Source organism: Streptomyces sp. NPDC102406 (assembly GCF_044765725.1).
Lineage (GTDB): Bacteria > Actinomycetota > Actinomycetes > Streptomycetales > Streptomycetaceae > Streptomyces.
The window spans coordinates 1-57,671 of record NZ_JBIWKP010000008.1 but is presented as its reverse complement, the minus strand read 5'-3'; the positions used below and the strand labels follow the sequence as shown (position 1 = coordinate 57,671).

General features: G+C 71.4%; 47 protein-coding genes and 1 pseudogene (1 of these 48 running past the window's edge). 19 read left to right on the top strand and 29 right to left on the bottom strand.

Going from position 1 to position 57,671, the window contains the following annotated elements; genetic code table 11:
• The 3 genes from ACIRF8_RS27720 to ACIRF8_RS27710 form a co-directional block, all read left to right on the top strand.
• On the top strand, nt 1-597 hold the final stretch of the coding sequence (locus tag ACIRF8_RS27720) for a tetratricopeptide repeat protein (RefSeq protein ID WP_404218911.1). It extends 1,677 nt beyond the left edge of the window; the window shows 597 of its 2,274 coding nt (coding positions 1,678-2,274); its start codon lies beyond the left edge, outside the window; its stop codon occupies nt 595-597.
• Nucleotides 594-1,748 carry a hypothetical protein gene (locus ACIRF8_RS27715; RefSeq protein ID WP_404218908.1) on the top strand — a complete coding sequence of 385 codons (1,155 nt, stop codon included), beginning with the start codon at nt 594-596 and terminating at the stop codon, nt 1,746-1,748. Before ACIRF8_RS27720 ends, ACIRF8_RS27715 begins: the two co-directional genes overlap by 4 nt.
• 68 nt (nt 1,749-1,816) lie before the next feature.
• Nucleotides 1,817-3,100 carry an extracellular solute-binding protein gene (locus tag ACIRF8_RS27710; RefSeq protein WP_404218905.1) on the top strand — a complete coding sequence of 428 codons (1,284 nt, stop codon included), beginning with the start codon at nt 1,817-1,819 and terminating at the stop codon, nt 3,098-3,100.
• Here the strand turns inward: ACIRF8_RS27710 and ACIRF8_RS27705 are convergent.
• Nucleotides 3,097-4,917 (bottom strand): MFS transporter, encoded by a 1,821-nt coding sequence (locus ACIRF8_RS27705; protein ID WP_404218903.1) that lies wholly within the window; start codon nt 4,915-4,917, stop codon nt 3,097-3,099. The genes ACIRF8_RS27710 and ACIRF8_RS27705 overlap by 4 nt on opposite strands.
• A 360-nt stretch (nt 4,918-5,277) precedes the next feature.
• Between ACIRF8_RS27705 and ACIRF8_RS27700 the strand changes: the two genes are divergently transcribed.
• A complete protein-coding gene (locus ACIRF8_RS27700) occupies nt 5,278-6,933 on the top strand; it encodes a hypothetical protein (RefSeq protein ID WP_404219354.1) in 1,656 nt (551 codons plus the stop codon).
• Between the two features lie 70 nt (nt 6,934-7,003).
• Here ACIRF8_RS27700 and ACIRF8_RS27695 read toward each other — a convergent pair whose 3' ends face one another.
• Nucleotides 7,004-9,841 (bottom strand): D-alanyl-D-alanine carboxypeptidase, encoded by a 2,838-nt coding sequence (locus tag ACIRF8_RS27695; protein ID WP_404218901.1) that lies wholly within the window; start codon nt 9,839-9,841, stop codon nt 7,004-7,006.
• A gap of 340 nt (nt 9,842-10,181) precedes the next feature.
• Between ACIRF8_RS27695 and ACIRF8_RS27690 the strand changes: the two genes are divergently transcribed.
• The 3 genes from ACIRF8_RS27690 to ACIRF8_RS27680 all read left to right on the top strand — a co-directional run bounded on the left by ACIRF8_RS27690 (nt 10,182) and on the right by ACIRF8_RS27680 (nt 12,564).
• A complete protein-coding gene (locus ACIRF8_RS27690) occupies nt 10,182-10,919 on the top strand; it encodes a GPP34 family phosphoprotein (protein ID WP_404218899.1) in 738 nt (245 codons plus the stop codon).
• A 315-nt stretch (nt 10,920-11,234) separates the two neighbouring features.
• Complete coding sequence (locus ACIRF8_RS27685) at nt 11,235-12,092, top strand: helix-turn-helix domain-containing protein (protein WP_404218897.1); 858 nt, start codon at nt 11,235-11,237, stop codon at nt 12,090-12,092.
• A gap of 271 nt (nt 12,093-12,363) precedes the next feature.
• Complete coding sequence (locus ACIRF8_RS27680; protein WP_404218895.1) at nt 12,364-12,564, top strand: DUF397 domain-containing protein; 201 nt, start codon at nt 12,364-12,366, stop codon at nt 12,562-12,564.
• A 105-nt stretch (nt 12,565-12,669) separates the two neighbouring features.
• On the opposite strand, the gene ACIRF8_RS27675 is transcribed toward ACIRF8_RS27680, so the two are convergent.
• A complete protein-coding gene (locus ACIRF8_RS27675; RefSeq protein WP_404218893.1) occupies nt 12,670-13,518 on the bottom strand; it encodes a hypothetical protein in 849 nt (282 codons plus the stop codon).
• Nucleotides 13,519-13,618: 100 nt separating this feature from the next.
• On the opposite strand from ACIRF8_RS27675, the gene ACIRF8_RS27670 reads away from it, so the two are divergent.
• Together ACIRF8_RS27670 and ACIRF8_RS27665 are read left to right on the top strand one after the other, a co-directional pair.
• The gene (locus ACIRF8_RS27670; RefSeq protein ID WP_404218891.1) at nt 13,619-14,413 is read left to right on the top strand and encodes an SDR family oxidoreductase; all 795 of its coding nucleotides are present in this window, start codon (nt 13,619-13,621) and stop codon (nt 14,411-14,413) included.
• 350 nt (nt 14,414-14,763) lie between these two features.
• Nucleotides 14,764-16,335, top strand: coding sequence for a sodium:solute symporter family protein (locus tag ACIRF8_RS27665; RefSeq protein ID WP_404218889.1), 1,572 nt, complete (start codon nt 14,764-14,766; stop codon nt 16,333-16,335).
• Between the two features lie 321 nt (nt 16,336-16,656).
• Here the strand turns inward: ACIRF8_RS27665 and ACIRF8_RS27660 are convergent, their stop codons facing one another.
• Together ACIRF8_RS27660 and ACIRF8_RS27655 are read right to left on the bottom strand one after the other, a co-directional pair.
• Nucleotides 16,657-17,775: an ADP-ribosylglycohydrolase family protein gene (locus ACIRF8_RS27660; protein ID WP_404218887.1), complete on the bottom strand. Its 1,119-nt coding sequence runs from the start codon at nt 17,773-17,775 to the stop codon at nt 16,657-16,659.
• A 192-nt stretch (nt 17,776-17,967) separates the two neighbouring features.
• On the bottom strand, nt 17,968-20,571 hold the full coding sequence (locus ACIRF8_RS27655) for a bifunctional FO biosynthesis protein CofGH (protein WP_404218884.1): 2,604 nt from the start codon (nt 20,569-20,571) through the stop codon (nt 17,968-17,970).
• Nucleotides 20,572-20,690: 119 nt separating this feature from the next.
• Between ACIRF8_RS27655 and ACIRF8_RS27650 the strand changes: the two genes are divergently transcribed.
• Together ACIRF8_RS27650 and ACIRF8_RS27645 are read left to right on the top strand one after the other, a co-directional pair.
• Complete coding sequence (locus ACIRF8_RS27650) at nt 20,691-21,032, top strand: hypothetical protein (protein ID WP_404218882.1); 342 nt, start codon at nt 20,691-20,693, stop codon at nt 21,030-21,032.
• A gap of 95 nt (nt 21,033-21,127) precedes the next feature.
• Nucleotides 21,128-22,651, top strand: a complete 1,524-nt coding sequence (locus ACIRF8_RS27645; RefSeq protein WP_404218880.1) for a CehA/McbA family metallohydrolase — start codon at nt 21,128-21,130, stop codon at nt 22,649-22,651.
• A 50-nt stretch (nt 22,652-22,701) separates the two neighbouring features.
• Here the strand turns inward: ACIRF8_RS27645 and ACIRF8_RS27640 are convergent, their stop codons facing one another.
• On the bottom strand, nt 22,702-23,070 hold the full coding sequence (locus tag ACIRF8_RS27640) for an ATP-binding protein (protein ID WP_404218878.1): 369 nt from the start codon (nt 23,068-23,070) through the stop codon (nt 22,702-22,704).
• A gap of 189 nt (nt 23,071-23,259) precedes the next feature.
• On the opposite strand from ACIRF8_RS27640, the gene ACIRF8_RS27635 reads away from it, so the two are divergent.
• From ACIRF8_RS27635 to ACIRF8_RS27625, 3 genes and pseudogenes are all read left to right on the top strand, one after another.
• Complete coding sequence (locus ACIRF8_RS27635; protein WP_404218876.1) at nt 23,260-23,877, top strand: DUF5753 domain-containing protein; 618 nt, start codon at nt 23,260-23,262, stop codon at nt 23,875-23,877.
• A 10-nt stretch (nt 23,878-23,887) separates the two neighbouring features.
• Nucleotides 23,888-24,001, top strand: a pseudogene (locus ACIRF8_RS27630) (DUF397 domain-containing protein); the annotation flags it as partial.
• Nucleotides 23,989-24,237, top strand: coding sequence for a DUF397 domain-containing protein (locus tag ACIRF8_RS27625; protein ID WP_404219352.1), 249 nt, complete (start codon nt 23,989-23,991; stop codon nt 24,235-24,237). The pseudogene ACIRF8_RS27630 and the gene ACIRF8_RS27625, both read left to right, overlap by 13 nt.
• A 16-nt stretch (nt 24,238-24,253) precedes the next feature.
• Here ACIRF8_RS27625 and ACIRF8_RS27620 read toward each other — a convergent pair whose 3' ends face one another.
• The 8 genes from ACIRF8_RS27620 to ACIRF8_RS27585 form a co-directional block, all read right to left on the bottom strand.
• On the bottom strand, nt 24,254-25,828 hold the full coding sequence (locus ACIRF8_RS27620) for an APC family permease (protein WP_404218874.1): 1,575 nt from the start codon (nt 25,826-25,828) through the stop codon (nt 24,254-24,256).
• A 204-nt stretch (nt 25,829-26,032) separates the two neighbouring features.
• Entirely contained in the window at nt 26,033-27,535 is a 1,503-nt protein-coding gene (locus tag ACIRF8_RS27615; protein ID WP_404218872.1) for a serine/threonine-protein kinase, read from the bottom strand.
• A gap of 146 nt (nt 27,536-27,681) precedes the next feature.
• Nucleotides 27,682-29,142, bottom strand: a complete 1,461-nt coding sequence (locus ACIRF8_RS27610; protein ID WP_404218870.1) for an aldehyde dehydrogenase family protein — start codon at nt 29,140-29,142, stop codon at nt 27,682-27,684.
• Complete coding sequence (locus ACIRF8_RS27605; protein ID WP_404218868.1) at nt 29,139-30,878, bottom strand: amidohydrolase family protein; 1,740 nt, start codon at nt 30,876-30,878, stop codon at nt 29,139-29,141. Before ACIRF8_RS27605 ends, ACIRF8_RS27610 begins: the two co-directional genes overlap by 4 nt.
• Before the next feature lie 108 nt (nt 30,879-30,986).
• On the bottom strand, nt 30,987-32,111 hold the full coding sequence (locus ACIRF8_RS27600; RefSeq protein WP_404218865.1) for an LLM class flavin-dependent oxidoreductase: 1,125 nt from the start codon (nt 32,109-32,111) through the stop codon (nt 30,987-30,989).
• A gap of 96 nt (nt 32,112-32,207) precedes the next feature.
• A complete protein-coding gene (locus ACIRF8_RS27595) occupies nt 32,208-33,005 on the bottom strand; it encodes an SDR family NAD(P)-dependent oxidoreductase (protein ID WP_404218863.1) in 798 nt (265 codons plus the stop codon).
• 10 nt (nt 33,006-33,015) lie between these two features.
• A complete protein-coding gene (locus ACIRF8_RS27590) occupies nt 33,016-33,948 on the bottom strand; it encodes an LLM class F420-dependent oxidoreductase (RefSeq protein ID WP_404218861.1) in 933 nt (310 codons plus the stop codon).
• Complete coding sequence (locus ACIRF8_RS27585; protein ID WP_404218859.1) at nt 33,945-35,204, bottom strand: amidohydrolase family protein; 1,260 nt, start codon at nt 35,202-35,204, stop codon at nt 33,945-33,947. The genes ACIRF8_RS27590 and ACIRF8_RS27585 overlap by 4 nt, the downstream gene beginning before the upstream one ends.
• Nucleotides 35,205-35,426: 222 nt before the next feature.
• Here ACIRF8_RS27585 and ACIRF8_RS27580 point away from each other — a divergent pair, with 222 nt between their 5' ends.
• Together ACIRF8_RS27580 and ACIRF8_RS27575 are read left to right on the top strand one after the other, a co-directional pair.
• Nucleotides 35,427-38,414: an AfsR/SARP family transcriptional regulator gene (locus ACIRF8_RS27580; RefSeq protein ID WP_404218857.1), complete on the top strand. Its 2,988-nt coding sequence runs from the start codon at nt 35,427-35,429 to the stop codon at nt 38,412-38,414.
• A 205-nt stretch (nt 38,415-38,619) separates the two neighbouring features.
• Nucleotides 38,620-38,796, top strand: a complete 177-nt coding sequence (locus ACIRF8_RS27575) for a sigma-like protein (protein WP_404218855.1) — start codon at nt 38,620-38,622, stop codon at nt 38,794-38,796.
• Between the two features lie 88 nt (nt 38,797-38,884).
• Here the strand turns inward: ACIRF8_RS27575 and ACIRF8_RS27570 are convergent, their stop codons facing one another.
• The 7 genes from ACIRF8_RS27570 to ACIRF8_RS27540 all read right to left on the bottom strand — a co-directional run bounded on the left by ACIRF8_RS27570 (nt 38,885) and on the right by ACIRF8_RS27540 (nt 46,917).
• Nucleotides 38,885-40,060: a winged helix DNA-binding domain-containing protein gene (locus ACIRF8_RS27570; RefSeq protein WP_404218853.1), complete on the bottom strand. Its 1,176-nt coding sequence runs from the start codon at nt 40,058-40,060 to the stop codon at nt 38,885-38,887.
• A 39-nt stretch (nt 40,061-40,099) separates the two neighbouring features.
• Nucleotides 40,100-41,089, bottom strand: a complete 990-nt coding sequence (gene hemB / locus ACIRF8_RS27565) for a porphobilinogen synthase (protein ID WP_404218851.1) — start codon at nt 41,087-41,089, stop codon at nt 40,100-40,102.
• A 98-nt stretch (nt 41,090-41,187) separates the two neighbouring features.
• On the bottom strand, nt 41,188-42,864 hold the full coding sequence (locus tag ACIRF8_RS27560; protein WP_404218849.1) for a uroporphyrinogen-III synthase: 1,677 nt from the start codon (nt 42,862-42,864) through the stop codon (nt 41,188-41,190).
• Nucleotides 42,861-43,862: a hydroxymethylbilane synthase gene (gene hemC / locus ACIRF8_RS27555; RefSeq protein ID WP_404218847.1), complete on the bottom strand. Its 1,002-nt coding sequence runs from the start codon at nt 43,860-43,862 to the stop codon at nt 42,861-42,863. Before hemC ends, ACIRF8_RS27560 begins: the two co-directional genes overlap by 4 nt.
• Nucleotides 43,859-45,514 carry a glutamyl-tRNA reductase gene (locus ACIRF8_RS27550; RefSeq protein WP_404218845.1) on the bottom strand — a complete coding sequence of 552 codons (1,656 nt, stop codon included), beginning with the start codon at nt 45,512-45,514 and terminating at the stop codon, nt 43,859-43,861. Before ACIRF8_RS27550 ends, hemC begins: the two co-directional genes overlap by 4 nt.
• Nucleotides 45,511-46,305: a redox-sensing transcriptional repressor Rex gene (locus tag ACIRF8_RS27545; protein WP_404218843.1), complete on the bottom strand. Its 795-nt coding sequence runs from the start codon at nt 46,303-46,305 to the stop codon at nt 45,511-45,513. Before ACIRF8_RS27545 ends, ACIRF8_RS27550 begins: the two co-directional genes overlap by 4 nt.
• Nucleotides 46,306-46,638: 333 nt before the next feature.
• Nucleotides 46,639-46,917 carry a glutaredoxin family protein gene (locus tag ACIRF8_RS27540; protein ID WP_404218841.1) on the bottom strand — a complete coding sequence of 93 codons (279 nt, stop codon included), beginning with the start codon at nt 46,915-46,917 and terminating at the stop codon, nt 46,639-46,641.
• Between the two features lie 168 nt (nt 46,918-47,085).
• Between ACIRF8_RS27540 and ACIRF8_RS27535 the strand changes: the two genes are divergently transcribed.
• The 3 genes from ACIRF8_RS27535 (at nt 47,086) to ACIRF8_RS27525 (ending at nt 50,608) form a co-directional block, all read left to right on the top strand.
• A complete protein-coding gene (locus ACIRF8_RS27535) occupies nt 47,086-48,018 on the top strand; it encodes an HAD family hydrolase (RefSeq protein ID WP_404219350.1) in 933 nt (310 codons plus the stop codon).
• Nucleotides 48,019-48,325: 307 nt separating this feature from the next.
• Nucleotides 48,326-49,126, top strand: coding sequence for an ECF subfamily RNA polymerase sigma factor, BldN family (locus ACIRF8_RS27530; RefSeq protein WP_404218839.1), 801 nt, complete (start codon nt 48,326-48,328; stop codon nt 49,124-49,126).
• Between the two features lie 252 nt (nt 49,127-49,378).
• Nucleotides 49,379-50,608, top strand: coding sequence for a DUF5667 domain-containing protein (locus tag ACIRF8_RS27525; protein WP_404218836.1), 1,230 nt, complete (start codon nt 49,379-49,381; stop codon nt 50,606-50,608).
• Between the two features lie 82 nt (nt 50,609-50,690).
• Here the strand turns inward: ACIRF8_RS27525 and ACIRF8_RS27520 are convergent, their stop codons facing one another.
• The 8 genes from ACIRF8_RS27520 to ACIRF8_RS27485 form a co-directional block, all read right to left on the bottom strand.
• Nucleotides 50,691-51,737, bottom strand: coding sequence for a lysophospholipid acyltransferase family protein (locus ACIRF8_RS27520; RefSeq protein WP_404218834.1), 1,047 nt, complete (start codon nt 51,735-51,737; stop codon nt 50,691-50,693).
• 14 nt (nt 51,738-51,751) lie between these two features.
• Entirely contained in the window at nt 51,752-52,825 is a 1,074-nt protein-coding gene (locus tag ACIRF8_RS27515) for an NAD-dependent epimerase/dehydratase family protein (protein ID WP_404218831.1), read from the bottom strand.
• A 166-nt stretch (nt 52,826-52,991) separates the two neighbouring features.
• Nucleotides 52,992-53,090 (bottom strand): 30S ribosomal protein bS22, encoded by a 99-nt coding sequence (locus ACIRF8_RS27510; protein ID WP_003948845.1) that lies wholly within the window; start codon nt 53,088-53,090, stop codon nt 52,992-52,994.
• A 171-nt stretch (nt 53,091-53,261) separates the two neighbouring features.
• On the bottom strand, nt 53,262-53,474 hold the full coding sequence (locus ACIRF8_RS27505; RefSeq protein ID WP_164560538.1) for a helix-turn-helix domain-containing protein: 213 nt from the start codon (nt 53,472-53,474) through the stop codon (nt 53,262-53,264).
• A 129-nt stretch (nt 53,475-53,603) separates the two neighbouring features.
• Entirely contained in the window at nt 53,604-54,419 is an 816-nt protein-coding gene (locus tag ACIRF8_RS27500) for a phosphatase (protein ID WP_404218828.1), read from the bottom strand.
• Between the two features lie 78 nt (nt 54,420-54,497).
• Nucleotides 54,498-55,673 carry an acetoin utilization protein AcuC gene (locus tag ACIRF8_RS27495; RefSeq protein WP_404218826.1) on the bottom strand — a complete coding sequence of 392 codons (1,176 nt, stop codon included), beginning with the start codon at nt 55,671-55,673 and terminating at the stop codon, nt 54,498-54,500.
• The gene (locus tag ACIRF8_RS27490; protein ID WP_404218824.1) at nt 55,624-56,859 is read right to left on the bottom strand and encodes an MFS transporter; all 1,236 of its coding nucleotides are present in this window, start codon (nt 56,857-56,859) and stop codon (nt 55,624-55,626) included. Before ACIRF8_RS27490 ends, ACIRF8_RS27495 begins: the two co-directional genes overlap by 50 nt.
• Before the next feature lie 56 nt (nt 56,860-56,915).
• Nucleotides 56,916-57,572, bottom strand: a complete 657-nt coding sequence (locus ACIRF8_RS27485; protein WP_404218822.1) for an HAD family hydrolase — start codon at nt 57,570-57,572, stop codon at nt 56,916-56,918.
• Nucleotides 57,573-57,671 lie beyond the last annotated feature (99 nt).

The following is a 57,671-nucleotide window of genomic DNA, read 5'->3' as shown; positions in this document are numbered from 1 at the left end:
AGCGCCGCGTTCGGAGCCGCGCGGGCCCGGCTCGCCCTCGGCGGGCCGCGCGCCTGCGCCGCCGCCGTCGAAGCGCTCGACGCCGTGCCCCAGCACTCCCGGCACCGCACCGCCGCCCGCACCGCGACCGTCAGGATCGCCGTCGAGTACGCCGCCTGCGCCGACACCCTCGGCGCCGTCCTGGTCCGCCTCTCCCGCCTCTTCACCGAGCACGGCCTCACCGACGAACCGGCCCGGGTCCGCATGAAGGCCGAGGTGTGGGAGGCGACGCAGCAGCTCATGGCGGGCGAGGTCCTCAACGCGGCCGACCTGGAGCGGCTGGCCCGGGAGGCGGCCACCCGCGACGACGAGGCGCGCGACGCCGGGGCCCGCCTCGCGTTCCCCGCCGAGGAACGGGCGCTGGCCAAGGACCTGTCCGGGTTCTACCTCTTCCTCGCCCGCCAGACCGCCCGCTCACCGGATTTGCCGCACGCCGACCGGATCGCCGAACGCCTCCTGGACCGCGCCTATCTGGTCCGCCCGATGGCCCTGCGCCACCACCGGGAACGACGCCCCCTGCACACCCTGCTCCGCCCCCTGCTGCGGCGGCGCGGATGAGGTCACCGCCGCGCCGCCCGGCGCCCCACTGGGTCGTGGTCCTGCGCCGCCTCCTGTGGCCACCGGCCGACCGCCCCCGCAACCGCGCCTATCTGCGCGACCGGCTGATCGCGCTGCCGCTGCTCGCGGTCGTCGCCTTCACCACGCTCGGCTGGGCCTACGCGGACGTCCGCGCCGACTCGACGTACATCCGTACGCAGCTCACGCCCGCGCTCGGCGACCTGGCGGACGCGCGGATCTCCCTGCGGATCGCCCAGCGGGAGGCCGAGGTCAGCCTCGACGCGGGCCACGCCGTCGAACTCTCCGGCCTCGGCCCCCGCTACACCGCCCGCACCGGAGCCGCCGCCCAGGACATCGCCCGGCTTTCCCGCGGCGGCGCGTTCGGCGAGGCGCAGCGCCAGGAGCTCGACGTCGTCTCGGGGCTCATCGACGGCTACGAGGAGTGGATCGCCTGGGCCAGGACCAACGTCGGCAACCCGTCGCTGCGCAAGGCCGGGCTCGCCTACGCGCAGAGCATGCTGTGCTCGGACCTGACCGCCACCCCGGCCACCGACCGCAGGGCGCCCTACCCGCCGTGCGGGGCGGCCCGCGGCGTCGACGCCACGACGGTCGTCGACCGCATCGCCGCCCTCGAACGCGATCTGCGCCACCGGCTCGCCGTCCGCGCCGCGCTCGGCCCGGGCGTGCTGGTGGCCGTCGCCGTCTCCCTGATCTCCTTCACCCTGCTCGGGGTGGGCCTGTGGCGCACGTTCTTCTTCCTGCGCCGCCGGATGCGGATTCGCGCCAGCGTTCCCCTGCTGGCCGCCGCGCTGCCGCTGCTCCTGGTGCCGTGGGCGTTCGCCGACGGGGTACGGGCGTGGAGCGCGCAACGCGCCGCCGTGCCGTACGCGGACGTGCTCGCGCAGCAGGCGTCCCCGGTCGTCGAGGTCCACCTGGACGACGATCCGCTGGCCCCGCCCGACCCCGCGGCGATCCGCCCCGCGACGGCCCGCATGGCGGCCACCGTGCGGCAGGGCCGGTTCGGTGACGTGGGCGCGGTCGCGGGCCTGGTGGCACCGGCCGGCCTGGTGATCGGCGGGGTCGTGGGCGGGGCGCTGCACGCCTACCGGCGGGAGTACCTGCTGGTCGGCCGGGGCGGAGGCAGCCGGTGACGCGCACGGACGCGAGGGCCCGCGCACGGGCCCGTACAGGGAGATGGGCCCGTACAGGGAGTACCCGTATGAGATCCGCTCTGCGGCTGCTCCTGGCCGCCTGCCTGCTGAGCCTCGCCGCGCTCAGCGGCGGTTGCTCGACCGGTGGCGGCACCCCGGTCGTCGTGCTCGGCCCGTGGACGGGGCCCGAGGGCGCCGCGTTCGAGCGCGCCCTGCGCGTGCTGTCCCACGGCTCAGGACACACGTACGTCTACAAGGGCACCCGCTCCCTGCGCGAGACCCTCGTCGCCCAGCTCGCCGCCGACGCGCCGCCCGACGTCGCCATCCTCAACAGCATCGGCGAACTCACCGAGTACGCCGCCCAGAACAAGCTCAAGCCCCTCGACCCGTCCACCGCCGAACGCGCCTATCCGCCCTGGTCGCCCACGCTCATGGTCGACGGCAGGCGCCGCACGTTCTGGGTGCCGCTCAAGGTCGACCTGAAGAGTCTGATGTGGAGCAGGACGGGATCGCCGGGCGCGGCGCCGCGCTGGTGCGTGGGCATGGCGGCGCAGGCCACGTCCGGGTGGCCCGGCACCGACTGGGTCGAGGACATCCTGCTGCACCAGGCGGGCCCCGACACGTACACCGACTGGGCCACGGGCCGGCTCGACTGGAGCAGGTCGACAGCGGTGCGGAAGGCGTTCACCACCTGGGCGCGGCTGCTCGCCGCGGGCGGCTCCCGCTCCCCGGCCGCGGTCGAACGCTCCCTGACCATGTCGTTCTGGGGCACCTCCGCCGGCCCGAAGAAGGACCCGCGCGGCCTGCTCGGCGGCTCGCTGCCCGGCTGCACGCACGAGCACCAGGGGTCGTTCGTACGGTTCGTGTACGCGCCGCGCGACGACATCCGCGTGGAGCCCGCCGCCCGGTTCCTGCGCGGCTCGGCCGCGTACAAGAGGGCCTTCGAGGTGTCGGGCGACATGGCCGCCGTGCTCACCGACAACCCCGGCGCGCAAGGGTTGGTGAAGCGCCTGACCAGCGAGGGCGGACGGAAGGAGTGGTCGGGCACGGCGCGCCCGCATCTGCGCCCGTTCTTCCCCGACCGGACGGATCCGCGGCCCGACGACAACCCGGCCGCGCAGGAGATCGCCTCCTACCTCACCGACGACTCCAACACGCTGTGCTTCGACGCCTCGGACGTGATGCCGCCGGTGCTGCGCGACGCGTTCTACCGCGCGGTCCTGGAGTACTTCCGCTCACCGGACAGGGCGACGCTGGACGAGCTGCTCGGCGAACTGGAGACGGTCCGCACGGAGATCGCGGGCGTCCGCACACCGGAGGGCATCCGCCCGCCCAGGGACATCTGCCGCTAGTGGGTGGTCGGCTGCTTCAGCTCGTCCGGGCAGGGGGTGCCCCGGGACCACCACTTGTAGGGCGCCGCCAGGTGGTACGTGCCGGACCGCGGGGCGACCAGCTCCGTCCACCGGTCACCGGAGGCGTCCTCCCGCGTCTCGAACAGGCAGCCGTGCGCGTTCTCGTAGCGCTTCGGCGCCGACTCGTCGCGCTCCCTGGCCCGCTTCGACGCCTCGGTCTCCTCCGGGGCGTCCAGCGCCTTGCCGTCCGCGTCGACGACGGCCAGCCACGGCGAGTACGGGACGCGGATGCGGACCCGCCCCGGCTCGGTCACCTCAAGGGTCAGCTCGGCCTGTTCGGCGGCGTCCACGACCGCGTGCGGTCCGGCCATCGGCGTCGGGTCGGTCACGGCGTAGAGCTGCCAGTTCGCGTCGGCCCACACCGGTTCGAGGTAGGGCAGTCCGCGCCGTACCAGCGCGCGTTCGCGCTCACCGCCGTCACCGTCCGGGGCGCCCTCGGGGAGTACGACGTAGTGCACGGCCCAGCGCTTGAGCCACTGGTGGTAGTTGGCCGAGTTGAGCGTGTCGTCGTAGAAGAGCGGGTTGCGTTCCATGTCGGCCTGCCGGGTCCAGCCGCGGGCCAGGTTCACGTACGGGGCGAGCGCGGACGCCTCCCGGTGGGAGCGGGCGGGCACGACCTCGACACGGCCCCGGCCGGCCCCGGCCTCCTGGAGCTGGTCGACGAGGGGGGCGACTTCGTGGGCCCAGGAGGCGGCGGGGACCGTGTGGACCACGTCGTAGATCATCTTGCCGCCTATCCAGGCGTTGAAGCCGACGAAGGCGACCGCGGTGACGTACCAGGTGCGTGAACGCGGCGCGGTGAACGGCAGGACGGCGAGCAGCGCGACGCCCGCGAAGAGCATCGGCAGGCGCGTGATGTTGGTGCCGATCTGCGAGCTGATCAGCCACACGCCCAGCACGGACAGGAGGTAGACGGCGGAGGTGATCCGGACCGTCCGCCACTGCTTCGGGGCGAGATACAGGACGAGCGCGCCGTAGACGAGCGGCAGCAGCGCCGACCAGAACGACATCGGCTGCGTGCCCGAGAACGGGAACAGCCACGCGGAGAGCCCGACCACGGCGACGGGCGCGAGCCCGAGCGCGTACGCGCCGGGCCGCCGCTTCTGGAGGAAGAGGGCGACGGCGACGAGGCCCACGAACAGGCCCGCCACCGGTGAGGACGCCGTCGCGAGCCCGGCCAGCGTCGCGGCGACGGCGGCCTTCACCCAGCGCCTGGGGCGCCCGCGGCGCGGTCGGCAGAACACGGCCGCGACCGCCCCGAGCCCGAACATCATGCCGAGCCCGAAGGTGACGCGCCCCGACGCCCCGTTGCACACGAGGGCGAAGACACCGGCGAGCGCGGGCCACAAGGGCTTCGCCACCGCGCGGGAACGGGTCAGGAGGAAGGTCAGCAGGGCGGCGGACAGGGTGCCCGCGACCATCATCGTCGTACGGACGCCGAGGACGGACATCACGTACGGCGACACCACGCTGTACGAGACCGGGTGCATGCCGCCGTACCAGGCGAGGTTGTACGCGGAGTCGGGGTGCCGGCCGACGAACTCGGCCCAGGCGTCCTGGGCGGCGAGGTCACCGCCGCTGTTCGCGAACGTGAAGAACCAGACGAGGTGCAGCACGGCGGCGAGGGCGGTGGCGACGACGACCGGGTGCCGCTCGGCACGGGCCGCCCAGGAGGACGGGCCGCCGCCCCCGGGTCCGCGTATGTGCCCGGTGCCCCGCTCGGCGGCCTCGGCGAGCCTCGGCTCCGTTGTGGTCACTGCTGACACTCCCGTACGTACCGTCGTCACCGACCGGGGGAACGTCCGGATATGCCCCCGGTTCCGCCCGGTCTCGCGACGCTAGCACGGGCCCGGCGGGCGACTGCCGGGGGCGGTTGCCGCGGGCCTGTGCGCGCCGGTCACCCGCGAACGGCACACTCTTCGGTAGTGCCCCGGACACGTGCCTGACGCCAGGCATCGTTTCAGCGGTGGCCGGCGTCTACCGAACTGACCAGGTTCTCCGACCACGACCGAGACGGACACGCTTCAGTGCACTCCACGGAACTGCCCGCCCCCAGCGACCCCCTCGACCTCGACGGCCCCGCGGAGGCCCCCGTCCCCTGGCACACACGGAACCGGGTGCCGCTGCTGGTCACCGCGTGCGCGGTGCCGCTGTACGGATTGTGGTGGGCGGTCTTCGCGACCGGCGGCGGCGACCTCGCGGCCCAGGTGGCGTGGGCGGAGTTCGCGCGGCAGTACCCGGGATACGCGTACAACCTGTTCTGGTACGGCGGTCTGCACACGGCGAACTACAGCGTGATCTCGCCCTACGTGATGGCGGCCATCGGTGTCGTCCCGATGACGCTGCTGTCCGGCCTCGCGTCCTCGTGGTTCGCCGGGGCGCTGATGCTCCACAGCAAGCTCCGCAGACCGCTGGCACCGGCCCTGGTGGCGGCCTTCTGTCTGTGGTGCCAGGTGGTGTCGGGGCGCTCCACGTTCATGCTCGGCGTGACGTTCGGGCTCGCGGCGGTCGTCGTGCTCGTGGGCGGACAGGGCGACCTGGGCGCCCAGGGACGGCAGGGCGGTCTGCGCGTCGCGGCCTCGGCGCTGTGCGCGACGGTCTCGACGATGGCCAGCCCCGTCGCCGGCCTCTTCCTCGTCGTGGTCGGCGCGGCCTGTCTGCTGACCCGCGACTGGCGCCGGGCGGCGTCCCTGCTGGCCCCCCCGGTCGTCGTCGTCGCCGTGACCACGTGGCTGTTCCCGTTCAAGGGCGTGCAACCGATGCCGTTCGGACGGATATGGCCACCCGTCCTGCTGTGTGCCGTGATCCTGCTGACGGCGCCGCGCGCGTGGCGCCTGCTGAGGTGGGGCGCCGCCGTGTACGCGCTCGGGGTGGTCCTCACCTTCTTCGTCACCTCGCCGATCGGGACGAACGTCGAACGCCTCACGGAGCTGGCCGCGCCTGCCTCCCTGCTGGCCATCGCGGCGTACTGGTCGCACCGCGCCGCGGACGGGTCCCCGACGGGCGGACCGTTCACACCCCGGCGGCTGCGTGCGGTCTGCGTCCTCGCCCTGGCCCTCTCCCTGACCTGGCTCTCGGGCAAGACGATCGCCGACATCGGGGCCAACACGAAGGTCCCGGCCTGGGCCGTGCAGACGAGCGGTGTCGTCAACGAACTCAAGCGACTGGGCGCCTCCCGCACCCGCGTCGAGGTCGTCCCGGCCCGCGACCACCGCGAGGCGGCCATCCTCGCCCCGTACATCAACATGGCCCGCGGCTGGAACCGGCAGGCCGACGTCGAACGCGGCCCCCTGTTCTATGACGGCCACGGCGGGACGGACGTGCCCGAGGGCTCGTTCACCTCCGCCTCCTACCGTGCCTGGCTCGACCACTGGGCCGTGGGCTTCGTGGTGCTCCCCAAGGGGGCGCCCGACGGCCCCGCGAAGCTGGAGCACGCCCTGGTCATGAGCGAGCCGCCCTACCTGAAGCGGGTGTGGCACGACGCCAACTGGCAGATCTACCGGGTGCGGGACGCGGTGCCCCTCGTGGACCCGCCCGCCTCGGTGGCCAGCTCCGACGGGGCCAATCTGATCGTGTCGATGCCGAAGGCGGGCACCGTCACCGTACGGATCGCCTACTCGCCGTGGCTGTGGGCGGACACCGGATGCCTGGCGCCGTCCGGCGAGTTCACACGGCTGACGGTGAAGGCCCCGGGCACGGTCCGGATCAGCTCGGCCTACGGCGGCCGGCCCTCGGGCAAGAGCGCGCCCCGCTGCCCGACCGACGACGAGTGAGACGAGTGAACGGCAGAGTGCCCGCCGGTCGATGACCGGCGGGCACTCGGGTGGGCTCTCGCCCTGCTGATCAGCCGATTCTGCGGAGCTTGGCGCCGAACCCGGGCTCGGCGAGGTCCTTCTGGAGCGCCACGGGTACCTCGACGGCGTCGGTGTCGTTCTTGCCGTCGCCGACGGTCAGGACGCCGACCTGGGTGCCCGCCTTCGCCGTGTTCGGAAGCGTCTTGCCCTTCTGCTCGTCCAGCTTCAGCCGGACCGTCAGCCCCGACCAGCCGACGGCGGAGACGTCCTTCGTGGCGACGACCGGGGTCGTGCCGCCCAGACCGTCGTCGACCCGGCCGACGACGTCGCCCTTCTTGACGATCTTCTTCGCGGTCAGCGCGCCCTGCCCCGACTGGATCAGCCTCTTGACGACCTCGGTGACCTCGTCGATGTTGGCGACACCGTTGCGGCCGTACTGGCCGAGGGCCGCGCCGATGATCGTCTGCGTCTTGCCGTCGACCTGCTTCTCGGCGGCGAACAGGATGTTGCCGCCGGCCGCGGTGGTGGTGCCGGTCTTGATGCCGATGGCGGCGGTGGGGACCAGGCCGAAGAAGTTCTTCTGCTTCTCCCCGTTCAGGTCGATGTAGTCGGGCTGGCGGGAGATCTCCTTGAAGACCGGGTTCTCCATCGCGGCGCGGCCGAGTTTCACCAGGTCCGTGGCGGTGGAGACGGTCGTCTTGTCCAGGCCGCTGGGGTCCGTGTACGTGGTGTTCTTCATCCCCAGCTCACCGGCGGTCTTGTTCATCTTGTCGACGAACGCGTCCTCGGACGAGCTCTTGCCGTCCCAGCGGGCCAGCAGCTTGGCGATGTTGTTCGCGGACGGCAGCATGACGGCCTGGAGGGCCTCGTACTCGCTGATCTGCTGGCCCTCGGTGACCTTCACGACCGACTCCTTCTCGGCCTTGCCGGTCTCGTAGTGCTTCTGCGCGGCGGCGTCGACCGGGATCTTCGGGCCCTTCTCGCCCGGCTTCAGCGGGTGGTCGCGCAGGATCAGGTAGACGGTCATGACCTTGGCGATACTGGCGATCGGTACCGGCTTCTGGTCGCCGGACGTGCCGAACGTGCCGATGCCGTTCACGTCCATCGCCGCCTGGCCCTGGCCGGGCCACGGCACGGACGGCTTGCCGCCCTCGAAGGAGACGGTCTCCCGCGTGGTCAGGTCAAGGGTCGGGGTCGGCAGCGGGCGCACGGCCTGTACGACTGCGAACACGACGACGAGCAGCAGGACCAGCGGCGTCCAGATCTTGACCCGGCGCACGGTCGTACGGACCCGGGTCTCCGGGGGCGGCGGGGTGTTGGTCAGCTCGGCCAGCAGGTCCAGCGGCGGCTTGGGCGGCAGGGGCTGCTGGGTGGTCCGCTCCGCAACGGGGGGCTCCGCCGGTCGACCGGTCGCCTTCTTGCCCGGGGTGTCCTGTGCGGCCTTGTCGTCGAGCGGCTTGAGCGGCACGAACCTGCTGGTCCGCTCAGCCTCACTCTCCTCGACCCGCGCGCTTGCGCCGTGCGCCTTCGTCCCAGGCGTCTGGGTGCCGGGCGCCTTCGCCCCAGGCGTCTGGGTGCCAGGCGCCTTGAGCATGGTCGTCGGCTGATCGACCGGGGGCGCGACGGCCTTGAACACGGCGGTGGGCTGATCCTTGCCGCGACCGCCGGCACCGGGGGCGGGCTTGTCGGCCTTGACGTCGGCGGAGGTCTGCTTGTCGGCCTTGGCGTCAGCAGGGACGGGCTTGTCGGCCGGGGCGTCCTTGGCGTCCTTGGCGTCCTTGGCTTCGTCAGCGGTGCTGGACTTCGACTCCGCGGGCTTCGCATCCGCAACTGCGGGGAGCTTGGGCTTGGCGTCGTCGGCCTTGGCGGGCGTCGCGTCCTTGGCGGGCGTCGGCCCCTTGGCGGGCGTCGCGTCCGTCGGCTCGGCCGCTTCCGGCTTGGCCGCCTGCCCCTTGGCGTCGTCGGCCTTCGGGGGCATGGGCCCCTTGGCGGGAGCAGCCTCCTTGGCAGGCACCCCGTCCTTCGGCTCGGCCGCTTCCGGCGTGGCCGCCTCACCCTCGGCGTCGCCGACCTTCGCGGGCATCGGCCCCTTGGCAGGCACGGCGCCTGTCGGCTCGGCCGCTTCCGGCGTGGCCGCGTCGGCCCCGGGCGTCGCGTCCTTGGCAGGAGCCGCCCCCCTGCCAGGCGTCGCGTCCGTCGGCTCAGCCGCTTCCGGCGTGGCCGCCTCACCCCTGGCGTCGCCGACCTTCGCGGGCGTCGGCCCCTTGGCAGGCGCGGCGTCCGTCGGCTCGGCCGCTTCCGGCGTGGCCGCGTCGGCCCCGGGCGTCGCGTCCTCGGCAGGCGCGGCCCCCGTGGCGGGCGCCGCGTCCGTCGGCTCAGCCGCTTCCGGCGTGGCCGCCTCACCCTCGGCGCCGCCGACCTTGGCGGGCGCCGCATCCTTCGACTCAGCCGCTTCCGGCTTGGCCGCGCCCTCCTCGGGCGTCGCGGCCTCGGGCGCCGCCCCCCTGGCAGGCGCCGCACCCTTCGGCACAGCCGCTTCCGCCGCCGCCTCGGCCGCATCCGTATCGGCAGGCGCGGCAGGCTCAGCCGCCGCCCCCGTCTCCGGCGTCCCAGGGCCGGAGTCGGACTCGCGCTCCGCGTCCCCGCTCGGCTCCGTCTTCGCCTCGCCAGGGGCGCTCTCGCCGCCCTCAGCGGCGTTGTCGGCCTCCTTGGGGTCGCTGGAGACCCAGGCCGCCACCGCCGCCCTCAGCCGTGCGTCACCGGGCTCCTCGGCGGGGGCGGAACCCTTGTCGCCGGTCGCGGGGGACCCGGGGTCGGGGTCCTTCCCGGAACCCTCGTCCGCCGCCGCGACGTCACGGATCGAGAACACCGCCGTCGCCTGATCCACACCGGACCCCGACGGAGTCTCCCGCGCCATCGAGACGCGCGGGTCCCGTCCGCCCCGGGCCGGCCCGCCCGACGCCCTCTGCTCTTCGCCCGACCTGTCGGGGGTCCCCGCCACCGATGCCTCCTCGACCGCTCACAACCACCAAGCGCCGGGCAGGCCGATCCTGTCCCGGCCCGCCTGGCCCTGTCCGAACCATGTACCAGTGTCCTGTGTGGGGGCTTAACCCCCGTGGTAGACGAGAACGACATACCTGCCGGTTCCCACCCAAAGCCCCCACGCACTCTCGACAGACCAATGTGAGAGGGGTCACCCTGTCATTCATCCACGCGGGGAGGCATGGATGGGCAGGAGCCGCAGAACACTTCCGGAGGAGCTTCTGCTGCTGGCGCTGGACCCGACCACGGGTACCACCGCACAGCCGCAGTCGCTCGACCTAGGTCTGGCCGGAGCACAGCTAGTAGAGCTGGCGCTGGCCGGACGGATAGCCCCAGACGGGGATCGTATCGCCGTGGTGGCACCACGGCCGACCGGAGATCCGACTCTGGACTGCGCGTTGGAGTTGCTGCGAAGGCGTGGCGCTCCTGTGCGGGCGGTCCACTGGATTGGCGGGCCGCGTCTCGGGCTGCGCCAGACCTACCTCTCGCACCTGGAGCGGTGCGGCATGGTGCATGCCGTGGCCGGCCAGATGTGCGGGGTACTGCCGACGACTCGCTATCAGGCGACGGACACGGCGATCAGCCGGGAGATCAGGTCCCGGCTGGATTCAGCGATCCGGACCGGCGTTCCGCCGGACCCACGGACCGCGGCGCTCGCCGCGCTGGCCCATGCGGTCGGTCTCGGCAAGCACCTGTACCCGGGCAATGAGGGACGCTCGTCCCGCTCCCGGCTACGGGACCTGATCAGGCACGACCCCATGGGCGGCCTCGTGGCGCACGCCGTGATGGACGTCCAGAACGGAGTGGCCGCTCAGCCACGCCGCTCGCCCGCCGCCCCGACGGGCAGGGGTGCACCGGAGCCCGCCAGGGGAGTTCCGATGCAGCCGCGTCACGGTTCGATGGCTCGCGCCGTGGCCCACTAGGCACCCGCGAGCACGAGCACCACCCGCACCACGAGCAGCACCACCCGCAACAGCGCCGCACCGCAGTCCCCAAGACCCGGTCCGGGAGCCGCTGTACCGCGCGGGGCGATGAACCGGACGTCTGTGCAGCAAAGGACGCCCGGCCATCGCCCCGCGCGGTCGCGTTTTCGCTGCGTGCACCGCGTACGGCCCCGCATATATCCGCTGTTTCCCAGCGCCGGGGAGCCCGTGAGTGGCAATCTGCTCAACAGCAGATACGTAACGTACAAATACGCAACGTACAAAAAAATGCACGCAGCCGGAGGTGCACGTCCCGTGGCGTCCAACGTCAATCCCACTGTCAGGCGACGCCGGTTGGGCCAGGAGCTGCGCAGGCTCCGGGAGCTCAAGGGCATGACCGCCGAGGAGGTCGCCGAGCGCCTGCTGGTCTCGCAGTCGAAGATCAGCCGCCTGGAGAACGGGCGGCGCAGCATCAGCCAGCGCGACGTACGCGACCTCTGCGGGGTGTACGAGGTCGAGGACCACCGCATCGTTGACTCCCTGATGCAAATGGCCAAGGACTCGCGCCAGCAGGGCTGGTGGCACTCCTTCGGCGACATCCCGTACAGCGTCTACATCGGTCTGGAGACCGACGCCGCGAGTCTGCGCGTCTACGATCCGCAGGTCGTGCCCGGCCTGCTCCAGACCCGCGGCTACGCCGAGGCGCTCATCAACGGCGCGCTGCCGGAGACCACCGCGCAGGACATCGAGAAGCGCGTCCAGGTCCGGATGCGGCGCCAGGAGCGCATCCAGGCACCGGAGAACCCGCTGCGCCTGTGGACGGTGCTCGACGAGGCGGCGCTGCGCCGGCTCGTCGGCGGCAAGAACATCATGCGCGAGCAGTTGGAGCATCTGGTCGAGCAGTCCAGGCTGCCGCATGTGACAGTGCAGGTGATCCCGTTCGAGATGGGCGCGCACCCGGGTCTGAACGGGCAGTACGCGATCCTGGAGTTCCCCGACGCGGCGGATTCCAGCGTGGTCTACATCGAGGGCGTCACCAGTGACCTGTACCTGGAGAAAGCCAACGACGTACAGAAGTACAGCGTCATGTACGAGCATCTGCGGGCACAGGCGCTGAATGTGGATCAATCGCGACAGTTCATCTCGGAGATCGCCAAGGAGTACGCACGCTGAGGCGTTTCCGAACGATCTCCGGAAGGCCGGATTCCTGTCCGGGGCCGCCGGATTTCGTGCCTCCGAGGCAAAGGTGCCGCACCGTACACCTTCGCCTCGGAGGAATGGAAGACTCACATGGAATATGCCATCCGGTCGGGTGAACGCTCGTCTCACGGGCTCGGGTTGGCGAGTAGCGTCGATCACGCCATCAAGACAACATCGTTGGCGAGAACCGCTCTGGACCTCCGGGCGGGGATGTCATTCGACCACTGGCTAGACCGGAGCAAACATGGCAATTCAGCAGGGCGCCACGGAATCCTGGATCAAGTCCTCGTATTCCACGGGGAACGGCGCATGTGTAGAGGTCAAGTCGCCCGAGCTGCACGCGATCGCGGTGCGGGACTCGAAGGTCACCCAGGGCCCTTCGATCGACTTCGGCCCCGAGTCCTGGAATGCGTTCGTGCACGAGGTGAGCACGGGCACGTTCTGATCGGAGAACGGCGCGACAACCTCATACGCATCACCAGCTACACCGTAGGAGCCCTCTCGACTGGTCCGCCGTCCCGGCCGAGGGGGCTCGGCCTTTGCCGTTCGCTCAACGCAACTGATCGACATAGCGGTCGGTGCCCGGCACCGTGGGGACGAACGGTGCCATGAGCTCCACCCGCGCCCCGAGCCCCGCCTCCGCCACCTGCTCCCCGAGCCCGGCGAACCGTTCCTCCCAGGCCGCGCGCGGGTCCGCCTCCAGGAACCACAGCAGGGTCAACCGGGTGTCGACGCCCTCGACCTGTTTCACGTAGCTCATGCGGTCGCCCGGCAGCGGCGTGGGCCGGAAGACCGTGACCATCGCGGCCGGTGAACCGGACAGCGCCCTCGGCAGATGGCGCGACCGCAGCCACTCCAGCACGGCGGGCCGCCGCTCGGCGCGGTCCACGTCGATGACCTCCAGGACCAGACCCGCGTACGGGTGATCGAGGGCGTGGAGGTCGCGCGGCCCCGCGGCACCGTCCCGGTAGACCGTCGCCTCGTGGTCCTGGAAGGCCGTGAAGACGTGGGTGCGGTCCTGGTAGACGCGGCCGTCGCGGTTCAGGCGCTTGTTGATGCCGACGGTCCACTTCATGTGGTCGTCGTACCGCCCCTCGGTGACCCAGTACGTGGAGAGGTAGCAGCCCGCGGTGACGGGTTCGGCGACCGCCGACTTCTCGGGCAAGCGCAGGAGTTGGAGATCGCGGGTGGCGACCCAGCGCCGGCCCGCGTACATCCAGGGCATGGCCATCGCCCCGGCGTAGTAGTGGTCGTCCTCGTACCAGCGGTTGTACGCGTACTCGTGTCCCGGGTGCGGCTCCACCATGGTGATCAGGGCGTGTCCCGGCCGTACCCCGTAGGGTCCGAGGGCCGCCAGTTCCGCGTACGTCTCGCTGCGGGTGCCGGAACCTGTGTCCATCGCCACTCCCACTCACCTCGTCGCTCGGCCTTCCAAACCCCGTGCCGCACCCCTACTCTGACGCTCCGTCAGAAAGTACGCCAGACTCGGGAGGCGCCCCATGGGAAACGGTGAGCCGCTCGCCGGAAAGACCGTGATCGTCTCGGGGGTGGGCGCCGGGCTCGGCCACCAGGTGGCGGCGGCGGTGGTGCGGGACGGCGGCAACGCGGTGCTGGGAGCTCGCACGCAGGCGCACCTCGCCGAGGTGGCGGCGGAGCTGGATCCGTCCGGGGCCCGGACCGCGTACCGGTCGACGGACATCGGTGACGAGCGGCAGTGCGAGGCCCTGGCGGCGCTCGCGCGCGAGCGGTTCGGCGGGGTGGACGCGGTGGTCCATGTCGCGGCCTGGGACAGCTACTTCGGCGGACTGGCGGACGCCGACTTCGAGACCTGGAGCAAGGTTATCGACGTCAATCTGCTCGGCACGCTGCGGATGACCCGGGCCTGCCTGCCCGCCCTGAAGGAGCGCGGCGGCGCGGTCGTCATCATCGGGACGCAGTCGGCGATAGCCGCCCCCTCGCAGGTGCGGCAGGCGGCGTACGCGGCGTCGAAGGGCGCGTTGACCAGCGCGATGTACTCGATGGCGCGCGAGCTGGGACCGCACCGGATCAGGGTCAACACGGTGCTGCCCGGCTGGATGTGGGGCCCGCCGGTGCAGACCTACGTCCAGTTCACCGCGCACACCGAGGGGGCGTCGGAGGACGAGGTGCTGGCGCGGCTGACCGAGCGGATGGCACTGCCGGAGCTCGCCACCGACGGCGACGTGGCGAACGCGGCGGTCTTCCTCGCATCGGACCGGGCCCGCGCCATCACGGGCCAGCAACTCCTGGTGAACGCGGGCGAGTTGATGCGCTGACCTCGCCGCGCCCCCCGCTCGTCACGGACAACGGCGCCTCCCTCCCTCACGCGACCGCACGGGACCCGCATCCCGTGCGGTCGTTCACGTATGTGCGGCTACTGACGAAGTGCCCGCTCATGGTGTGGCCGGGGTCACGATCACGACAACTCCCCACCGGGTAACGAAAATGCAAAATCGTTCGACTTGCTGATCTCGGTTCACATCCGTGACCACTTAGACCCTTGACCGGCTGACCGAACAGACGGTTCAATCCCGGAAGTCCCCACTCCCGCACGGGGGCGCCCGCTGACACGGACGTACTGACGAAGAGCCGCAACGTTCACAAGGCGGACCCCTGGAGGGGGCACATGAACAGTCTCGACTGGGCCGTGCTCATCGGCTACTTCGGCGTGATGGTCGCGATCGGCATTTGGTCACACAAGCGTGTGGACGATGTCTCCGACTTCTTCACGGCCGGCGGAAAGATGCCCTGGTGGCTTTCCGGCATCTCGCACCACATGTCCGGCTACAGCGCGGTGATGTTCACCGGCTACGCCGGCATCGCCTACACGTACGGCGTGACGTCCTTCATCACCTGGTCGTTCCCCATCGCGCTCGGCATCGCCATCGGCGCCAAACTGTTCGCGCCGCGGATCAACCGGCTGCGTTCGCGGCTGCACGTCGCCTCACCGCTCGAATACCTGAAGAACCGCTACAACCTTCAGACCCAGCAGGCGCTCGCCTGGTCGGGCATGCTGCTGAAGATCGTGGACGTCGCCGCCAAGTGGGCCGCCATCGCCACGCTGCTCGCCGTCTTCACCGGCGTCTCCATCAACCAGGGCATCCTGATCACCGGTGTCATCACGGCGATCTACTGCACCATCGGCGGGCTGTGGGCGGACGCGCTGACCGAACTCGGCCAGTTCGTCATCCAGCTCATCGCCGGTGTCGCCATGTTCATCGCCGTCGTCTCCAAGCTCGGCCCGTTCGGCGGCATCTTCGGCGTCTGGGACGAGCCGGAGCTCGCCGGTCACGGAAAGCCGCTGGTGGGCCCGTACGGAACGGTCTTCCTGCTCGCCTTCCTCTTCATCAAGCTGTTCGAGTACAACGGCGGCATGCTGAACCAGGCCCAGCGCTACATGGCCACGGGCAGCGCCCGCGAAGCCACGCGCTCGGCCCGGCTCTCGGCGATCCTGTGGCTGGTGTGGCCCGTCGTCCTCTTCTTCCCCATGTGGGTGTCGCCGCTCCTGGTCAAGGCGCAGAAGCCCGACGGCTCGGACTCGTACGGCCTGATGACCGAACAGCTCCTGCCGCACGGCCTGTTGGGGCTCGTCATCGTCGGTTTCTTCTCGCACACGATGGCCATGTGCTCCTCCGACGCGAACGCGATCGCCGCCGTCTTCACACGTGACGTGGCGCCCGCGCTCTCGAAGAAGGCGAAGGAGCAGTGGGTCGGCAGCAAGGGCCTGCTCGCCGCGCGCCTGACGACGGTGATCTTCCTCGGCCTGTCCATGGCGGTGGCCACGCAGGTCAACTCGCCGACGTTCAAGGACATCATCACGGTCGTCATCAAGTGGGTCGCGGGTCTCATGGGCCCGATCGCGATTCCGATGATGCTGGGTCTGCTCCGCCCGTTCCGCAAGTCCGGTCCGACGGCGGCCCTCACGAGCTGGGCGCTGGGTCTGTTCGCGTTCTGGCTGGTCAACTATCCGATCAACTGGAACGTCGAGGGCGGCGTACCGCTCCAGTACCAGGTCTCGATCCCGCTGGCCGTCTCGCTGGTCCTCTACATCGTCATCGGCTGGGTGAAACCGGAGGACACCCCCGAGCGGGACGCGCTGATCGAACGCCTCAACACCGACGACGACGGCCCCGATAAGACAGGCGCGGCAGCCATCCCGACCCCGGCAACGGCCCAGGACGACGTACAACGCCTGTGACACCACCCGCGCCCCTTGCCCCGGAGCCACCGGCGCGGGGGCGCGAGTTCGCCGGGACCACGGGCCCCCACCGGTCCGCGCTCGCGTCGCAACGGGAGGGGACGTGCCGGGGTGCCCCCGCAGGACACCACAGGCACCCAGCACCGGCCGACCCGCCTCCGGCGTTCAGAGGACCAGGCACCCGATCCGGCCGAGGAGGCACCCCGGCACGGCCCCGCCCCACGACGAGACAGGCGACGCCCCCAGCCCGGCCCGACCCCCGGAGCCCCCAGCCCGGCCCGACCCGACCCCCGCCACAACCGGCGGAGCCCCCGCCAGGGTTCAGATCCGCGGGTACCGCGCCAGCCACCCCGGCGAAGAGATCCCGGGACCGTGCAGCGCCGCCCCCTGGGTCATCTCCATCGCGAAGTCGTCCGCGAGCTCCAGGATCGTCGCCCGCCCCTCAAGTTCCGCCACCCACGCCGGCGGCAACGCCGTCTCCCCGTGCAGCGCCCCGAGCAACCCGCCGCACACGGCCCCGACATCGGCCGACGGCCCGTCGTGATGGACGGCGAGCCCGAGCCCGTGCCGGATGTCCTCACCGACCAGTGCGCAGTACACGGCGGCGGCGAGCGTGCCCACGGCCCCGCCGTCCCCGACGAGCTCCCCGACCCGCGCGGCACTCGGCATGCCCTGCCGCACCGCGCCCACCGCGTGCTTGAGCGCGTCGACGACGGGCGGGTGCCCGGGCCGGGCGGCGAGCAGGACGAGAGCGCGCTGCACGGCCGCGTCCAACGAGTCGCCCCGCGCGAGGGCGTGCACGATGACGGCGTAGGCGCCCGCGGCGAGATACGCCTCGGGGGCGCCGTTGGTGTGGACGGCGCACTCGACGGCGAGCTGGAGGACGAGCTGCGGCTCCCAGCCGACGAGGAGCCCGAACGGCGCCGAGCGGGTCACCGCCTCCGGCCCCGCCGCGTCCGGGTTCTTGGGCTTGTCCAGCGTGCCCATGATGTCGTTGCCGAGCCCGAGCAGGCAGATCTGGGAGGCGCCGCGCCGCGAGTACAGCCACTCCTCGCGGGCCAGCCAGCCGTCTTCCTTGCGGCGCTCGTCGGGTCCCCAGTCCCGCTGGGTCGCGACCCACCGCAGGTAGGCGCGGTGCACGTCGGTGGGCGGATGCCAGGCCCCGGTGTCGCGGCGCACCTGCGCGCGGATCAGCCCGTCGACGGTGAACAGGGCGAGCTGCGTCGCCGCCGTCACCGCCCCGGTGCGCCCGTACGCGGGCGCGAGCCCGGTGAGCCCGGCGGCACCGTGCGCCTCGCGGATCCCGTCCAGGGAGAGGCCGGTGAGCGGGGCGCCGAAGGTGTCGCCCAGCGCGGTACCGAGCAGCGTGCCGCGTACCCGGCTGCGGAAGTCCTGCTGCTCGACGCGGCCCCAGACGGCGGCGGCGACCGGTGCGCCCATGGGATCCCCTCCTCCGGGCAGCACTGTAATCGACCGAGCCGGACCGGCAACGTTCGCTCGCGCGACTCAAGCGACCTCACGTGAAATGCGCGGAGACGCCCTTGAAGTCACATGAGACAGAGTTTGCCCACTTCGCGACAGCGTACGAACCCGGACCGACCGAACGGACCGCCGACCTCGTGCCCCTCCCTGTCAGTCCCCCAGCACCGGCAGCAACTCCGGCAGATGCCCGTCCGAGGCCGCCGCCGCGCGGACCCGCTCCTCCGAGACGGGCCCGTACAGCGTCGTGCGGGGTTTCGCCGGGCGGCCCGCCGCCTCGGCGACGGCGATCAGGTCCTTGACCGACTTGTACGAGCCGTACGAGGACCCGGCCATCCGGGAGATGGTCTCCTCCATGAGGGTGCCGCCGAGGTCGTTGGCGCCGGAGCGCAGCATCTCGGCCGCGCCCTCGGTGCCGAGCTTGACCCAGCTCGTCTGGATGTTGGGGATGTGCGGGTGGAGGAGGACCCGGGCCATGGCGGTGACGGCCCGGTTGTCGCGGGTCGTCGGGCCGGGCCGGGCGATGCCGGCCAGGTAGACGGGGGCGTTGGTGTGGATGAACGGCAGGGTCACGAACTCCGTGAAACCGCCGGTCTCCCGCTGGATACCGGCCAGGGTGCGCAGGTGCCCGAGCCAGTGGCGGGGCTGGTCCACATGCCCGTACATCATGGTGGAGGAGGACCGGATGCCCAGTTCGTGGGCGGTCTTGATGACCTCGATCCAGGTGGCGGTCGGCAGTTTGCCCTTGGTGAGGATCCAGCGGACCTCGTCGTCGAGGATCTCGGCGGCGGTGCCGGGGATCGAGTCGAGCCCGGCCTCCTTGGCGGCGGTCAGCCACTCGCGGATGGAGAGGCCGGTGCGGCTCGCGCCGTTCACGACCTCCATCGGGGAGAAGGCGTGCACGTGCATGCCGGGCACGCGCTGCTTCACGGCCTTCGCGATGTCGAAGTAGGCCGTGCCGGGCAGGTCGGGGTGGATGCCGCCCTGCATGCACACCTCGACGGCCCCGACGTCCCAGGCCTGCTGGGCGCGGTCGGCGACCTGGTCGAGGGAGAGCGTGTACGCGTCCGCGTCGGTGCGGCGCTGGGCGAAGGCGCAGAAGCGGCAGCCGGTGTAGCAGACGTTGGTGAAGTTGATGTTCCGCGTGACGATGTACGTGACGTCGTCGCCGACCACCGACTTCCGGATGTCGTCGGCGATCGCGCACAGCGCGTCGAGCGCCGGACCGTCCGCGTGCAGCAGGGCGAGGGCCTGGTCGTCGGTGAGCCGGGTCGGGTCGTCGGCCGCCACGGCCAGCGCTTCGCGTACGTCGCCGTCGATGCGTGAGGGCACCATGCCGGGCGCGGCCTGTTCGCGCAGGGCCTCCCAGTCGCCGTAGACCTCGTCGAAGTCGTCGCGGCGGTCGCCGGTGCGGCCCTCGGTGTCGATGGTGCGGTGCAGGTCGGTGCGGCCGGACGCGGCGACGTACCCCTCGTCGGGCTCCTGCCACGGGCGGCCCACCACCGGGGCGTCCGGGACGGCGAGTCCGGTCTCCGGGTCGGCGAGGGCGCGGACGTGCGGCAGGAGCCGCGGGTCGAGCCAGGGTTCGCCGCGGGTCACGAACTCGGGGTAGACGCACAGCCGTTCCCGCAGCTCGAACCCGGCGTCCGCCGACTGCGCCGCCAGCTCCTCCAGCCGGGGCCACGGCTTCTCCGGGTTGACGTGGTCGATGGTCACCGGGGAGACGCCGCCCCAGTCGTCGATCCCGGCGCCGATGAGGCGCGCGTACTCGCCGTCGACCAGGTTCGGCGGGGCCTGGAGGTTCCCCGACGGGCCCATGATGTGCCGGGCGACGGCGACGGTGGCGACCAGGTCGTCGAGTTCGGCGTCGGGCATGCCGCGCATCGCCGTGTCCGGCTTGGCGCGGAAGTTCTGGATGATCAGTTCCTGGATGCCGTGGTAGGAGCGGGCGACGCGGCGCAGCGCGAACAGGGACTCGGCGCGCTCCTCGTACGTCTCGCCGATGCCGATGAGCAGCCCGCTGGTGAAGGGGACGGAGGAGCGACCCGCGTCCTCCAGGACGCGCAGCCGTACGGCGGGCTCCTTGTCGGGCGAGCCGTAGTGGGGCATGCCCGGCTCGGACCACAGCCGCTCGGCCGTCGTCTCCAGCATCATGCCCATGGAAGGGGCGACGGGCTTGAGCCGCTGGAAGTCCGTCCAGGTCAGGACGCCCGGGTTGAGGTGGGGCAGCAGCCCGGTCTCCTCCAGAATCCGGATCGATATGGCCCGCACGTAGGCGATCGTGTCGTCATAGCCGTGCGCGTCGAGCCATTCGCGGGCCTCGGGCCAGCGGTCCTCGGGCTTGTCGCCGAGGGTGATCAGGGCTTCCTTGCAGCCGAGTTCGGCGCCCTTGCGCGCGATGTCGAGGACCTCGTCCTGCGACATGAACATTCCGTGGCCCTCGCGCCGCAGCTTGCCGGGCACGGTCACGAACGTGCAGTAGTGGCACTTGTCGCGGCACAGCCGGGTCAGCGGGACGAAGACGCTTCTGGAGTACGTGATGACGCCCGGCCGGCCCGCGGCGGCGAGGCCCGCGTCGCGCACCCGGGCGGCCGACGCGGCGAGGTCGTCGAGGTCCGTGCCGCGCGCCTGGAGCAGTACGGCGGCCTCCGTGACATCGAGGGCGACACCGTCCCTGGCCCGTTTGAGCGCGCGGCGCATCGCGTTGGCGGTGGGTCGGTCTGCCTGCGGCTGGGATACGGCGTCCGGATCACTCATGAAACGAGCATACGAGCGCATCCCGGACGCATCGAAGGCACGCCATTCCTGTCGGTGGGGCTTCCGGGACGGCGCGGCCTCCTCTACGCTCACGGCGTCCTGCATACGGGGGGTTTGTCATGCTCGTACGTTCCCTTGGACGTGTCCGTGCCCTGGCCGTGCCGCTGGTGCTCGGGGCGCTGCTGTTCGGCGGTGTCCCGGCGGCGTCGGCGGCGACCTCGACGGTCCCGCGCACGGTTGCCGCCGCGACGGCTTCTCAGCCCGAGCAGGGCCGCGCGACCTCGGCGTCGGTGGTCTCCACGTCCGTGGCGAAGGCGGCCACGGTCGCGAAAAGCAAGAAGAGCAAGAAGAAAAAGAAGAAAAAGAAGAAGGGCGGGGTGATCGGCTGGGTCCTGATCCTGGGGATCCTGCTCGTCGTCCTGATCGTCGTGGTCATGGTCCGCAGGCGTCGCCGGTCGTAGTCCCGAAATCCGCCGCTCCCCTTCCCTTGGAGGGGAGTTCACGGCTCAATGCCAGGGTCGCACACGTCACATCCGACACCCTGGGGAGCCGCGATATGTGCACCGACGACACAGCCGTACACCACGACGGCCTCGGCAGACGCGCTGTGCTGGTGACGGGGGCCGCGGGCGCCCTTACGCTCGCCACCATGAGCTTCGCCAGCGCCGCCGACGGCTCGCGATCCACCAAGACGCTCACCGGCACGCTGCCGCCCGGCGCGCCCGACTTCGTGTACCTGCCGGTGGAGGTACCGCGCGGGGTACGGGAGATCAGGGTCTCCTACACCTACACGAAGGCGGCGGTCCCGGCCGGTACGCAGAACAACGCGCTCGACATCGGCCTCTTCGACGAGCGCGGCACGGCCCTCGGCGGCAAGGGCTTCCGCGGCTGGTCGGGGGGCGCCCGCACGGAGTTCTTCGTCCGCGCGGACGACGCGACACCCGGTTACATCCCGGGCCCGATCCGTCCCGGCACCTGGCACATCGTGCTCGGCCCGTACACCGTGGCGCCGCAGGGGCTGCCGTACGAGGTGACGGTGACGCTCACGCACGGCGCGCCCGGGGCGGCACCGGCCCGCGGCTATCCGCCCGAGCGGGCGCGCGGCCGGGGCCGGGCCTGGTACCGGGGCGACTGCCACCTGCACACCTGGTACTCGGACGGCCGCCGCACCCCGCAGGAGATCGGCGCGCTGGCCCGCGCGGCGGGCCTGGACTTCATCAACACGTCCGACCACAACACGCACTCCTCGCACGCGCACTGGGCGGACGTGGCGGGCGACGACCTCCTGGTGATGCTCGGCGAGGAGGTCACGACGCGCAACGGGCACGTCCTGGCGCTCGGCACCGCGCCGGAGACGTTCATCGACTGGCGCTACCGGGCGCGCGACAACCGCTGGGCGAGGTTCGCGCAGGAGATCCGCCGGGCGGGCGGTCTGGTCGTCCCCGCACATCCGCACGCGACGTGCATCGGCTGCGGCTGGAAGTTCGGCTTCGGCGAGGCGGACGCGGTGGAGGTGTGGAACGGCCCGTACACGCCCGACGACGAGATCTCGCTCGGCGACTGGGACAACACCCTTGTCTCCTACGCCCGTTCGGGCCGCCGGTCCGGCTGGACACCGGCGATGGGCAACAGTGACGCGCACCGCGACCCGGACCGGATCGGCGGGCCCCAGACGGTCGTCCTGGCCGACGACCTGACCCGGGACGCCATCCAGGCGGGCATCAAGGCGGGCCGCTCGTACGTCGCGGAGTCGGCCGCCGTCGAGGTCACCTTCACGGCGAGCGGCGGCAAGGGCACCCACGCGGGCATCGGCGAACGCCTGCCGGTCGACCGCGACGACCCCGTCACGGTGGACCTGGAGGTCAAGGGCGCGCCCGGCTGCACCCTCCACCTCGTCACGGACCAGGGCACGCTGTTCACCTCGGCGCCGCTCCCGGACTCCGGTGCGGGCCGGGCGAGTTGGCGTACGACGGCGTCCTACGCGTCCTACGTCCGCGCCGAGATCCGCCACGCCCCGACGACCCCCGGCCTCCCCGGAGCCCTGGCCGCGTTCACCAATCCGGTGTTCCTGGGGAAGTGATGTTCCGCAGGGCTCCGCGGTGTACGTGTACTCGGCACTCGGCTCGCTGCTCATCCTCCGCGAGTCCCCCCGCACTCCGCCCAGAGCAGCTTTCCGCCTGATGCCTCCGGGAACGTGTACGCGCCCCAGTCGTCCGCGTAGGCCCGTACGAGGAAGAGGCCCCGGCCTCCTTCCGCGGTCACGTCGGCGCCGGGCGCGCACCTGACGAATCCCGGAGGGATCTTGGGGTCGCCGTCCCACACGGCCACCCGTACGCGGTGCGCGTCCATGGCCCCGGGCCCGATCCGCAGCGCGTACGAGCCCGTCGTGTGCCGGTGGGCGTTGGTCAGCAGCTCCGACGCCAACAGCTCGGCGGAGTAGGCCAGTTCGGCCCGCCCGTGCGCCGCGAGGACCGCCCTCAGCGGCGATACGGTTGACATGGAAGTCTCCGTTCGGCGGGAGGAGTCGGCAGTGCGGTGGTTGTTGCCCGGTGACCCGGCCGCTCCGTCGAGCGGGGTGCTGCTGAGCGAGGCGCCTCCGGATGGGCGTGAGCCCCGAGCGGGTACGGACACTGGCTGGCCTGCCATTACGACTGCGGCGACAAAGCCCTTGTACGGGCCCTCAGCGCGATGGCCGGGGAACGGGCGCGCGGGTGGTGGGAGGAGTACCGGGAGCTCCTGCCCGCCGGGCTACTGGACCTCGCCGAGGTCGAACACCACGCAACCCGTCTGCGCACGGCCGTCACGGTGCACATTCCCGGGCTTTTCCAGACCGCCGAGTACGCCCGCGCGGTCTTCCGCCAAGCCGTGCCGGAACTGCCGCCACCGGACGTCGAACACCGTGTGTCGTTCCGTGTGAAGCGCCAGGCCGTCCTCTTCCGGGATCCACCGACCCCGCAGCAGGTCATCATCCACGAGGCAGCCCTGCGCATGCGGTTCGGCGGCCCCAAGATCACGAGCGCCCAGCTCAGGTACGTGCTGGAGCTGAGCGAGCGCGAGCACATCACCGTACGCGTGCTTCCGTTCGCGGCCGAGACCCTCCCCGGGTCAGGCCATGGGTTCTTCTACTTCGAAGGCCCCGTGCCTCAACTCGACACCGTGAACCTGGACCAGTCCCACGGCCCTGTCTTCCTGGACGCCGAGGCTCAGTTGCACAGATACCGCGTACTGCTCGACCGCATGGAAACGGCGTCGCTCTCGCCCGTGAAGTCACAGGACCTCATTCACGGCATCGTCCAAGAGCTGTAAGGAGCCGACCTTGCGCAACCTGAACCTGAACTGGCAGAAGTCGACGCACTGCCCCGACGGCAACTCCTGCGTCCACGTCTCCCGCGACGCCACCCACATCCGCCTCACCGAATCCGCCGACCCCCGCGAAGCGATACTCACCGCCACCCCCGCCGCCTTCGCCGCACTCCTCCGCAGCCTCAAGCAGGACGCCGGGGGGCCGGCCCCTGGATCGAGGTCGCCTTCGGCGGCGGCGACCTGGTGCACCTGCGTGAGACGTCCGACCCCGACACCGTCGTCACGACGACCCGGGCGAAATGGGACGCCTTCGCGCTCGGCGTCCGGGCGGGCGAGTTCGACCACTTCGTCGAGGGCCCGTAGGAGCGAACGCCGGGGCTCAGTCCTCCACGACCAGCACCGGCGTCTCCCGGTTCAGCACCTCACCCCGGAAGAACGCCGGGCTGCGGCGGCTCATCACCAGCATGATGAGCACCCCGAGGAGCAGCAGGCCCACGCCGATCACGAAGACCGAGCCGACGCCGAGGACCGACGATCCGCTGCCGTAGGCGGGGTTCCACATGTCGACCAGTGTCTTCACGAACACCGCCGACAGAAGGATGCCGCCGAGCACCGGGAACAGCCCCTTGAAGGCGAAGTCCCGTACGGAGACGCGGAGTTCCGCGCGGAAGTACCAGGCGCAGGCGAAGGCTGTCAGTGCGTAGTAGAAGCAGATCATGAGGCCGAGCGCGTAGATCGTGTCGACCAGGACGTGAGCGGAGACCAGCGTCATCACCGTGTAGAAGACGGCGGTCGCGGCGCCCGCCGTGACCGTGGCGCGGCCGGGCGTCCTGAAGCGCGGGTGGACGCGGGCGTAGGAGGCCGGGAGGGCTTCGTAGGCCGACATGGCGAGCACCGTGCGGGCGACGGGGATGAAGGTGGTCTGGAGGCTGGCGGCGGCCGAGGCGAGGACGGCGACGAAGAGCAGGATGCCGAGCGCGGGGCCCATGACGGGGCCGGCGAGCGCGGCGAAGACGTTGTCGGAGGTCTCCGGGTTCGCGAGGCCGAGGCCCTTGTCGCCGGAGCCGACGATCATCTGCGCGGCGATGCCCGTGGCCAGGTAGGAGCCGACCAGGACGACCATGGCGATGAGGGCGGCGCGGCCGGGTGTGCGGTCGCTGCCGATGGTCTCCTCGTTGGCGGTGAGGCAGGCGTCCCAGCCCCAGTACATGAAGATCGACAGGGAGAGCCCGGCGGTGAACGCGCCGAAGGACTGCACCGAGAACGGGTTCAGCCACGACCAGGAGAACGGCACGGAGGTCGGGAAGTCCACCGATCCGTGGCCCGAGCCGCCCGCCTTGACCAGGGCCATGACGACGAAGACGGCGAGCACGGCCAGTTGGAGTCCGACCAGCGTGTACTGGACGCCCTTCGTCGCGGTCATGCCGCGATAGCTGATCGCCGTCGCCGCGGCGATCAGGACGAGGCAGGTGAGGATGTGGACGGCCTTGTCCCCGTCGAGGTCGGCGACCGTGGCGCTGTTGGTGATCTCGCCCGCGAGCAGCCAGAAGTAGGAGGTCGCGACCCCGGCGAGGTTCGACAGGACGATGATCGTGGCGATCACCAGGCCCCAGCCGCACATCCAGCCGACGCGCGGCCCGAACGCCTTGACGGTCCACGTGAACGAGGTGCCGCAGTCCGGCATGGCCTTGTTCAGCTCGCGGTACGCGAACGCGACGAGCAGCATCGGCAGGAACCCGGCGAGGAAGACGGCGGGCATCTGGAGGCCGACCTCACCGGCCGTGGAGCCGAGCGTGGAGGTCAGGCAGTAGACGGGCGCGACCGTGGAGACACCGATGACGGCGCTGCCGAGCAGGCCGACGGAGTTTCCGCCCAGGCCCTTGCCGCCGCCGCCCTGTCCGGCGGTCGTATCAGAGGCCTGCCCCGTCGAAGGCCCCGCGTCGAGCTGAGTCATGAACAGGACGTTAAATCCTGCGGTTTCCACATCTGGCGGGATTCATCAGGACACGTCAGCGCTTCACCACTTAACTATCCATGGATGATGCAGCTATTTACCTTCAGCTTCCCTGGAAGATGGGAGAAGTCGACCACAGAATGCAAGGCAGGGCCGAGCGTGTCCGATATTCGGTTATCGAAGCGGCGTCCGTTTTGGGCCGGTTCAAAATTTTCCCGTGCGGAATCGGCCGATGGCCGCGGGCACGACGTAGATACAGACCAGGGAGCCGAGCGCCGGGAAGACGATGAGCAGGTCGTTGAGCCCGTCGACGAGCTTCTGGAACCCGGTGGCCCGCGGGTCGAGAGCCGTGTCGAACTGGCTCACCGCCCACCACGTCTGCACCGTCAGCGCCGACAACCCGACCCAGAAGCCCAGCGCCGACCCGGCGTCGCCGCGTCCGGTCATCAGCCGGATGCCGAGGACGAGCAGGGCGGGAATGGCCACGCCCCGCACCACCCCGAAGAACGAGGGGTCGGCGAAGAGCAGCAGGTACGTGCAGAGCGCCATCGGCAGCAACCACAGGATGCCGAACACCGGACGGCCCAGCAGCCCGCCCCCGCCGTCGAAGGCCCCGGCCCGGCCCGGCGGCCGGGCCGCGTAGGACGGGCCCGGGTACTGCGGATACCCGTACGAGGCCGACGGGCCCCCGGACGAGGACGCCCCGTACCCGTACGAGGGCGGGGGCGGGGGCGGCGGCGCGTAGGCCCCCGCCGTCGTGGCGCCCCGCGTCGGCGCCCCGTGGAACCCCCCGGCGGCCCCCGCGTCCGGCTCCGTGTACCCCGGTCCGGCGGGGCCCGCCGCCCGGGCGTCCAGGTCGGCCTCCAGGTTGAGGAGCTGCTCGGACGTGCGGGCGATCATCGACGCGATCGCCGAGGGCAGCCAGGTGTCCCGTGTGGTGTCCTTGGCCCGCGCCCACTCGGCGAGTCGCGCCGCGTCGGGCCGCTCCGCCGGGTCCTCCTTGAGGCAGGACCGGATGACCGCGGCGAACTCGGTGTCCAGGCCGGGGTGGTCCCCCACCACGGAGCCCCGGCGCGGCTGCACACCGGTCGCGGCGAAGGCGAGGGTGAGGCCGTAGCTGTAGACGTCACTGGCGACGGTGACGGCCTCGCCGTACGCCTGCTCCGGCGACATGTAGGCCGGGGTGCCGATCCGCGCCCCGCTCTGCGTGAGCATCGTGTCGAGCGCGGCGTGCACGATGCCGAAGTCGATCAGGCGCGGGCCGCCGGTGGACAGCAGCACGTTGGACGGCTTGAGGTCGCGGTGGACGAGGCTGTGCCCGTGCACGTGCCGCAGCGTCTCGGCCAGGTCGGCGGCGAGCCGCCACAGCGCGTCGGTGGGCAGCGGCCCGAACGCGTCGACAGCGGCCTGGAGCGAGGGGCCCGGCACGTACTCCGCGGCGTACCAGGGGTGCTGCTCGTCCACGCCCGCGTCGACGACCGGCACGGTACCGGCGCCCGCGACACGGCGTACCACCTCCACCTCGCGGCGGAACCGCTGCCGGAAGCCCGGCACCGCCGCCATGTCGGAGTGGATGAACTTCAGGGCGACGGACCGGCCGCCCGCGTTGCGGGCCAGGTAGACCCGGCCCATCCCGCCTTCGCCGATCCGCCCGAGGACCCGGTACGTACCGACCGTCCGCGGGTCCTGAGTGTCCAGCGCTTCCATGCCAACCCCCGGCTTCCTGCCCCTGCCGACCTGCCCGCCGGCTCACAACTGGGCATCTTCACATGTCCGGTTGTGAGCACGCACCGGAGAAACGGACGGGTTCCGTGCGCAGGCCATGAAATGTGCGGGACAACGGGGGAAGCGGTTCAGCCCGGCCACACGATCGACTGGAGTTCGCTGTAGGCGTGCAGCGCGTACGAGCCGACGTCGCGTCCCACGCCGCTCCGCTTGAACCCGCCGAACGGCGCCTCCATGTTCCGGGCGACGGTGTTCACGCCGACGCCTCCGGCCCGCAGCCGCCGCGCGACGCGGAAGGCGCGGGCGACGTCACCGGACCACACGTAGTCGATGAGCCCGTAGTCGGAGTCGTTGGCGAGGGCGACGGCCTCGTCCTCGTCGCCGTCGTAGGGCACGACCGTCACCACGGGGCCGAAGATCTCCTCCCTGACCACCCGCATGTCGTTGGTGCAGTCGGTGAGGAGCGTGGGCGCCACGTAGAAGCCCTTGTCGAACGCGGGCCGCTCGCCGCCCGCGACGATCCGCGCCCCTTCCTTGCGGCCGAGATCGATGTACGACTCGACGCGCTCGCGGTGCGCGGCGGAGATGACCGGCCCGACGACGGTCCCCGGGGCGCGCGGATCGCCGACCTTCAGGCGGCCGATGTACGCGGTCAGCTTCGCGACGAACTCGTCGTGGACCGAGCGGTGCACGAGGACCCGCGTCGGTGCCGTGCAGATCTGCCCGCTGTAGAAGGCGTACGTGGTGCCGATCCCGGCGACGGCCGCGTCCAGGTCGGCGTCGCCGAACACGATCGCGGCGCCCTTCCCGCCCAGCTCCATCAACTGCCGCTTCACCGACCGCCCGCACACCTCCCCGATGCGCTGCCCGACGGCCGTGGAACCGGTGAAGCTGACCATGTCGACGTCCGCCGAGTCGACGGCGGCCTCCCCCACCTCCACGCGGACACCGCTGACGACGTTGACGACGCCGGGTGGCGCGCCCGCCTCCTGGAGGGCGTCCGCCATCCGGTACACGGACAGCGGGTCCTGCGGCGCGGGCTTCACGACGACCGTGTTGCCCATGGCGAGAGCCGGGGCGACCTTTCCCGCCGGGTTGGCCCACGGGTTGTTGTACGAGGTGACGCAGGTGACGACGCCGACGGGCCGGCGGGCGGCCAGCGCGCCCACCACACCGGCCCTCCCCATCGGCCCGGCCTCGTTGACCTGCGGCACCAGCCCTTCCTCCGCGGGTTCGACGGCGCCGCGCGCGTACCGCCGGAAGCGGGCGACACCGACGGCGACCTGCATGCCGCGCGCGGTGCCGGTGGTGGCGCCGGTCTCGGCCCGTGCCAGCTCGGTGTTGGCCTCGCTGTCGCGCTCCATGAGGTCGGCGGCCCGGTCGAGGAGCGCGGCCCGCTCCCGCGGCGGCGTACGCGACCACGCCTCGAAGGCGTCGCGGGCGGCGCGTGCCGCGTCGTGCACCTGCTGCCGGGACGCCTCGGGCGCCTGCCCGACGACCGTCTCGTCCGCCGGGTCGACGACGTCGTAGTGGCCGTGGTCGGGCTCGACCCACGCGCCGCCGATGAGGAGGTTGCGGGGCGCTCTCACCGGGTGCTCACCGTCCGGGTGTCCCGCCCGGACCTGAGGACCTTGCCGGGCACCGAGCCGGTGACCGCGTCGTGGCGGATGGCCTCGACCCCGTTGACCCACACGGCGGTGACACCGATGGCCTTCGAGTCCAGGCGCGGGCTGTCGCCCGGGAGGTCGTGCACGAGCGTGGCCTTGCCCGCGTCGATCGTCTCCGGGTCGAACAGCACGAGGTCGGCGTGGAAGCCCTCCTGTATCCGGCCCCGCTCGCGCAGCCCGAAGAGCCGGGCGGGGTCGTCGGTCAGCATCCGCACGGCCGCTTCGAGCCCCACGAGGCCGCGTCCACGGAGGCAGTCCCCGAGGAAGCGGGTCGTGTACGGCGCCCCGCACATCCGGTCCAGGTGCGCGCCCGCGTCGGAACCGCCCAGCATGACGTCCTCGTGCTGCCAGGTCTCGGCGCGCAGGGCCCACGAGGCCGGGTCGTTGTCGGGCGGCATCGGCCACAGGACCGTCCGCAGGCGGTCGGCGGCGCAGATCTCGACGATGCACTCGAAGGGTTCCTGCCCGCGCTCGGCGGCGATGTCGCGCACGACGCGCCCGGTGAGCCCGTCGTTCGCCTCCGCGTAGGTGTCCCCGATGACGTACCGCCCGAAGTCGGCGAGCCGCCGGAAGACACCGGCTTCCTCGCTGTCGGCGTGCCGCAGCATCCGCGCGCGTACGCCGGGGTCGCGCAGCCGCGCGATCCGCTCGTCGACCGGCAGCTTGAGGATGTCGCCCCAGCCCGGGATGAGGTTGAGGGCGCAGAACGTGCCGAGCGACATGTTCATCGGCGTCAGGATGGGCATGGTCAGGGCGACGATCCGGCCGCCCGCCTTCCGGGCCCGTTCGCTCGCCGTGAGCTGCCGGGGTACGCGGTCGGGCACGGCGGCGTCGACGGTCAGCACGTTCCAGTTGAGGGGGCGTCCGGCCGCCGTGCTCATCTCGACGAGCAGATCGATCTCGGCGTCGCTGAACCGGTCCAGGCAGCCGGCGACGATCGCCTCGATCTGGGTGCCCTCGTGCTCCCCGACGGCCCGGCTCAGGGCGAGGAGTTCGGCGGGCAGGGCGTGCCGTGACGCGACGGGCCTGCCGTCGCCGTCGGAGTGTGTGGCGGACTGGGTGGTGGACAGGCCCCAGGCGCCCGCGTCCATGGCCTCGTGGAGGAGGCCGAGCATGTCCCGCAGTTGCTCCGGTGACGGCTGCCCGCCGACGGCGTCCGGGCCCATGACGTGTCGCCGCAGCGCGCAATGGCCCACCATGAAACCGGCGTTGACGGCGATGCGGCCCTCCAGGGCGTCGAGGTACTCGCCGAACGAGTGCCAGGTCCACGGCGCGCCCTCCTCCAGGGCGACCAGGGACATCCCCTCCACCTTGGACATCATGCGGCGCGTGTAGTCGGCGTCCTCGGGCCGGCCGGGGTGGAGCGGCGCGAGCGTGAAGCCGCAGTTGCCACCGGCGACGGTGGTCACCCCGTGGTTGAGGGAGGGCGTCGCGTAGGGGTCCCAGAACAACTGGGCGTCGTAGTGGGTGTGCGGGTCGACGAACCCGGGCGCGAGCACGAGCCCGGTGGCGTCCTCGCCGGTCCTGGCCTCCTCGGTGACGGTCCCGGGTTCGGCGACGACGGCGATCCGCCCGTCCCTGATGCCGACGTCGGCGACGAACGCGGGGGCGCCGGTCCCGTCGACGACGTCGGCGCCCTTGATGAGGTGATCAAGCATGAACACGAACCCCCAGGAATCGAGCCCCTCCGGCGATCGAGGAGGGGGGCCCCGGCCCTCCCGTCCGGGAAGGGGGAGAGCCGGGGCAGCTCAGCGATCGGACCGCGATCAGGCCCCGGCCGCCGACCGGAACCGGCTGGTCCGGTGCACCGGATCCGTGTCTATCTTCGGAATGACGTGCTCCCCGATCAGCCTGATCGTGTTCAGCGTGTCCTCGTGCGAGATGCCGATGGGCAGCCCGAACGAGAGCTGGTCGGCACCGGCCTGCTCCCACCGCTCGCACTGCCGCAGTACCTCGTCCGGATCACCGCAGATCATCAGTTCCTCGGCGATGAGCAGTTCGATGATCTCGGCGCTGTACTCGGGCAGGACCTCGGGCCACTCGGGGATGCCGTCGGGGCGCGGGAAGGTGTCGTGGTAGCGGAAGACGAGGGACTGGAGGTAGTTGAGCCCGCCGCCCACGGCGATCTCCACGGCCTTGTCGTGCGTCTCGGCGCAGATGGCGGTCGACGTCACCATGACGTTGTCGTTGACGAAGTCGCCGATGGGTTCCGCGTCCTGGACGGCGGTCTTGTACTGCTCCAGGACCCACTCCATGTCGGACACCTTCTGCACGCTGAAACCGAGCACCCCGAGCCCCTTGCGGGCGGCCATCGCGTACGAGGGCGGGGACCCGGCCGCGTACCACATGGCGGGGTGCGACGTCCCGTACGGCTTGGGGAAGATCTTGCGCGGCGGCAGCGACCAGTGTTTGCCCTGGAACCCGACGTACTCGTCCTGGAGCCACATCTTCGGGAACTCGGCGATGGTCTCTTCCCAGATCTCCTTGGTGTAGTTCATATCGGTCACGCCCGGTATGAACCCGAGGATCTCGTGGGAGCCCGCGCCGCGCCCGCTGCCGAACTCGAACCTGCCCTCGCTGAGGTGGTCGAGCATGGCGACCTTCTCGGCCACCTTGACGGGGTGGTTGACCTGGGCGAGCGGGTTGAAGATGCCGGAGCCGAGGTGGATGCGCTCGGTGGCGTGCGCGAGGTACCCGAGGAAGACGTCGTTGGCGGAGAGGTGCGAGTACTCCTCCAGGAAGTGGTGCTCGGACGCCCAGGCGTACTTGAAGCCGGACTGGTCCGCCTGGACGACGTACTCGGTCTCGTTCATGAGTGCGCGGTGCTCGGCGGTCGGGTCCGTCAGCGCCTGCTTGCCCACGTATCCCTGTACAAAGAGCCCGAATTCCAAGGAGGTTCACCGTCCTCGTCAGTTTCTGACGAATCGTCAGATTGGCTGCACCGACTGTTCCACCGCGCCCGTGGAGCGTCAATAGCTGATGCTGCGTCAGATCACTGAGACCCCGGCCAGCCAGCCACCGTCGATCACGAACGGCTGCCCGGTGATGTACGCCGAGTCCTCCTCGGACGTCAGGAACAGCGCGAGCCGCGCCACCTCCTGCGGCCTGCCGACCCGGCCGAGCGGCACGAGCCTGCGGTACAGCCCGTCGAGCGCCTCGGCGGCCTCCTCGGTGTCCGAACCTGGATCGAGCCGGGCCGGATTGCTCATGGCGGTGTCGATGGCGCCGGGGCAGACGGCGTTGACCCGGATCCCCTTGCCCGCGAGCTCCAGGGCGGCGACCTTGGTGAGCCCGATGATCGCGTGCTTGGTGGCGGCGTACGCGCCCACGTACGCCATGCCCGTCACGCCCGTGAACGACGCGGTGTTGACGATCGTCCCGCCCCCGGCCGCGGCGATCTCCGGAGCCACGGCCCTGATCCCGAGGAACGCTCCCACCTGGTTGACGTCCATGAGCTGCCGGAACTCCTCCAGCGGTGTCGCCGTCAGCTCGTTGAAGCGCAGGATGCCCGCGTTGTTGACCAGCCCGTCGATCTTCCCGAACGCCTCCTTGGCGGTCGCGACGGCGGCGGTCCAGTCGTCCTCCGCGCTCACGTCGAGGTGGACGTACAGGGCGCCGCCCGCGCCGCCGCCGCCGATGTCCTTGGCGACGTCCTCGCCCTGGTCGTCGAGCACGTCGGCGACGACGACCCGCGCCCCCTCCGCGGCGAAGAGACGCGCCTCCTGCTCACCCTGCCCGCGCGCCGCCCCCGTGATGAGGACGACCCGCCCGTCGAGCTTGCCCATGCGTTGCTCCTCAGTTCAGGTGGGGTGCCACGTCGGCGGCGAAGGCCGCCGTCTGGTCGATGAGTTCGGCCGGCCCCCGGCTGCGGAACCGGACCTGGATCTGGTGGACGCCCATCGCGGCGTACGCGCGCAGCGACTCGGCGAGGGCCTCCGGCTGTCCGGAGAGGGTGCGCCGCCCGACGTCCCAGGTCGGCGTGGACACGTAGAGCGGTTCGGTGAGGGCGCCCACGGTGAAGGGCGCCTCGATCCCGGCCTCGGCGCGCAGCCGCGTCAGTGTCGCGATCTTCTCCGGCAGCCGGTCGCGCGGATCGCCCTGCGGCAGCCACCCGTCGCCCTTGAGCGCGGCGCGGCGCACGGCGGGCGCCGAGGAGCCGCCCACCCACACCGGGACCCGCGCCTGTGCGGGCCGGGGCCGCTGCCCGAGCCCTTCGAACGCGAACGACACACCCTTGTGCACGGGGAACTCGTCCGGGCCCAGCGCGGCCCGCAGCGCGTCGATGCTCTCGTCGAGCAGCGCCCCCCGGCGCTCGAAGTCGGCCCCCAGCGCCTCGAACTCCTCGGCCACGTGCCCGGCCCCGACCCCGAGGACCAGCCGCCCGCCGCTCAGGTGGTCCAGGGTGGCGTACTGCTTGGCGGAGAGGAGCGGGTGCCGCAGCCCGACGACGGCGACGTGGCTGAGCAGCCGCACCCGCTCGGTGACACCGGCCAGGAAGGCGAGGGTGGCGACGGGGTCGTACCAGGTCGTCGACATGGCCCCGGCGAGCCGGCGCGGGATGGCGACGTGGTCGCAGCAGGCGATGTAGTCGAAGCCGCCCCGGTCGGCGGCGCGGGCGATCTCGGCGAGGTCCCCGGGGCCCGCGTCGGCCTCCCAGGGTTCGGCGTAGAGGGTGCTCTGGGACTGGATCGGGAGCTGCATCCCGTACGCGAGCCGCCCGGACGTCATCGCCGCCACAGCCCCTCCGGCGTCAGCCCGAGCAGGTCGATCGCGTTCCCGCGGACGATCCGCTCGACGGTCTCCGCGTCGAGGTGCCCCATCTGCGCCTCACCGACCTCCCGGGACTTCGGCCAGGTGGAGTCGGAGTGCGGGTAGTCGGTCTCGTAGAGGACGTTGGCGAGCCCGATGGAGTCGAGGTTTTTCAGGCCGTAGGCGTCGTCGAAGAAACAGCCGAAGACGTGCTCGGCGAAGTACTCGCTCGGCGGCTTGCGCACCTTGTCGGCGACGCCGCCCCAGCCCCGGTTCTCCTCCCAGACCACGTCCGCCCGCTCCAGGATGTACGGGATCCACCCGATCTGCCCCTCGGCGTACATGATCCGCAGGTTCGGGAACCGCTCGAACTTGCCGCTCATCAGCCAGTCCACCATCGAGAAGCAGCAGTTGGCGAAGGTGATGGTGGAGCCGACGGCGGGCGGCGCGTCGGCGGACGTCGACGGCATGCGGCTGCTGGAGCCGATGTGCATGGCGATGACGGTGCCGGTCTCGTCGCAGGCGGCGAGGAACGGGTCCCACGCGTCGCCGTGGATGCTGGGCAGTCCCAGATGCGGCGGGATCTCGGAGAACGCGACGGCGCGGACCCCGCGGGCCGCGTTCCTGCGTACCTCGGCGGCGGCGAGCTCCGCGTCCCAGAGCGGGACGAGGGTCAGCGGTACGAGGCGCCCGTGCGCCTCGGGCCCGCACCACTCCTCCACCATCCAGTCGTTGTAGGCCCGCACGCCGAGCAGCCCGAGTTCGCGGTCCTTGGCCTCGGTGAAGGTCTGTCCGCAAAAACGCGGGAAGGTGGGGAAGCAGAGCGCGGACTGGACGTGGTTGACGTCCATGTCGGCGAGCCGGGCCGGGACGTCGAACGACCCCTTCCGCATCTGCTCGTAGGTGATGACCTCCAGCTTGATCTCGTCGCGGTCGTAGCCGACGGCGGTGTCGAGCCGGGTGAGCGGCCGGTGCAGATCCTCGTAGATCCACCAGTCACCGACCGGGCCGTCGTCCCCGGGCGCCCCCATGACGGGCGCGAACCTGCCACCGAGGAACGTCATCTCCTTCAACGGTGCGCGCACGACCCGCGGTCCGACGTCGAGGTACTTCTTCGGGAGGCGGTCCGACCAGACGGTCGGCGGCTCCACGGTGTGGTCGTCGACGGAGATGATCCGGGGGAAGTCCCCTGATATCAGGGCATGGTGAGTATTTTCGCTCTCCGTGGTCTCCATGGGCTCACGGTAGCGCCAATCTGACGGGTCGTCAGCTAGCGGGCAGGGGCACACCGTACGCGTGAGGTGTCTGTGATGGCTGTCTCCCACGGCTGACGTATCCGCCATGAACAAGGCAAACTGGCGGGGTCGTGCTCGACGGCCCGTCCACTCGACGGCGCGCCGCCTGGACGACCTCGTGACGAGATGTGACTGGTGCTGATGAAGCGGCAGGGGGCAGCGATGGACGGTGGACCGCGGGTTCCGGAGCAGCGGCGGCCCGACACGCCCGGGGACACCCGGCACGTGCCGCCCGCCGCCGACTCCGGCCTGCGCTTCAGCGTGCTCGGCCCGGTGCGGGCGTGGCGCGACGGACAGCCGCTGGCGACCGGCTCGCCCCAGCAGCGCGCCCTCCTCGCGGCCCTGCTCCTGCGGGAGGGCAGGACGGCCACCGCGGGTGAACTCATCGACGCGGTGTGGGGCGAGGAGTCCCCGCAGCAGGCCCTGGCCGCGATCCGCACCTACGCCTCGCGCCTGCGCAAGGTCCTCGGCACCGGCGTCCTGGTCAGCGAGGCGGGCGGCTACGCGATCCGTTCGCTCAGCCAGGACGCCCTGGACCTGGCCGCGGCCGAATCGCTCGCCTCGGACGCGGAGAAGGCCCGCCAGGCCGACGACGTGTCCACGGCACGCGGCCTGATGAGCAGGGCGCTGGCCCTGTGGGAGGGCGAACCGCTGGCCCACGTCCCCGGCCCCTACGCCGAGACCCAGCGCGCCCGCCTGGAGGAATGGCGCCTCCAGCTCCTGGAGTCCCGCCTCGACATGGACCTGGAGCAGGGCTGCCACGCGGAGGCCGTCTCCGAACTGACGGCACTGACCGCGGCCCACCCGCTGCGCGAACGCCTGCGGGAACTGCTGATGCTGGCGCTCTACCGCTCCGGCCGCCAGGCCGAGGCCCTCGCGGTCTACGCGGACACGCGCCGCCTGCTCGCGGACGAACTCGGAGTGGACCCCCGCCCCGGCCTCGCCGAACTCCAGCAGCGCATCCTGCGGGCCGACCCGGCACTCGCGGAACCCTCCGCGCCGGGAGCGGGAGCCGCCGCGACACCTTTGCGCCCCGCCCAACTCCCCGCCACGGTGCCGGACTTCACGGGCCGCGCCGCCTTCGTCGAGGAACTGAGCCAGGCCCTGTCCGGAGCGTCGTCCGCATCGGGCACGGGCTCGGTGATGGCGGTCTCCGCGGTCGCGGGCATCGGCGGCGTCGGCAAGACGACGCTGGCCGTGCACGTCGCGCACGCCTCCCGCGCCGCCTTCCCCGACGGCCAGTTGTACGTGGACCTCCAGGGCGCCGGTTCCCGGGCGGCCGAACCGGAATCGGTGCTCGGCTCGTTCCTCCGCGCCCTCGGCACCGCGGACGCCGCGATCCCGGACACCCTGGAGGAGCGGGCGGCCCTGTACCGCTCCACCCTCGACGGCCGCCGCGTCCTGGTCCTCCTCGACAACGCGCGCGACGCGGCCCAGGTCAGACCCCTGTTGCCCGGCACGGAAGGCTGTGCGGCGCTGATCACCGGCCGGGTCCGGATGGTCGACCTCGTCGGAGCCCACCTGGTGGACCTCGACGTGATGTCCCCCGAGGAGGCCCTTCTCCTCTTCACCCGCATCGTCGGGGAGGAACGGGTCTCCTCCGAGCGGAAAGCGGCCCTGGACGTCGTCGGAGCCTGCGGTTTCCTGCCCCTGGCCATCCGCATCGCGGCGTCCCGCCTCGCGGCCCGCCGCACCTGGACGGTGTCGGTCCTCGCGGCGAAGCTGGCGGACGAGCGCCGCCGCCTGGACGAACTCCAGGCCGGCGACCTGGCCGTCAAGGCCACCTTCGAACTGGGATACGGCCAGCTCGACCCCGGCCAGGCACGCGCGTTCCGTCTGCTCGGCCTCGCGGACGGCCCCGACATCTCGCTGGCGGCAGCCGCCGCGGTCCTGGACCTGCCGGTCGAGGAGATCGAGGACCTGCTGGAGGCCCTGGTCGACACCTCCCTGCTGGAATCGGCGGCACCGGGCCGCTACCGGTACCACGACCTGGTCCGGCTCTACGCGCGTGCGTGCGCCGAGAGGGACGAACTGCCGCCGGCCGAGCGCGAGGCGGCCATGTCGCGGCTGCTCGACTTCTACCTGGCCACGGCGACCGCTGTGTACGCGATCGAACGGCCCGGGGACCGGACGGTCGCCCACCTGGAGCCGACCCGCCACCCCGGGCAGGTCTTCTCCGACGACACGGAGGCCCTGGACTGGCTGCACTCCGAGGCCGAGTGCCTGCTCGCCTGCGCGCAGCAGTCCCTGCGCGCCCCGACCCTGCGCCGCGCGGTCGATCTCCTCCTGGCGTCGAAGGACCTGGCCGAGTCGGGAGCCAGTTCACGCAAGTACGAAGCCGTCACCAGGGCCGCGTGCGAAGCCGCCAGGGCCGCCGGTGACGCGCGCGCCGAGGGCCGCGCACGCGTCACCCTCACCCAGGTCCACTCCAACGCGGGCCAGTTCGAGGCGGCCGAGGCGGAGGCGTTGCGGGCGACCGCCCTCGGCGAGAGCGCCGGCGACCCCTGGACCAACGGCAACGCCCTCAACGAACTCGGCATCATCGCCAACTGCACCAACCGCTACTCCGACGGCGAGGCGCACCTCCTGAAGGCCATCGAGGCGTTCCGCGCCGACGGGAACCGGCCGGGCGAGGCCAGCGCGCTGTGCAACCTGTCCCGAGTGCTCGCCCCCATGGGCCGGCTGACCCAGGCGGTCGAGCTGGCACAGCGCGGCGCCGACATCTACGACGCCCTGGGGCTCAAGGTCCGGCTCGCCAACGCCCGGTACGCCCTGGGCATCGTCCTCACCCAGTCCGGGCGCCTCGCGGAGGCGCTGGCCGAACTCGACCAAGCGGTGCACATCTTCGCGGACAACCGCCAGCGGCTCTGGGAGGGCACCACGTACTTCCGCATCGCCCAGGTGCACCTCCTGGCCGGCAAGCCCGCCAAGGCCGCCCAGTACGCGGAGCAGGCCCTGGTGACGGGGTGCATCGGCGGCGACTGGATGCGCGGCAACGCCCTCACCCTCCTCGGCAAGTCCCTCCAGGCGCTGCAACAGCCCGACCGGGCTCGCGTCTGCTGGCACGAGGCCCTGGCCATCTACGAGAGCGTCTCCGCCCCGGAGGCGAGCGACGTGCGCGCGCTGATCACCCCGCTCGCGGCGGCCTGAGGGCCGGGGCCGCCGTTCAGCGAACGTTTATCGCCCCCTGGCACGCTCAGCACATCGTTCCGTCGCGTCGGGGGGCAGACGGGATGACGCGGACGCCGCGATTAGAGTGTGCGTCCCCCGGAACGCCCGTTCGGCAGCCCACGGGGGAGTTGCCGAACGGGCGCTTCCACCCATAAGTCCGTCGATTCGCACGGGAGTCACCACGATGGCCGACGACAAGAAGACCGCAGCCGCAACCACGCAGGACAGCCACTCACCCGTCCCGCCCGCGGACGACACCATCACCACGCTCGACAGCCACTCGCCCGCCCCGTCGGTGGACGGCGCCATCACCACGCTGGACAGCCACTCGCCCGTCCCGCCGGCTGTCAGCGGCAACTGAACCTTCTTTCCCGACGGGGATCGGCCGCGGCGGCGCGGAGGGGGAGCCGCCGCGGCCGAGGCATGTCCGGGGAAAGCACCGCGCGCCCCTACCCGAACACCCGCCCCTCCACCACCGGCAGCCCCTTCACCCACCAGTGGTCATAACGCCGGTACGCCGCCGCCTCCCGCCCCGTCAGCAACCGCCGCAGCCCCCGCGCCTCCGCCTCCAGCGCCTCCCACACCTCAGGGGGCAGCGGCCGGAACGCGCCCACCTCGACCCCCGTCCCGTCCGGCGCCGTCCGCCACACCCCGGCCACGTACCCGTCGGCCAGGACCGTCGGCAGTACGTCCCCGTTCACCCGGGTCACCTGCTTGCGGTACTCGGACGGCAGGACCCGGCCCCGGTCGGCGTAGGCGAGCAGCACGCTGTCCCACATCGCCAGCAGGCGCGGCGGCGCGGGCACGTCGCCGGCCGGACGGACACCGCCCGGCACGTCGTACAGCACCGTCTTCCCGTCCGGCGCCGTGAACTCCTCGAAGTCCTCCCCCAGCGCCGCCCGCACCCGCTTCTGCTGCACGAGCCCGAACTGCGCCATGTCCGCCACGGACGCGGGCCCGAACCCCTCCAGGTAACGGCGGACCAGCACCCGCAAGCCCGCCGCCACCGCCTCCGGGTCCCGCAGCTCGGGGCGGTGCGCCCGGTCCGCCGCCACGAAGCGCTGCCCGGCCCCGGACACGTACGACCACGGCGCCCCCGCCACCGGCGCATGCCACAACGGGGCGTACTGGCGCAGCATCCGCCACGCCGTCGGCGCCGACCCGGCCTCGATGCGCGTCCGCGCCCGCAGCCACTCCCCCAACTCCCGCGCGTCGCCCGCCACTTCGGCACGCTCCAACAGCTCGGGCAGCAGGTCGTCCGCGTCCCCCTCCGTCAGCCCCGCCGCCCGGAACCGCGGGTCCCGCAGCCGCGCGCCCCGCACCGTCGGCTCGACGGCCGCGCGGAAAGCGGCGTAGTCGTCGACGTGCACCGCGTGCAGCGTGATCCGCATGAGGGTCGACCTGACCACCCGGAAACGGGCCAGGACCGCGTCCAGATCATCCGCGCGGAAATCCGCCACCCGGTTCCACAGCGCCACATACGGCGAAGCGGGCTGCTGCGCCTGGAGCGCGACAACCCGCCGTACCGCTTCCTCCACCCCCAGCGGCTGCCGTTCGAGCAGCAACTGCCGGGCCAGAGTGGACCTGTTGAGGGCGCGTGCCGTGAGCGTCGTCATGCCGGGCATTCTCACCCGGCGGACGTCACCGAACCATCGCCCGGCGCACTACAGCCGCCGCGCCACCTCGGTCGCCCAGTACGTCAGGATCATGTTGGCGCCCGCCCGCTTGATCCCGGTCAGCGACTCCATGATCGACTGGTCGCGGTCGATCCAGCCGCGCTGCGCCGCCGCCTCGATCATCGCGTACTCGCCGCTGATCTGGTACGCGGCCACCGGCACGTCGACCTCGTCGGCGACCCGCGCCAGGATGTCCAGGTAGGGGCCGGCCGGCTTGACCATGACCATGTCGGCGCCCTCCTCCAGGTCGAGCGCCAGCTCCCGCAGGGACTCCCGCACGTTGGCCGGGTCCTGCTGGTACGTCTTGCGGTCGCCCTTCAGGGACGAGCCGACGGCCTCACGGAACGGGCCGAAGAACGCCGACGAGTACTTCACCGTGTACGCGAGGATCGCCACGTCCTCGCGGCCGATCTGGTCCAGCGCGTCCCTGATGACCCCGATCTGGCCGTCCATCATCCCGGACGGGCCCACCACGTGCGCGCCCGCGTCCGCCTGGGCCTGCGCCATCTCGGCGTACCGCTCAAGCGTCGCGTCGTTGTCCACGCGGCCCTGCTCGTCCAGGACACCGCAGTGCCCGTGGTCGGTGAACTCGTCCAGGCACAGGTCGGACATGACGATCAGGTCGTCACCGACCTCGGCCCGTACGTCCCGCAGCGCCACCTGGAGGATGCCGTCCGGGTCGGTGCCGACCGTGCCCGCGCCGTCCTTCTTCTCCTCCAGCGGCACCCCGAACAGCATGATCCCGGAGACGCCCGCCTCGGCGGCCTCGACCGCCGCCTTCTTCAGGGAGTCCCGCGTGTGCTGGAAGACGCCGGGCATGGAACCGATCTCGACGGGCGCGTCGATCCCTTCCCGCACGAACGCGGGCAGGATCAGATCCGCCGGATGCAGCCGCGTCTCGGCGACCATGCGCCGCATGGCGGGAGTCGTCCGCAGCCGCCGGGGCCGCGAACCGGGGAAAGAGCCGTACCGAGTCACTGGACTGTCACCTCGTACTTGCACGTACTTACAGGTATCTATGAAAACGAAGCGGGGCGGGCACCCGGCCGAAACCGGGCACCCGCCCCCACTCTCTCCTACGGAGCCGCGCGCCTGCGCCGCGCCCCCGGCCGCCGCTCACTGGGCCGGGTCACCGGATCACCGGCCTCCAGGGCGGCGTCCCGCCGCCGCGCACCGAACTCGGCGAGCGCCGCGGCCAGCTTGTGCACCGACGGCTCCGGAGCCATCACATCGACCCGCAGGCCGTGCTCCTCGGCGGTCTTGGCGGTGGCCGGGCCGATACAGGCGATGACCGTCACGTTGTGCGGCTTGCCCGCGATGCCGACCAGGTTGCGGACGGTGGACGACGACGTGAACAGCACCGCGTCGAAACCGCCGCCCTTGATCGCCTCGCGCGTCTCGGCCGGCGGCGGCGAAGCCCGTACGGTCCGGTACGCCGTGACGTCGTCGACCTCCCAGCCCAGCTCGATCAGCCCGGCGACCAGGGTCTCCGTGGCGATGTCCGCGCGCGGCAGGAACACCCGGTCGATCGGGTCGAAGACCGGGTCGTAGGGCGGCCAGTCCTCCAGGAGCCCGGCGGCCGACTGCTCGCCGCTCGGCACCAGGTCCGGCTTGACGCCGAAGGCGATCAGCGCGTTGGCCGTCTGCTCGCCGACCGCCGCGACCTTGATCCCGGCGAAGGCCCGCGCGTCGAGCCCGTACTCCTCGAACTTCTCGCGCACCGCCTTGACCGCGTTGACCGAGGTGAAGGCGATCCACTCGTAGCGGCCCGTGACCAGGCCCTTGACCGCGCGCTCCATCTGCTGCGGGGTGCGCGGCGGCTCGACGGCGATCGTCGGGACCTCGTGCGGGACCGCGCCGGCCGACCTGAGCTGGTCGGAGAGCGAGGCCGCCTGCTCCTTCGTACGCGGCACGAGCACCTTCCAGCCGAACAGCGGCTTGGACTCGAACCACGACAACCGGTCGCGCTGGGCGGCCGCGGAACGCTCGCCGACCACGGCTATCACCGGCCGGTTGCCCTCGGGCGACGGCAGTACCTTGGCCTGCTTCAGCGTCTGCGCGATGGTGCCGAGCGTCGCCGACCAGGTCTTCTGGCGCGTCGTCGTCCCGGCGACGGTGACGGTCAGCGGGGTGTCCGGCTTGCGGCCGGCCGCGACCAGCTCACCGGCCGCGGCGGCCACCGAGTCGAGCGTCGTGGAGACGACGACCGTGCCGTCGGACGCGCCGACCTCGCTCCAGCAGCGCTCGGAGGCGGTGCGGGCGTCGACGAAGCGGACGTCGGCACCCTGCGCGTCACGCAGCGGGACTCCGGCGTACGCGGCCACACCGACGGCCGCCGCGACACCGGGCACGACCTCGAAGTCGATGCCGCCGGAGGCACAGGCGAGCATCTCCTCGGCCGCGTACGTGTCGAGCCCGGGGTCCCCCGGAACCGCACGCACGACCCGCTTGCCGCTCCGCGCGGCCTCCATGACAAGATTGGCCCACTCCCTCAGAGCCGGGACCACGACGGCAGTTGACGCCCCGTCAGCCGCAGCCGTCCGCCCCGGCGTGCCCGCGTCGAGCACGGTGACGCCCGCCTTGGCGTGCGTCCGCACGACGTCGAGCACTTCGGGCTCGGCGATCAGCACATCCGCCCGGGCCAGGGCCTCCACGGCCCGTAGTGTCAGCAGTCCTGGGTCACCGGGACCGGCACCAAGGAAGGTGACGTGCCCAGGTGCGCAGGCGGTCGATTCAACGGTGGTGGGGCTCAAAGTGCTCGCTCCCCCATCAGACCGGCCGCACCCTTGGCCAGCATCTCGGCGGCGAGTTCCCGCCCGAGAGCCAGCGCCTCGTCCTTGGACGAGGGCACGGGACCGGTGGTGGACAGCTGCACCAGCTCGGTGCCGTCGGTGCTGCCGACGACGCCGCGCAGGCGCATGTGGTTGGCAATCTGCCCGTCGGCGTGGGGGTCCCCCCGCTCGATCGGAGCCGAGAGTGGGGGAAGGTCGGCCAGTGCACCCACAGGTGCGCTGCAACCGGCCTCCAGGGCGGCGAGCAGGGCTCGCTCGGCGGTCACGGCGACCCGGGTGAGCGGGTCGTCGAGATCGGCGAGCGTGGCGGCGAGCGCGCCGTTGTGCGCGGCGCACTCGACTGCGAGTGCCCCCTGACCGGGGGCGGGCAGGACGATGTCGGTCGCGAGGAAGTCGGCGATCTCCTCCGGACGGCCGATGCGGTTGAGCCCGGCCGCCGCCAGGACGACGGCGTCGAGCTCCCCCTTCTCGACGTAGCCGACGCGGGTGTCGATGTTCCCGCGGATCGGCACGGTCTCGATGGAGAGTCCGTGGCTACGGGCGTACGCGTTGAGCTGCGCCATACGGCGCGGCGAGCCGGTACCTATCCGGGCACCCGCGGGCAACTCGGTGAACTTCAGGCCGTCCCGCGCGACCAGCACGTCCCGCGGGTCCTCGCGCCGCGGCACGGCGGCCAGCGTGAGCTCGGCGGGCTGCGCGGTCGGCAGGTCCTTCAGGGAGTGCACGGCGAAGTCGATCTCACCGCGCAGCAGCGCGTCCCGCAGCGCGGTGACGAAGACTCCCGTCCCGCCGATCTGCGCGAGGTGCTCACGGGAGGTGTCCCCGTACGTGGTGATCTCCACCAGCTCGACCTCACGGCCGGTCAACTGGCGTACGGCTTCGGCGACATGCCCGGACTGGGACATGGCCAGCTTGCTGCGCCTGGTCCCCAGCCTCAGTGCTTTGTCGGCGGCGGTCATGCCGGGCCTCGATTCTTGCCTACCGTGCCGGTAGCGGATTCACGGTCTCGGGGGATGGCCCGGGAGACGGCGGCGACCGTCTCCTGGTCCAGGTCGAACAGGGTCCGCAGCGCGTCCGCGTACCCGGCACCGCCGGGCTCGGCGGCGAGCTGCTTGACCCGTACGGTCGGCGCGTGCAGCAGTTTGTCCACCACGCGCCGCACGGTCTGGGTGATCTCCGCGCGCTGCTTCTCGTCGAGGCCGGGCAGCCGGCCGTCGAGACGGGCGATCTCGCTGGTCACCACGTCCGCGGCCATCGTGCGCAGCGCGACGACGGTCGGCGTGATGTGCGCGGCCCGCTGGGCGGCACCGAACGCGGCGACCTCGTCGGCCACGATCGTGCGCACCTGGTCCACGTCGGCGGCCATCGGGGCGTCGGCGGAGGCGTCGGCGAGCGACTCGATGTCGACGAGGCGGACCCCGTCGATGCGGTGCGACGCCGCGTCGATGTCCCGCGGCATCGCCAGGTCGAGCAGGGCGAGCGCGACCGGCCGGACCGGCTCGGGCTGCCGCTCGCGCCGCATCTCGGGCACCCGGCCCGCGGCGGCGAGCGCGGCGATGGTGTCGGCCTCTGAGGGCCGCACCCGCTCACCCGGGGCGTTGTCGACCCAGGCGCCGTGCTGCTCCAGTTCGGCGGCGTCGAGCCCGGCGACCGCGGCCTCGCCCTCGACCGAGAACCCGCCGCGCACGGGGGCGCCCGGGTCGGCGGGGCCACCGTCGGCCGCGGCCTTGGCGCCGGCCGGTGCCGACTGGGCCGGCACCTCGCCGCCCGCGGTCGGCGTGCGGCCCGCGACGGCCGCGCGCACGGCGTCGGCGGTCAGGACGAGTCCGGTCGCGCCGGTGCAGGAGATGGCGACGTCGGCACGTGTCAGTTCGTCCGCCACGGCGTCCATGGCGACGGCACGGGCGGCCGTACCGGCCTCGCCCAGGATCTCCACCAGCCGCTCGGCGCGCTCGATCGTGCGGTTGGCGACGACGACCTCGGCGACTCCGGCGCGCGCGAGCGTCGCCGCGGCCAGGGAGGACATCGAGCCCGCGCCGATCACCAGCGCGCGCTTGCCCTGCGCCCACGCGGCCACCGGCTCACCGACGGCGAGCTGTTCGAGACCGAAGGTGACCAGGGACTGTCCCGCCCGGTCGATACCGGTCTCGGAGTGCGCGCGCTTGCCGACCCGCAGCGCCTGCTGGAACAGGTCGTTGAGGAGTCGGCCCGCGGAGTGCAGCTCCTGCGCCCGGGCGAGGGTGTCCTTGATCTGGCCGAGGATCTGGCCCTCGCCGACCACCATGGAGTCGAGCCCGCACGCCACCGAGAACAGGTGGTGCACCGCCCGGTCCTCGTAGTGCACGTAAAGATAGGGAGTGAGCTCGTCGAGTCCGACGCCGCTGTGCTGGGCGAGCAGCGTCGACAGCTCGGCGACACCGGCGTGGAACTTGTCCACGTCCGCGTACAGCTCGATGCGGTTGCAGGTGGAGAGCAGGGCGGCCTCGGTCGCCGGTTCGGCGGCGAGCGCGTCCTGCAACAGCTTGGCCTGGGACTCGGGCTGCAACGCGGCCCGCTCCAGGATGCTGACCGGGGCGCTGCGGTGGCTCAGCCCCACGACGAGGAGACTCATGCCGGCATCACGGCGGGTACGTCCCCGTCGGGTCCCTTGCGGTCGGCGGCGCTGTCGGCGGCGGGCCGGGTGACCTTGGCGGCCGGGCCCTCGACGCCCACCGCGCCCTCGGCGGCCTCTATCGCGCTCTCCCCCGCCTTGCGCTGCTCGTGGAAGGCGAGGATCTGGAGTTCGATGGAGAGGTCGACCTTGCGTACGTCGACGCCGTCCGGCACGGACAGCACGGTCGGCGCGAAGTTCAGGATGGAGGTGACACCGGCGGCGACGAGCCGGTCGCAGACCTGCTGGGCGGCGCCGGCCGGGGTCGCGATGACGCCGATGGAGACACCGTTCTCGTCGACGATCTTCTCCAGGTCGTCGGCGTGCTGCACCGGCATACCGGCGACGGACTTGCCCGCCATCGCCGGGTCGGCGTCGATCAGGGCCGCGACGCGGAACCCGCGCGAGGCGAACCCGCCGTAGTTGGCGAGGGCCGCGCCGAGGTTACCGATGCCGACCATCACGATCGGCCAGTCCTGGGTGAGGCCGAGCTCGCGGGAGATCTGGTAGACGAGGTACTCGACGTCGTAGCCGACGCCCCGGGTCCCGTACGAGCCGAGGTAGGAGAAATCCTTGCGCAGCTTCGCGGAGTTGACTCCCGCGGCGGCCGCGAGCTCCTCGGAGGAGACCGTGGGCACCGAGCGCTCCGACAGGGCGGTGAGGGCTCGGAGGTACAGCGGGAGACGGGCGACGGTGGCCTCGGGAATTCCTCGGCTGCGGGTCGCCGGTCGGTGAGTTCGGCCAGTTGCCACGGTGCTCCTGCGGGTAGAGCGGGGCTGCGGGCGGCTCGTGGTTCCTGGACCGCCCCGTCGAATGCAGGCTATGTCTTTGTGAACGCGTGCACAAAGATGGTGTCCGATTTGCCCGGCCAACGTGACCGGGGTCACGCGCCCCCGGCGCGCTGTCGTGGAACCGGCGCGCAGGCAGCTTCGTTGCTCACCTGTGGGGGGCAAAACCGCACACCTTCCTTACGATCCACGCCCCCCGGGACCAAAACCGCCCTCGATCCTAGGCGACTTTCTGGACCAGTTGGACTCCTCGGTCAGTGACGTGCGCGACCGCGAGCGCCGTGCGTGCGCGCTCCGCTACCGGGTGAGCGCACGCCGCAGCCGTTCCTCCTGCACCCGCCAGAAGTCGTGCTGCGCACCGTCGACGAGCACGACGGGGATCTGCTCCCAATACTTGCGGTACAGCTCCTCGTCCTCGTTGATGTCCTTCTTCTCCCAGACCGCGCCGACCTCGGCACAGACCTTCTCGATCACCGCCTGGGCGTCGTCGCACAGATGGCACCCCGGCTTTCCGATCAGCGTGACGACGCGCTCCTGCGGATTCTTCTTCTCGCCGCGACGAAAAATGGGACTCATACCGGCCATTCTGACCCCGTCTCCGCCCCCGGAACGACGCCGGGATTTCCGCTACGGACAACTTCCCGAAATCCGCTCGACTCCGGAACCCCCGAACGAACTGGCTATGCTCACGCCATGTCCCGCCCGTCGCCCGACCGCCACCACGGTAGGAGGCACGCCGTGCCGCTGATTGGATTCGGATGGCTCACCCCTCGTAGGCGCCCCGCGACAGCGCGGAGCGTGCTCGCGGGCGAGGCTTCGGCGGAGGCCGCCCGCAAGACCTCCCAGGAGCTGGAGGAGCAGTCGCTGCCCGGCGCCGCGGCGGAACCGGAGTTCCCCGTCGTCGGCGACGACAAGGCCGCCGCCTTCTTCGACCTGGACAACACGGTGATGCAGGGCGCCGCGATCTTTCATTTCGGGCGCGGTCTGTACAAGCGGAAGTTCTTCCAGCGCCGTGAACTGACCAGGTTCGCCTGGCAGCAGGCCTGGTTCAGGCTGGCCGGGGTCGAGGACCCCGAGCACATGCAGGACGCCCGCGACAGCGCCCTGTCCATCGTCAAGGGCCACCGCGTCTCCGAGCTGATGTCGATCGGCGAGGAGATCTACGACGAGTACATGGCGGAGCGGATCTGGCCCGGCACCCGCGCCCTCGCCCAGGCCCATCTCGACGCGGGGCAGAAGGTGTGGCTGGTCACGGCCGCCCCGGTGGAGATCGCCACGGTCATCGCCCGCCGCCTCGGCCTGACCGGCGCCCTCGGCACGGTCGCCGAGTCCATCGGCGGCGTGTACACGGGCAAGCTCGTCGGCGAGCCGCTGCACGGCCCGGCGAAGGCGGAGGCCGTCCGCGCGCTGGCGTCCGCGGAGGGCCTGGAGCTCGGCCGCTGCGCCGCCTACAGCGACTCCCACAACGACATCCCGATGCTCTCGCTCGTCGGACACCCGTACGCGATCAATCCCGACGCGAAGCTGCGCGCGTACGCGCGGGAACGGGAATGGCGGCTGCGGGACTACCGCACCGGCCGCAAGGCCGCGAAGGTCGGCATCCCCGCCGCGGCCGGTGTCGGCGCCGTCGCGGGCGGCACGGCGGCGGCGATCGCGCTGCACCGGCGCCGTCGCTGACACTTCGCCGACGAAGGGCAATACCCGCCCCCGGCCCCGGCCAGTCCCGTTGATACCACTCGGGCACAAGGCGTCACTGCCATAGCCCGAACATGACCTGATCCGATCATCAAGCGGTCACTCTCTGGTACTCAGACCATCGTTGATCAGCTACAGAAGTGACGTAATCGATGATTTGAGCAACTCGGTGTAGCGCTCCCTGCACGAAGCGTTATTCTCCTCAGACGCATTCCGGTACCCACGCGTCAGTACGACGGGTGAACGGTTCCGCACTGCACGTGATGGAAGCTCTGCCTCTGGGAGTCCCGTGTTTCAACACGTCGGGGTTGACGCCTCGGGCCTGGCTACGCTGCGCGCATCGGTCATCGACCGCCTGCGCGGCTTCGTCCCCACCGCGTACGCCGTCCCCGCCCTCGCCGTCGCCGCACCCGCCGGACCGTGCTTCGCCATGGCCGACTCCGGTGCCGTCACCGTCGGCCGACGGACCCGCTCCGGAGCCGCCGGCGCCTCCGGTACGTCGACCGCGCCCACCACCGCCCGCCGTCCCGCCGCCGACAGCGACAGCGCTCGCATGATGGAGCTGGTCGAGCGCGCCCAGTCCGGCGAAGCCGATGCCTTCGGCCGCCTCTACGACCAGTACAGCGACACCGTCTATCGCTACATCTACTACCGCGTCGGCGGGAAGGCGACCGCCGAGGACCTCACCAGCGAGACCTTCCTGCGCGCCCTGCGCCGTATCGGCACCTTCACCTGGCAGGGCCGCGACTTCGGCGCCTGGCTGGTCACGATCGCGCGCAATCTGGTCGCCGACCACTTCAAGTCGAGCCGCTTCCGCCTCGAAGTGACCACCGGTGAAATGCTCGACGCCAACGAGGTCGAGCGCTCCCCGGAGGACTCCGTCCTCGAATCCCTCTCCAACGCTGCCCTCCTCGACGCCGTACGACGTCTCAACCCCCAACAGCAGGAATGCGTCACGCTGCGATTCCTCCAAGGTCTCTCCGTCGCCGAGACCGCACGCGTGATGGGCAAGAACGAGGGCGCGATCAAAACGCTCCAGTACCGGGCCGTGCGCACGCTCGCCCGGCTCCTCCCCGACGACGTCCGCTGACACCTCCGTCACCGCCCGCGATGCTCAACTCACCTACGGTGAAGGCGAGATGTGATCGCGGTCGGATCATCTTTCGTCCGTAACCCAAGTGCCGCGCCGCTCGTTGTGCGGGATGCAGGCTCCCTGTGGTCACTCCTGGACCGGCTTCGCCCACTCGTTCGTGTGCAAGCCGTCAGGGCGTGCAACCCTCAGGACCCCTTGGGGAGTCGACCACATGGGAGTCGACCGTCACGACGAGAGGAGGTGCCGCCAGTGATCGCGAACGTATCGGCACACCGGCGGGCGAACGCCTTCGCCCAGGACCTGGAGGACCAGCCCGACCGGGACCCGGCGGCGCAGCAGCCGGATGAACCGGCCGCTCAGCAGAGCGACCGGTCCGATCGGACCGACCGGGACAGGCTTCTGTCCCTGGCCTCCGGCCTCGGCGAGCTGCCCAAACCGACCATGGACCCCGAGGTCAAAGTGGTGCAGCGAGCGCAGCTCGTCGCCGCCATGGAAGCCATGCTCCAGGAAGGCGCCGTGGGTCCCGCCGTTCCGGAACAGCGGTCCCGGGCCAAGGGAGCACACCGGGCGGTGTCCCTGCGGAAGCTGCGACCCCGCTCACGCCTGTCCAAGGGCCTCGCCGCGGGCGGGCTCACGGTGGGCGTGGCCGCCGGGGCGTTCGGCGGAGTGGCCGCGGCGAGCTCCGACGCCCTGCCCGGCGACAATCTCTACGGCCTCAAGCGCGGCATGGAGGATCTCAAGCTCGGCCTGGCCGACAGCGACTCCGACCGCGGCCGGATCTACCTCGACCAGGCATCGACGCGGCTCAACGAGGCGCGGCGGTTGATGGAGCGGGACCGCGGCGGCCACCTCGACCACGAGTCGGTCGGCGAGGTCAGACGCGCGCTCTCCGGGATGCGCTTCGACGCGTCCGAGGGTCACCGGCTGCTCAGCGCGGCGTACAAGCGGGACGGTTCGCTCGGCCCGATCCAGGCCCTGTCCGCGTTCACGCAGTCGCACCGGAAGAGCTGGAGCGCCCTGCGCGACCGGCTGCCGGTCCAGCTCGGTGACGTACGGGACCAGGTGAGTTCGGTCTTCGACGCCATAGACCAAGAGGTCGACCCGCTGCGTTCGCTGCTGCCCGAGACCCCCACGTCGCGCGGCTCCACGCGCCCCGGCGAGAGTGGCGCCACGAAGCCGGGGGCGCCCGGCACCCACCGGTCGACGCCGTCCGGCTCCGCGGGCACCGAACACCGCGGCTCCAGCTCCACCAAGCCGAAACCTTCCAGTTCCGGCAGCGGCAAGGAGAAGGACGGCCTCCTCGGCGAGACCACCGGCGGCCTCCTGGAGCCGCCGAAGGACGAGACGAGCCCGACCCCGTCGGACGGCAGGTCCGGTAAGTCCGGCACCATGGCCCCGGTCGAGCCGGACGTGACGCTGCCGCCGATCCTGCCCGGCCTCCTGCCCGGCCTGGGCATCGACGGCGAGGACGCCTCGTAACGTACGGATCGGTACGGCACTCAGGGCCCGGGGCTCCTCGCCCCGGGCCCTACCCGTGCGCGGAACCGCTCAGTGGAACCGCTCAGAAGAACACCGACCGCCGCTGCACCAGCAGCTTGTACAGCGTGTGCTGGATCTGCTCGCGGACCTGGTCGGTCAGGTTGAACATCAGCATCGGGTCCTCGGCGGCCTCCGGCGGATAACCGTCCGTCGGGATGGGCTCCCCGAACTGGATGGTCCACTTCGTCGGCAGCGGCACCGCGCCGAGCGGCCCCAGCCACGGGAACGTGGGCGTGATCGGGAAGTACGGGAACCCGAGCACCCGCGCCAGCGTCTTCGCGTTGCCGAGCATCGGGTAGATCTCCTCCGCCCCGACGATCGAGCACGGCACGATCGGCGTCCCGGCGCGCAGCGCGGTCGACACGAAACCGCCCCGGCCGAACCGCTGGAGCTTGTACCGCTCGCTGAACGGCTTCCCGATGCCCTTGAACCCCTCCGGCATCACCCCGACCAGCTCACCGCTCTCCAGGAGACGCTGCGCGTCCTCCGCGCAGGCCAGGGTGTGGCCCGCCTTGCGCGCCAGTTCGTTGACGACCGGCAGCATGAACACCAAGTCGGCGGCGAGCAGCCGCAGATGGCGCCCGGCCGGATGGTTGTCGTGCACGGCGACCTGCATCATCAGGCCATCCAGCGGCAGCGTCCCCGAATGGTTGGAGACGATCAGCGCCCCGCCCTCGGACGGGATGTTCTCCACGCCCTTCACCTCGACCCGGAAGTACTTCTCCGCGACCGGCCGCAGCAACGACATCAGGACCTGGTCGGTGAGCTCCTCGTCGTAGCCGAACTCGTCGACCTCGTAGTCCCCGGTGAGCCGCCGCCGCAGGAACGCGAGGCCGCCCGCGACGCGCCGCTCCCAGCCGCCGCGCTCCCCGGCCGCCGCACCCTCCGGTACGGGGTCGGGGCCCGACGCCTGCGCCGGCAGCGACTGCACCTCACGCACCTCCCGGACCCCCGCGGTGTCGCCCTTGCGCCGCGCTCCGGTCGCCGGGCCCCTGCGGCGCGCGGCGCCCTTCCCGGTGGCCCCCCGCGACCTGTCGTCGTCGAACGGAATGACCTTGGCATCCGCCATCGTTCACGCGCTCCTCAGTTGGCGCTCTGCGTCGCGGGACGGCCAGGTGTGCGCCCGCCGCCCAGGAGGGACAACGACGCGATCCTGTCCACAGCTCCCGCCAGGGCCTGGGGCGGCAGCAGTCCGGGGCCCTTGCCGCGGACGAAGTCCGCGAAGGTCTCCGCGGTCGTGTACCGGGGCCGGAAGCCGAGCGTGTCCCGCATCTGGGCCGTCGACACCATCCGCCCATGGGTGAGCAGTCTGATCTGCTCGGGCGAGAAGTCCGTCACCCCCAGCGTACGCAGCGCGCCACCGACCCAGGTCACGGCGGGCAGCAGCACGGGGACGGTCGGCCGGCCGAGCCGCCGTGAGCACTGCGAGAGCAGCAGTACACCGTCGCCCGCGATGTTGAAGGTCCCGCTGTTGAGCGTCCCCCGCGCCGGATCGTGCGAGGCGATCCGCAGCACCTCGACCACATCGTCCTCGTGTACGAACTGGAGCCGCGGGTCGTAGCCGAACACGGTCGGCAGAACCGGCAGCGAGAAGTACTCGGCGAGCGGTGAATCGGCCGTGGGACCGAGGATGTTGGCGAACCGCAGCACGCACACCGCGACGTCGGGGCGGCGCCGGGCGAACCCGCGCACATACCCCTCGACCTCCACGGTGTCCTTGGCGAAGCCGCCGCTCGGCAGCGACTTCGGCGGGGTCGTCTCGGTGAACACGGCCGGGTCGCGCGGCGCCGACCCGTACACGTTAGTGCTCGACTTCACCACGAGCCGCTTCACGCTGGGCGCCTTCTGGCACGCGCCGAGGAGCTGCATCGTGCCGATGACGTTGGTCTCCTTGACCGAGCCGCGGCCGGCGCTGGCCAGCGGAGTCCCGGTGACGTCCATGTGCACGACGGTGTCCACGGAGTGCTCGGCGAGCACCCGCGCGATCGTCGGCTGCCGGATGTCGGCCTGGAGGAAATCCGCCCCGCCCAGATGGTGCGCGGGAGGCACGGCGTCCACCCCGATCACCCGGTCCACCTCCGGGTCCCGCTGGATCCGCCGTACGAAACGGCCCCCCAGTTGCCGGGCCACCCCGGTCACGAGCACGACCTTGCCCAAGATCAGCGCCTACCTTCCGTCCCAGCCGCCGCATACGTATGGAGCAGAGCCTGCTACGCGCCGCCTCCCGACGACGAGTGCCTGGTGGAACTTGTCCGAAACGCACTGCGGCCCTCCCACCGAACGGTGAAAGGGCCACAGACCGCGCTGTACTCGCAGCGGCCGCTTACTTCTTGTTGCGACGCTGCACGCGGGTGCGCTTCAGCAGCTTGCGGTGCTTCTTCTTCGCCATCCGCTTACGCCGCTTCTTAATGACAGAGCCCACGACTACCCTCGCTCACTTCTCGGACAACCCCCGCTTTGCGGGGACAATCACTCGGTGCGGGGCTGCATTGGGGCCCACACGACCTACGGAGGGCCAGCGTACCCCGCCTGAGCGCCGAGCTCGAAATCGAGGGTTCCCCGGGAGTCCTCGAAGGGGTCCCGGGGGCACCGATCAGCCTGTTTCCACCCCCACGTAGGACTCACGCAGGTACTCGTGAACCGCTTGCTCGGGGACGCGGAAGCTCCGCCCCACCCGGATCGCGGGCAGATGACCGCTGTGCACCAACCGGTACACGGTCATCTTGGACACTCGCATGACCGACGCGACTTCCGCCACGGTCAGGAATTGCACCTCGTTCAGAGGCCTACTCTCACCAGCAGCCATGACACACCTGAACCTTCCGCACTCGACGGCCACCGGCTTCCCCTTCCGGTGACTCAACGTCGTTGCGTGCTCACACCCCAGACTAGGGGCGTGTGGTGCGAGTGGGGAAGAGGAGCAGCGATCGGCCGCCTACTGTGACAGACACGCTCGATTGAGTACATAGCGAGTAAGCGGTCGGTAGTAATCAGACCGCACAGCGTCATCAAGCGGAACGACGACGGACACCCGTCCCTCGGCCTCACCGACGAACAGCGCGGGATCGTCCGTATCTGCCAGGCCGATGGCATCGAACCCCAACTGACCTGCACCGCAGACCCATCCGTGGTCCCCCACGACAAGCTGCGGAAGCGGTCCGCCGGCCTCCGCACACGCGGCCAGAGCCGTGCGAACCGGGAGTGGCGAGTGGGTGTGCGCGCCCGTCTCACCACCGGGCTCCAATGCGCCGGGTTCTCGCACCAGCGCGACTCCTCGTACGTAGTCAAGGTTGTACGTGCGTAGGCCGAACCGGGTCGTTATGTCGACACTCTGACCCTGCGCGGGGGTGAGGACAGGGCATCCGAGCGCCGACAAAGCGTCCGCCAACGCGGCGTAGAAGCCGAGCAGCCGGTGCGGATGACCGGTTCCGAAGAGTACCGGGGAGCGGGCGTGGGCGGCTCTGCCGAGTCGGTCGCCGAAGGAGTCCAGCGCCGCCAGCGTCAGCTCCGGGTCGATGACGTCGAACCCGGACCTGTGGCCGGGATCGGGCGACACCCCGCACTTGTCGGCCATGAGCGCGAGCAGGTCCCGCTGCCCCCACGCCCACTCGGGGTCGAGTCCGAGCAGCACACGCGGGTCCCGCGCCTCGAACAGCCGATAACTGCGCAGACTCTCCTCACGGGAGGTCGCCACAGGCCCGGCAAGCCGAGCCGCCAACAGATGCGCACGCAGGGTGCCGGTGCTCAACACCCTTGCGATGCTGGCTCATTGAGCGCCCGGATGCCCCCAAAACGTCCGAACACCCCACACTTGGAGTAATCCCGGGTACTAGGGCAGCAGCCCGCGCAGCGGGAACGCCGCCTTTCGCGTGGCCAGGATCGCCTGGTCGAGCCGGTCCTCGGGGTCGTAGCCCGCCTCCCACTCCCGGTGCGCGACGGGCCAGCGCCCGTCGGTCATCCGCCCCGGCGCCAACTGCCGCGTCCGCGCGAAGACTTCCTGCCGCCAGCTCTCCGGGGTCGGCGTCTCCGGTGCGATCTCCCGCCCGGCCGCCACGGCGACCAGATGCGTCCACGAGCGCGGCACGACGTCCACCACGGCGTACCCGCCGCCACCGAGGGCGACCCAGCGCCCGTCGGCGTACTCGTGCGCCAGCTCATGACAGGCGATCTGCACGGCCCGCTGCGCGTCCAGCGAGACCGCGAGATGCGCGAGTGGGTCCTCGAAGTGCGTGTCGGCCCCGTGCTGCGTCACCAGGACCTGCGGCCGGAACTCCGCGAGCAGCTCCGGCACGACGCCGTGGAACGCCCGCAGCCACCCCGCGTCGCCGGTCCCCGCCGGAAGCGCCACATTGACCGCCGTGCCCTCGGCGTCGCCCTCCGCACCCGTCTCCTCGGGCCACCCGGTCTGCGGGAACAGGGTCCGGGGATGCTCGTGCAGCGACACGGTGAGCACCCTGGGGTCCTCCCAGAACGCGGCCTGCACCCCGTCCCCGTGATGCACGTCCACATCCACGTACGCGACCCGCTCGACACCCAGCTCCAGCAGCCGGGCGATGGCGAGCGCCGCGTCGTTGTACACGCAGAACCCGGAGGCGGCCCCCGGCATGGCGTGATGCAGCCCGCCGGTGAAGTTCACGGCGTGCAGGGCCTCGCCGCGCCACACGGCCTCGGCGGCGCCCACCGACTGCCCGGCGATCAGCGCGGACACCTCGTGCATCCCGGCGAACGCCGGATCGTCGACGGTGCCGAGCCCGTACGCCTGGTCGGCCGCGTCCGGATCGGCGGAGGCGGCCTTGACCGCCTCCACGTAGTCCTCGCGGTGGACGAGCCGCAGCGTCGACTCCCCCGCCCGCTTGGCCGCGACGACCTCGATGTCACGGTCGAGTCCGAAAGCCCCGACGAGCCGCCGGGTCAGGTCCAGCCTGACCGGGTCCATCGGATGGTCGGGCCCGAAGTCATACCCCGTCACCGCCGGGTCCCACATCAACTGCGCGCGGCCGCTCATGCCTGCCACCGTATCGGTCCGCCCCGGGCCCGAACGAAGGGGCGTACACGAGCGTCACGAGCACCAGCACCATCGGCACGAGCATCGCGCCCCGATAGCTCCACGCATCACCCAGAGCACCCACAAGCGGCGAACCCACCAGAAAACCCACGTAGTTGAAGATATTGAGCCGTGCGACAGCGGCATCGGAGTCCCCGGGGAACATCCGGCCCGCCGCGGCGAAGGTCTGCGGCACGATCACACACAGCCCGAGCCCGAGCAGCGTGAACCCGAGCATCCCCACCCAGGGCCCGGGCGCGACCGCCACGACACCGAACCCGGCGGCGGCCACCACACTCCCCATCCGCACCACGGCCACGGCCCCGTACCGCCGCACCCCCACATCACCGACGGCCCGCCCCACCAGGGTCATCACCATGTAGACGTTGTACGGGACGGTCGACAGTTGCTCCGAGCTCCCGAGCACGTCCTGGAGGTACTTCGCACTCCAGTTGGAGACCGTCGAGTCCCCGATGTACGCGAAGGTCATCACCAGGCACAGCGGCAGCAGCATCCGGAAGACGATCCCGCCGCCCTGCCCCGGCGCCCCCTTCCCGGCGACGACCGCCTCACCGTCGACGTACCACCGGCTGCCCACGAGCGCGGCCGGCACCAGCACGACGACGACGGGCAGATACGACACGAACAGCGACAGGTCCCAGTGCGCCCCGACCCACGCCAGGGACGCCCCGACGATCCCGCCGAGGCTGTACGCGGCATGGAAACCGAGCATGATGCTGCGCCCGTACGCGCGTTGCAGGCTCACCCCGAGCATGTTCATGGAGGCGTCGAGCGCCCCGACGGAGAGCCCGAACACCCCGAGCGCGACCGCCACTTCCCACAGGCTCTCTCCCGCGCCCGCCCCGAGGAGCGCCAGGAGCACGACGGGCTGCGACCACCGCAGCACCTGGCTGGGCCGGACCCGCTTCACCACCTGCTCGGTGCATACGCTGCCGACCCCGGCCAGGATCGGCACGGCGGCCAGGAACACGGGCAGCAGCCCGTCCGAGATCCCGTACTGGTCCTGGAGGGCCGGGATCCGCGTCACCAGCAGGGCGAACGCGACGCCCTGCGCGAAGAACCCGAACCCCAGCGATCTCCGGCCCCAGCGCTGCGCGCCCGTCGTGCCACCCGTGCCATCGGTCATGGCGGCCCAGCGTATGCCCCAGGAATACCGGTGGGTAGATGGATCACCGGCTCAATTCATGACGCCGGTCGCTCCAGGAGACCGGTCAACTCACGCATGTCCCCGAAGAGTTCATCTGCCCCACTGAGCCGCTCGGCGGGCGTCATCGCGGTGAACCCGTACACGTCCATCCCGGCGGCCACGGCGGCCCGCACCCCGAGCGGACTGTCCTCGACCACCACACACTTCTCGGGCGCTACGCCCATCTGCTCGGCGGCGTACAGGAACAGGTCCGGGGCGGGCTTCCCACGCCCCACGTCCTGCGAACTGAAGATCCGTCCCTCACCGAACCATGCGTCCAACCCGGTCGTCCGGTGCCCGACGCGGATCCGCTCGTGGCTTCCCGAGGAGGCGACGCAGTACGGGACCCCGTCGGCGGTCAGTTTGCCCAGGACGTCGACGACGCCGGGCACGGCTTTCAGTTCCCGTTCGAAGGCGGCGAAGACCCGCCCGTGGAACACGTCATCGAAGTCCGCGGGGAGCGGCTTCCCGGTCCTTTCCCGCACGAGGTCGTGTACGCGGTGCATAGCGGCGCCCATGTAGTCCCGCAGGGAGTCCTCATAGGTGGTGGGGTGCCCGAGTTCGGTGAGGTAGCCGGCCAGCAGCGTGTTGGAGATCGGTTCACTGTCGACGAGGACGCCGTCATTGTCGAAGATGACGAGTTCATAGCGCATGGGTCGACCCTAAACGCAGAAAACCCCCGCCCGGTATCCCCGGACGGGGGTTCTCTGTTTATCAAAATTAGTTCGGCGGCGTCCTACTCTCCCACAGGG

Coding starts and splice junctions, on each gene's coding strand:
- ACIRF8_RS27640 (WP_404218878.1), bottom strand. CDS start 23,070: ATGTCAACCGTATCGCCGCTGAGGGCGGTCCTCGCGGCGCACGGGCGG.
- hemC (WP_404218847.1), bottom strand. CDS start 43,862: ATGACCGCCGCCGACAAAGCACTGAGGCTGGGGACCAGGCGCAGCAAG.
- ACIRF8_RS27665 (WP_404218889.1), top strand. CDS start 14,764: ATGAACAGTCTCGACTGGGCCGTGCTCATCGGCTACTTCGGCGTGATG.
- ACIRF8_RS27605 (WP_404218868.1), bottom strand. CDS start 30,878: ATGCTTGATCACCTCATCAAGGGCGCCGACGTCGTCGACGGGACCGGC.
- ACIRF8_RS27620 (WP_404218874.1), bottom strand. CDS start 25,828: ATGACTCAGCTCGACGCGGGGCCTTCGACGGGGCAGGCCTCTGATACG.
- ACIRF8_RS27570 (WP_404218853.1), bottom strand. CDS start 40,060: ATGCCCGGCATGACGACGCTCACGGCACGCGCCCTCAACAGGTCCACT.
- ACIRF8_RS27580 (WP_404218857.1), top strand. CDS start 35,427: ATGGACGGTGGACCGCGGGTTCCGGAGCAGCGGCGGCCCGACACGCCC.
- ACIRF8_RS27485 (WP_404218822.1), bottom strand. CDS start 57,572: ATGCGCTATGAACTCGTCATCTTCGACAATGACGGCGTCCTCGTCGAC.
- ACIRF8_RS27585 (WP_404218859.1), bottom strand. CDS start 35,204: ATGGAGACCACGGAGAGCGAAAATACTCACCATGCCCTGATATCAGGG.
- ACIRF8_RS27595 (WP_404218863.1), bottom strand. CDS start 33,005: ATGGGCAAGCTCGACGGGCGGGTCGTCCTCATCACGGGGGCGGCGCGC.
- ACIRF8_RS27550 (WP_404218845.1), bottom strand. CDS start 45,514: ATGAGTCTCCTCGTCGTGGGGCTGAGCCACCGCAGCGCCCCGGTCAGC.
- ACIRF8_RS27710 (WP_404218905.1), top strand. CDS start 1,817: ATGAGATCCGCTCTGCGGCTGCTCCTGGCCGCCTGCCTGCTGAGCCTC.
- ACIRF8_RS27645 (WP_404218880.1), top strand. CDS start 21,128: ATGTGCACCGACGACACAGCCGTACACCACGACGGCCTCGGCAGACGC.
- ACIRF8_RS27650 (WP_404218882.1), top strand. CDS start 20,691: ATGCTCGTACGTTCCCTTGGACGTGTCCGTGCCCTGGCCGTGCCGCTG.
- ACIRF8_RS27660 (WP_404218887.1), bottom strand. CDS start 17,775: ATGGGCGCACCGGTCGCCGCCGCCGTCTGGGGCCGCGTCGAGCAGCAG.
- ACIRF8_RS27590 (WP_404218861.1), bottom strand. CDS start 33,948: ATGACGTCCGGGCGGCTCGCGTACGGGATGCAGCTCCCGATCCAGTCC.
- ACIRF8_RS27655 (WP_404218884.1), bottom strand. CDS start 20,571: ATGAGTGATCCGGACGCCGTATCCCAGCCGCAGGCAGACCGACCCACC.
- ACIRF8_RS27540 (WP_404218841.1), bottom strand. CDS start 46,917: ATGAGTCCCATTTTTCGTCGCGGCGAGAAGAAGAATCCGCAGGAGCGC.
- ACIRF8_RS27715 (WP_404218908.1), top strand. CDS start 594: ATGAGGTCACCGCCGCGCCGCCCGGCGCCCCACTGGGTCGTGGTCCTG.
- ACIRF8_RS27690 (WP_404218899.1), top strand. CDS start 10,182: ATGGGCAGGAGCCGCAGAACACTTCCGGAGGAGCTTCTGCTGCTGGCG.
- ACIRF8_RS27670 (WP_404218891.1), top strand. CDS start 13,619: ATGGGAAACGGTGAGCCGCTCGCCGGAAAGACCGTGATCGTCTCGGGG.
- ACIRF8_RS27680 (WP_404218895.1), top strand. CDS start 12,364: ATGGCAATTCAGCAGGGCGCCACGGAATCCTGGATCAAGTCCTCGTAT.
- ACIRF8_RS27615 (WP_404218872.1), bottom strand. CDS start 27,535: ATGGAAGCGCTGGACACTCAGGACCCGCGGACGGTCGGTACGTACCGG.
- ACIRF8_RS27635 (WP_404218876.1), top strand. CDS start 23,260: ATGGCCGGGGAACGGGCGCGCGGGTGGTGGGAGGAGTACCGGGAGCTC.
- ACIRF8_RS27505 (WP_164560538.1), bottom strand. CDS start 53,474: ATGGCTGCTGGTGAGAGTAGGCCTCTGAACGAGGTGCAATTCCTGACC.
- ACIRF8_RS27520 (WP_404218834.1), bottom strand. CDS start 51,737: ATGGCGGATGCCAAGGTCATTCCGTTCGACGACGACAGGTCGCGGGGG.
- ACIRF8_RS27675 (WP_404218893.1), bottom strand. CDS start 13,518: ATGGACACAGGTTCCGGCACCCGCAGCGAGACGTACGCGGAACTGGCG.
- ACIRF8_RS27495 (WP_404218826.1), bottom strand. CDS start 55,673: ATGAGCGGCCGCGCGCAGTTGATGTGGGACCCGGCGGTGACGGGGTAT.
- ACIRF8_RS27490 (WP_404218824.1), bottom strand. CDS start 56,859: ATGACCGATGGCACGGGTGGCACGACGGGCGCGCAGCGCTGGGGCCGG.
- ACIRF8_RS27575 (WP_404218855.1), top strand. CDS start 38,620: ATGGCCGACGACAAGAAGACCGCAGCCGCAACCACGCAGGACAGCCAC.